The following is a 54,535-nucleotide window of genomic DNA, read 5'->3' on the forward strand; positions in this document are numbered from 1 at the left end:
CCGTCGCCCCGCATGCTGACATGGTGGATGCTATGGCGCGTGCCCGCGCTGCTCGGCATCGTCATGGCGGCATGGTGGTTCGGCGTGCGCCCGGTGCTCGAGGAGCGCGGCTGGGTCACTGTCGAAGCGCGCTTCGCCGCGTGCGGGGGCGATACCGGCGGTGCAGATGGCTGCGTGGTCGACGGGGACACCCTTGTGCTTTTCGGCAGCGGGAACGACATGCGCCGCATTCGCCTCACGGGTTTCGACGCGCCGGAACTGGACGGCGCCTGCGAGGCGGAACGCAAGGCCGCGCTCAGGGCGAAGCGGGCGCTGCTCGAATGGCTCGAACGCGGCGCTTTCGAATGGGATGGCGGGGCCGACCCACCACGCGACCGCTATGACCGGGAGCTTCGCCGGGTGAGACGCGAAACCGCATCCAGCGGGCAGGAAGACCTCGCGGAGGCCATGGTGGCGCGCGGCTTGGCGGCGCGGGGCGGCCGGGGGGCGAGCACGGTCGATTGGTGCGCCCGTGAGTGAGCCGGGGCTTGCCGCCGGCTCGGCAAGGTTTATTGTTGCACCGCCTCGATGGCACAGGGGATCGACCATGAACGCTACCGAACCGACCGATCCCGGGCGCGGCGGACCGCCGGCAGGCTCGGGCTTCGATTTCAACCAGCCGACCGTGATCGCGCTGCTTTACCTGCTCAGTTTCGTGACCGGCATTACCGGCCTGATCGGTATCGTGCTGGCCCATGTCTGGCAGGGCGACAACCGCGAGGCGTGGGCCGCATCGCATTTCAGCTATCTCATCCGGACCTTCTGGTTCGGCCTGCTGGCAAGCTTTGTCGCCGGGCTGTTGAGCCTTGTCCTGATCGGCTTTCTGCTCTTCCCGGTGATCGCCGTATGGGTCGGGGTGCGCAGCGTGCTGAGCCTCGTGAAAGCGCAGAAGCACGAGCCCATGCCCGACCCGGGCACGCTGCTGTTCTGACGCTCACGGCCCGACACGTCACGCAGACAGACGGGTCTCGATCTCGGCTGCGAGCGAGGCGAAATCGGCGTGGCCCGTCACCGGCGCGATCCGTTCGGCCCACATGGCATCGATTTCCCCGGCGATGGCCGGCGGCAGCAGGTCGAGCGTGCTTCCGCTCGCCTGGACCTTGGACGAATCGCTCGACGCGGGAACGCCCGCTTTGTCCTCGAGCACGCGGCAGATCATGCCGTCGTCGAAGCAGTCCTTGTGCGCGGCCATGAATTCGCGGGTGGTGCGTTCCATCGCCAGTGCCTCGATTTCGGGTGTCAGGGCGATGTCGCAGAAAGCGGCGAGGCTGCGCAGGGCGCGCTCGCGGTTCTTCACCACCCAGCGATAGGGCATCAGCAGCGTGTCTGTCTCGCCGCGGCGGGCATACCAACTCAGAAGGTGGGTGAAATAATCCGTCCCGCCGGGACCGCCGCCCATCCATAACGGCATGAAGCCCTCGATCGGGACCGAGCCGTCCTCGATATGCCAGCCATTGATGAAGCGGTAGAAGGAGACATAGGTTTCCTTGGGATCGCGCAGGGTCACGACATAACGCTGGCCAGCGGGCAGGCGTTCGTATTCGCGGTGCGATTTGAACCCGCGCGGCTCGGCGCGCTGCGGGGCGGTCATGTCGAAATCGAGCAGATAGGCGGTGTCGTCCCACGGCACGACGCGGCTGATATCGTCGAAATCCATGTCCCCGCCCGCAGCGCCCATGCGCAACTGGTGGAACATCTGCTGCATCATGGTGGTGCCGCTTTTCGCCCAGCTGGTGATGAAGACATCGCGCCGGCCCTCCTCTCGCGGCCGATAGGGCCGGTGGCAGGGCCGTTCCCCGCGCGAGGCGAATTCCATCAGTTCGCCGAAACCCTCGATGCTGCGCGCCTGGCCCGGCAGCGCAGTGGGTGTATCCTGAGTCACGATTGTCTTCCCCCCCCGGCACGGCGCGACCCGTTCCCGCGAGGGGAGTGTAGAGCGAAGGCGGCCGACGGCAAGAAAGATCGCTTCGCCGCCCGTCGGCCGCGCGTCTATTCGGCGGCGGTCTCTTCGCCTTCGCCGGTGTCCTCGGGTCGGACCGGGGTCATCTCGACTTCGGGCACGTCGACCGGGACTTCGTCCGGATCGACTTCGCGGACCTGCAATTCGCCTCCCGAAAGGTCCTCGGCATCGACCTCGTATGTTTTTTCCTCTTCCTCGGCGCAGGCCGCAAGCGCCAGGGCGGGGGCGAGTGCCACGGCGGTGCCGGCAAGCACGCGGCGGGCGGAACGGGCGAACAGGGTCATGGCGGATCCTCCTTGATTGTGCGGGGCAGGGATAACGCAGGCAGGCGGCAGGGAGAAAGCGAATTTCGCCGCACCGGGCCGGAAGGGGGCGGCGCATCGCCTCGTGCGCCGCCCGCAGGTCTCCGCTTCCGTGGGATCGGTCGGAGCGGACACCCCCCGTTTCTCGAGGCGACGGGGAGCTGGACTGTTTCTTTCGCGGCGCGCCCGGCGCGTCGGCAGGTCTTACGCCCGCGCGCGCTTGACCGCCCGCCGCGCCAGCATCGCCGTGCCGAGCAGCGCCATGGCCGTGCGGCGACGGCGGCGGTGGCGACGGATGCGGCGGGCCAGCCCGCTCATCGCGCCGGGCGGTTTGGGCAGCAGGCTAGGCATGGGCCATCTTGCCTTCCGCCCGCTCCACCATCAGCGCGATCTCGTCGAGCAAAGCGAGGCGGCGGCGCTTCAACTGTTCGGCGTAATCGTCGCTCGCCGGTTCGATCTCGCTTTCGATCCGGTGGATCGCCCGGTTCACCGCGTGATAGCGCCCGGCGAGGTTGTTGAAATGCGCATCGCCGAGCTTGAGCCGGTGCAGTACCTCGGCATCGTGCGGGAATTCGTCGTGCAGTTCATGCGGTGTGTGTGCGGACATATCCGGTTCTCCCCATTGGCGGTGATGGGAAGGCTATGGCGGGCGGGGCAACGCGTCTTTGACGCAGGTCAAAGGGCCGCGCGCGACGGGTCTGCGCGATACGGCGACCCCGGCGGGAGCGGGACCGGGACGCGGCGGCGGTGCGCGCGAAAAGGTGACAAAGGTTACACCCTGTCACCTTTTCTCCCCGCCGTTTTTCCGTTTCATCACAGGCACTTGAGCGCGGCTACGCCAAGCGGACGGACAGGGGAAGCAGGGCCTTTTCACAAGCTTCCGGCGGCACGCGCCGGTCTACCGACGATTGCAAAGAACCGCGCTGGGTTTAGCCTAGGCGCGCCGTGTAGGAAATCGCCCCGCCCGGGCGATGCGGCGGCTTGCCGCGCATTGCTAGGCGCGGGCGCGTTCTCGCTCGAGGCCGCCCCCGGAGCCGCAAGCCGCGAGAGCCATGGCCGGCCTTGCGCATCGTGACCCGCGGCGGCGAGAGCCTCGGGCAGCTTCCGGTGCGCGAAGGGCTGGCCGAGCGATGGGGCGGGGCGCGGGTGGTGTGGTGTTGAGGGGAGAGGGCGGGGGGGGTCGCCCATCCCATTCCCTTAAGCGGTCATATCAATTATCGATGCTGGCATTCCAATAAGAATAAGTGGACATGGATTGCCGACGCCACGAGAAACACGGTCCATGAGTTTCGACCAGTGTGTCGTGGCCATCCCATATTTGCTCGAAGTGAATCGTTTCGCCCATGCTTTATCGAAAGAGGCTCCGTTTTCGACTGCCTTGCGAATCGCTGCCCGATGCTTCGGAGTAGGATCAATTTCTAATCTCTCAAGGTCAGAAAAATCCTTGATCCCATTATCAGTCGCGAATTGCTCAATCCGGGCTAGTATTTCGCTCTGCATAGTGCTTCCGCGAGTTATGATCGAGGCAACAGAGATAACCCCTTCGGCATGCAATCGCTTAAAATTCTCAAGGTCGCGATCGAAAAAAGGATCCTTGTTGTTCCACTCAATTTCCAACGCGAAGGTGCCATTATCGAATGTTCTGACGTGATCAATCTCATGCGTGATGGACTCCTTCACAATCCCATCGACGGTCTTTCTAATTTCAAAATTATGCTTCGGCCACTTAGTATCGGCCAGTGCGCGGCGCAGTCTTTGCGTCATCTTAGTTTCGCCGCCGCCGCTGCCCACAATTTCTGAAATTGGGAGCGAAAGGTGAAGTAGTGCAGTTTCTATCTCGACCACAGCTTCTGGAAAGTCTGTGCCAATTATCGCTTCGGCGTGGTTGATCGATTGGATCTCGAAACCGCGACCCCTGAGTATCTCGAACATCACTTCACCGGAACAGACGTCCGACTATTGTAGGAATAAGTGTTCCAGTCAGGCTCATAGGCAGTATCAGCCTGATTGCCCCAAACCGTCCAGCCCTTGCGGACGCCGCGACTGAACAGCTCGATCCGTGGACCCCAACTGCAACCTTCAATGATCGGGTATTGCTCGTCAGGCTTCCGGCTGTGTTCGCGCTTCTGGCTTCGAATGATGTTCACTTGTCTCCGCCCAGGCGCGAGTGTGCGAGCATTCTTGCCGCGAACCCCGAATAATAGGATTTCGGTGACATTGCGGAAATAGAATCCGACGCCTCGGCCATCAGGTCCGCCGTCCTTCCGGACCTTTTCCCAGATGATATTCGAGACGTAGCGGAAGCCCCATGCCTCCATTACGCGCATCCCTTCGGGCAAGAGCGCGTTTGGAACCCAAAGGTAAAGATGCGCCGGATCGGCAGCGACTTCGGCTACGGGAAGCTCACAAATATCTTCGAGCGTCATGGTCCCATAGCGATTGAGACGCTTGTGCTCGGGCGCGACCTTTCCGGTGCGATTCTGAAACTGCCACGGTGGATCGGCAAGGATGGTCCCGAACTGCTTGCCATTTGCCGTCCGTAGCAAGCTCGCGGCCGGCTCTTGGCTTCCTAAAGGATCAAGCATTTTGGCACCTCCGCTTTGGAACAAAACAAGATCTGAATCAAAGCGGAGGCCGGGTCAAGTGCGCATGCCGCCATAATGGCGAATTCTACTCCGCAGCCTCGACCCCGAACATGTCCGGGCCGTCGCCCTCTTCGGCGACCTCGTTCGCGGCTTTCGCCTTCTGGCGCTTGTCGAAGCTCGACCACACGTCGTTCCAGTTGCCGGTGGTCGCGCCCTTCGAATATTCGGTCGCGCGGGTTTCGAAGAAGTTCGCGTGCTCGACCCCGTTCAGCAGCGGCGCGAGCCAGGGCAGCGGGTGATCCTCGACCATGTAGATCGGCGGCAGGCCGAGCTGGTTCAGCCGCCAGTCGGCGATGTAGCGGATATACTTCTTGATCTCCTTCGGGCTCATCCCGTCGACCGGGCCCATCTCGAAGGCGAGGTCGATGAAGGCGTCCTCCAGCCGCACCGTCTTCTGGCAGATGTCGATGATGTCCTCCTTCACCGCCTTGGTGAGGCAGCCGCGTTCCTCGCAGAAGGCGTGGAACAGCTTGATGATGCCTTCGCAGTGGAGCGATTCGTCGCGCACCGACCAGCTGACGATCTGGCCCATGCCCTTCATCTTGTTGTGGCGCGGGAAGTTCATCAGCATGGCGAAGCTGGCGAAAAGCTGCAGCCCTTCGGTGAAGCCGCCGAACATGGCGAGCGTGCGGGCGATATCCTCGTCCGTGTCGACGCCGAACTGGTGAAGGTAATCGTGCTTGTCCTTCATCTCCTCGTATTCGAGGAAGGCGGCGTATTCGCTTTCGGGCATCCCGATCGTGTCGAGCAGGTGCGAATAGGCGGCGATGTGCACCGTCTCCATGTTGGAGAAGGCAGTGAGCATCATCTTGACCTCGGTCGGCTTGAACACGCGGCCGTAATTGTCGTGGTAGCAATCCTGCACCTCGACATCGGCCTGGGTGAAGAAGCGGAAGATCTGGGTGAGCAGGTTGCGCTCATGCTCGGTGATCTTCTGCGCCCAGTCGCGGCAATCTTCGCCCAGCGGCACTTCCTCGGGCATCCAGTGGATCTGCTGCTGGCGTTTCCAGAAGTCGTAGGCCCACGGATATTCGAACGGCTTGTAGGTCTTGCGGGCTTCGAGCAACGACATCTTGTGATCCCCTGAGTTTGAGTGAACGTCCTATATAGGGAATCAAACTACGGATTCGAAGGCAAGCGGCGATGATTCGGCGGGGATAAACCGTGCATTTTGTGAGTCGAATCGAATCCGGGGAAAAGCACGGTGTCCGTCGCCTGCCGCGCTCCGGCCATCGCAGGGCGCGGCAGGCGGCGAGCGGATCGGCGCTGCGGGCGGGCCTTCGTCCGTCCCTTCGCTTGCGCCACACTCACGCCCGATGCGCCGCATCGCAAGGGACTTTCTCGGAACACCGCCCTGCCCTGCCGGATTGATTCGACGACCGATCAATCGACAGGAGAAACACCCATGGCGAAATCCGAGCCCATCACCGGCCCCTTTCCCGACGGCGATTCGCGCAACATCACGCTGACGCCTTCGACCCATCCGATGGAGCCCGAGCGCAGCGGGCCGGCCGAACCCGGCTATCGCCATGAGAACGCGCCCGACAGCGTGATGGGCGATCTCGCCCATAGCGAATACAAGCAGGAAGCCCGGCCCGACCGCGAGGACGGTGCGAGCCATGCCCCGGCCGCGGAAATGGGCTTCGGTTCGGTCGGCGGGGCGATCGACCAGGTCGCTCTCGGCGATACGGGCGACGATCCCGCGACGCGCGTGCGCACCGATGCCGCGCGCTCGCTTTCGGGCCAGTAAGGCTCGCCGGACCTGAAACGGAAAACGCCGCATCCGGGCCTGCCGGTTGCGGCGTTTTCGTGCGCGGCGTTCAGTCGCGGCGGCTGCGCGATCCGAATACGCTTCCCCCGCCGAGCACGGTGATGCCCAGGAAAAACCCGAAATCGTACCAGCCGCCCGAATTGGGCACGGCATAGATCGCGATCTCCTCGGAAAAGAGCGAGCCGATCCATGCGAAGGGAAAGACGAAACCGTGCCACAGCCCCCACCAGAAGCCGGGCGTGCCCGCGGCCTCGCTCACGCCCGCATCGACCTGGCGCGCGCAGGCCGAGACGAGCAGGGCCAGCGCGAGAGCGGCCAACAGGCGGGGCGTGGCCATGGTCAATTCAGCGCCGCGAACATGATGAACAGGCACGCGGGCAGGAACAGCGAGCCCATGCCGACATGGATCATCGCCGCATTGCGCAGGTGACCCTCGCGGTTCTTGCGCAGTTCGAGCCATGCACGGATGAGAAAAACGATCGAGACGACAGCACCGAAAACACCCGCCCAGAACGGCAGACCCATGACTTCCTACCCCTTTTTCGCGCCGCCAAAGTATTGCGGCATCACAAGTATGTCACAGCCGTGCAGGCTTGGCGAGTGCGCGCGGCGCATCGGCGATTGCGCTGTTTTCGGCCCCAGCGCGCCTGTGCGGCTGGTGTCCTTACAGGCAGGGACGCAGCCCGTGGCCGCGCTGGCGCGGATCGGCGAAGGCCCGCCCGGCCTCGTCCCAGCGTTCCTCGGCGAGAAGGGCGAAAACCCGTTGGGGCAGCGGGGTCTGGAATTCGAGCCCGACGCGGCTGCCCTGGCGCCATGCGACTTCGGCGACATGCGGGCCCGTCCCGGCAATGAACAGGCGGACATGCTGGCCCAGCCCCATGCCGCCGCGCGGATCGTCGACCCGGCAGCCGCCGCAGGACAGGTCGTGCAGATCGATGTCCCACTGCATCCCGCGCGCCGTACGGCAGGAGCCGGTGGCGTTTGTCGGCACGCGCTGGGATCGGCGGTTGTTCATGGCGCGGGACCTAAGTCCGCGCGGGTAAAGAGGGGTTTGCCCGGGCCTAGGGGGCTGTTCTTATTCGCCGCCGTCTGCGCCCGGCTCGCCCCGCGCCTTTTTCAGCCGATAGCCTATGCCCAGACAGGCAAGGCCGACCGGAACGCTCCACAGCAGGACGAACAGCATTTTCTCGGCCAGCCCGCCCTCGATCAGTTCGGTGCAGGCATACTGGGTAATCAGTCCTGTGAACGCCCTCCCAAGGCCGGTGAGAATATCGCAAGTCTCCGGCCATTCGACCGAGAACCTCAGGAGGAAATAGGCAACCGCATAGGACACGAGGACCACAGCCAGCCATGGATCGATCGGCTCGCTGTGATCCCCGCCATATCGTCCCATGACAGGTGCCCTACTGGCAGCTTAAACATTCCTCGTAATCGGTCTGTTCGCCTCCTGCCGCCAGTTCGAACTTGGTCGCCTCGGGCGTGTTGTCGGCTTCGACCCCGCCGGCGAAACCCGCGCGCTGCACCGACTTCGAGCGCAGGTAATAGAGCGACTTGATGCCCTTCTCCCACGCCTGGAAATGCAGCATCATCAGGTCCCACTTGTCGACATCGGCGGGGATGAACAGGTTGAGCGACTGCGCCTGGTCGACATAGGGCGAGCGGTCGGCCGCGAATTCGAGCAGCCAGCGCTGGTCGATCTCGAAGCTGGTCTTGAAGGTCGCCTTTTCCTCTGCGGTGAGGAAATCGAGATGCGCGACCGAGCCGCCGCGCTCGAGGATCGAATTCCACACATTGGTCGAATTCTTGGCCTTCTTGTCGAGCAGCTTTTCCAGGTAGGGGTTCTTGACGATGAAGGAGCCCGACAGCGTCTTGTGGGTGTAGATATTCGCCGGGATCGGCTCGATGCAGGCGCTCGTCCCGCCGCAGATGATCGAGATAGACGCGGTCGGCGCGATCGCCATCTTGCACGAAAACCGCTCCATCGCGCCCATTTCGGCGGCATCGGGGCACGGCCCGCGTTCCTGGGCCAGCAGCATCGAGGCTTCGGACGCCTTGGCCTGGATGTGCTGGAACATCTTGAGGTTGTGCGCCTTGGCCATCGCGGATTCGAAACCCAGCCCCTTCGACTGGAGGAAGGAGTGAAAACCCATCACGCCGAGGCCGACGCTGCGTTCGCGCTCGGCGGAATATTTCGCGCGGGCCATCTCGTCGGGCGCGCGGTCGATATAATCCTGCAGCACGTTGTCGAGGAAGCGCATCACGTCTTCGATGAAACGCTTGTCGGTGTTCCACTCGTCCCACTTTTCAAGGTTCAGTGAGGACAGGCAGCACACTGCGGTGCGATCATTGCCGAGGTGGTCGATGCCGGTCGGCAGGGTAATTTCGCTGCACAGGTTCGACGTCGAAACCTTGAGGCCCAGATCGCGGTGATGCTTGGGCATCATGCGGTTCACCGTGTCGTTGAACACGATGTAGGGCTCACCCGTGGCGAGGCGGGTTTCGACCAGTTTCTGGAACAGCGAACGCGCATCGACGGTGGCGCGCACTTCGCCGGTCTTGGGGCTTTTCAGGTCGAAGCGATCGCCCGCGCGCACCGCTTCCATGAATTCGTCGGTGACGAGAACGCCGTGATGCAGGTTCAAGGCCTTGCGGTTGAAATCTCCGCTAGGTTTGCGGATTTCGAGGAATTCCTCGATTTCGGGGTGCGAGATGTCGAGATAGCACGCCGCCGAGCCGCGCCGCAGCGAGCCTTGCGAAATCGCAAGAGTGAGGCTGTCCATCACCCGCACGAAGGGGATGATGCCGCTGGTCTTGCCGTTGAGGCCGACCGGTTCGCCGATGCCGCGCACATTGCCCCAATAGGTGCCGATGCCGCCGCCTTTCGAGGCGAGCCAGACATTCTCGTTCCACGTGCCGACGATCCCGTCGAGACTGTCGGACACGCTGTTCAGATAGCAGGAGATCGGCAGGCCCCGGCTGGTCCCGCCATTCGAGAGCACCGGCGTTGCGGGCATGAACCACAGGTTCGAGATGTAGTCGTAGAGCCGCTGGGCGTGGGCCTCGTCATCGGCATAGGCATCGGCGACCCGCGCGAACAGATCCTGGTAGCTTTCACCGGGCAGGAGATAGCGGTCGGTCAGCGTTTCCTTGCCGAATTCGGTCAGGTTCGCATCGCGCGCGGGATCGATCTTGATCGCGAACCGGCGCGGATTGACGGTCTTGCTGTCGGGTTTCGCCGAGGACCGGGCCGCGACCTTTGCCGCTTCCTTCATGGCGCCCGCCATGGCCTCGCCCGCCTTCTCGGCGATCAGTTCCTCGCTGCCTGCGTCCTGTCTTGTCATGTTCACGGCCTTTCCTGTCGGGTCGGCGGTTGCGGCGTCGTCGGTCGTTACGGTCATGTTTTCGCCCATATTCTCGCCCACGCTTTCGGTCGGCACGCTGTCGCTCGTCTTGAATTCCATCGTCACACCCACTTGTCCCCCGAATCGCCCCATGACCGCAAGGGGCCATGTTCCAATTCTGTTCCATATCGATCCATCGACAGGCTTGCCCACATCCTGTCCCCGGCAAGCCCACAGGCCTGTCACCGGGAACGGCTGGCGCGCCCCCTCGCCGGTCCTTCGCCGGACCTTCGCCGGGGAATCCGAAGCCATGCCCACCCTTTGGGGGTCGGCCGGGGGATTCACCATGGCTGGGGGGTCCGTCTCGAACCTAACCACTAGATGATGAATCGGCCGGGGACTCCCGTCAACGGGCGATTAACCCTTAGCTCGGGTTCGCAGGCGCCCGGGACCCCCAAAGGACACGCGCGACGCGTGGACCAAGCTAGGGTCACGCATCGCGCAAGGGGCAAAATGAAACTGTGAAGAAAAATTTGGTGATTGAATCATGTGAATCAACGCGTGAATCTTTCACAAGCTGGCGTGCAATCTTGTTGCGTCCTTGTTGCGCCGGCCCACCGCATGACGCGCGCCCTCTGAGCGGTTGGTCCCCATTGCCGAAGGCTCCGTATCGGGGCATCGGCAATGCGAAAGGGATTTTTCCGGATGAACCACCCACATATCCTTGCAAGCGCAGCCATGGCCTTCGCTCTCGCCGCGCCTGCGGGCGCTCAGATGCCCCGGGCCGACAGCCATGCCCCGATCGGCGTGATGGCCGACCACGCCAAGAAAAAGGGCATGGTCATGGTCTCCTTCCGCGTCGTGCATATGGAGATGGAAGGCAACCGGATCGGGACCGACAGCGTCACGCCCGACACGATCGTCACCACCATCCCCAACCGCTTTGCCGGCCAGCCGATGCAGCCGCCCACGCTGCGCATCGTGCCGACCGAAATGCGCACCGACATGTACATGCTCGGCATGATGTATGCCCCGTCCGATGCGGTAACGCTGATGGTGATGGGCAACTATATCGAACGCGAGATGGAGCACATCACCTACCAGGGCGGCATGGGGACGGACCGGCTCGGCACTTTCACCACCAATCCCAAGGCATTGGGCGATACGATGCTCGCCGCGCTCTTCCCGCTGCTCGGCCTGCCCGATGCGCAGGACGAAAGCCCGGACGAGATCACGCTCAGGGCCGGGATCAGCGTGCCGACCGGCTCGATCGACGAAACCGTCGCGGCCCTGACCCCGATGGGCACGCGCCCGACCCTGCGCGCGCCCTACATGATGCAGACGGGCACGGGGACATGGGACCTCGAACCGGCGCTGACCTACAAGGGCCGCCGCGGCCGGATGGGCTTCGGCGCGCAGGCGCGGGCGGAAATCAGGCTCGGCGACAACAAGGCCGGCTATGCCTTCGGCGATGTCTACGAGGGCACGGCGTGGGTCAGCTACCGCCCGGCACAGTGGATCAGCCTGTCGGGCCGCGTGCGCGGGCGGACCACGGGCCGGATCGACGGGATCGATCCGAACATCGTCGGCCCCGTGCAGACCGCCGACCCAGACCTGCAGGGCGGCGAGCGCCTCGACCTGATCGGCGGGGTCAATCTCGTGGCGACCCAGGGCGCCCTTGCCGGACACCGGCTCGGCATCGAAATCGGCGTGCCGGCGGTGCAGGACCTCAACGGCCCGCAGATGGCGGCGCAGTGGTTCGCCACGATCGGCTGGCAGAAGGGTTTCTGAGCACGGCAGGCAGGCGGCGGGCGCAGGCAAAGCGGACGTCGACCTGTGCGCCTATTGCAGCGTCATGATCTCCTCGCCCCCGTCGCGCCGGCCGTAGAACTGCATCAGCTGGACGAGCAATTCGCACCGCGCCGAAAGGTTCTCCGCCTCCAGCAAAGCCTGTTTCGAAGCCGGGTCGAAGGGGGCGATCTGGGAGACGCCGTTGATGAGCGACTGGTCGTCCAGCCGCTCGACCGAATCCCAGTCGACGCTGTAGCCTTGGCTGTTGGCGAATTCGCGCGCTTCGCGTTCGAACCCGCCGCGCTGGGCGTGGGTCAGGGTTTCGTCCTCGTTGTCCTCGATCAGCTCGCCCTCGACCTGGCGGAAGGCGGAGGTCACGTCGAGCTCGCGGACCAGGCGGAAACGCGATTCGCCTTCGAGGATGAGGTTGTAGCGCCCGTCGTCCATCGCCTCGATCTCGCCGATCCGCCCGACGCAGCCAACCGTGTAAAGCGGCGCGCCATCGATCGGCCGCTGCGGCTGGATCATCGCGATCCGCCGGTCGCGCACCAGCGCATCGCCGACCAGCGCACGGTAGCGCGGCTCGAAGATGTGGAGCGGCAATTGCAGCCCGGGGAAGAGCACGGCGCCCGGAAGGGGAAAGATCGAAAGGCGGATGGTCATGAATCTGTGCGCTTTCCGGGCCTTACCCGAACAGGATCTTGGACAGGCGGCGGCGGGTGGCGACGACCCACGGATCCTCCAGCCCGATCGCCTCGAACATCTTGAGCAGTTGCGCGCGCGCCGCGCCATCGTTCCATTCGCGGTCCTTTTCGACCATGCAAAGCAGCGTGTCCGCGGCCTCGTCGCGGCGCCCGGCGGCGAAGGCGGCCTCGGCATAGGCGAGCTGCGCGTCCATGTGGTCGGGGCTCGCCTCGGCCCTGGCCTTGAGCTCGGCCAGTTCGCCTTCGTCCACCCGCGTCCCGGCAAGGTCGAGCGCGGCCTTGGCCGCGCCCATCGCCGGGTCGGCGGCAAGGCGCGGATCGTTCGACATCGCCTCGAAGACCTGCCGCGCCTCCTCGACCTGGTCCAGCTGCACCAGTGCCCGCACGAGGCCGGAAGCCGCCTGCCCATTGTCGGGCGCGAATTCGGTGACCTGTCCGAAAATGCCCGCCGCACGCTGCGCATCGCCGCCGGTCAGGGCCTCTTCGCCCATGGCCACGAATTGCGCGATTTCCTCGGGCGAGGGGCCCTGCTGCTGGCCACCCGCGCCATCGGCGCCTTCCTGCACCGGCAATTGTTGGAGCAGCTGGTCGAGAACCTGCTTCAATTGCGATTCGCTGCGCGCGCTGGTGAGGTCGGCGACCGGCTGGCCCTGGAACATGGCATAGACGGTCGGGATCGAGCGGACCTGGAACTGGCCCGCGATGAACTGCTCCTCGTCGACATTGATCTTGGCGAGCACCACGCCCTTGTCGGCATATTCGGCGGCCACTTTCTCGAGCATCGGCGCGAGCGCCTTGCACGGGCCGCACCATTCGGCCCAGAAATCGAGGATGACGAGCTTTGTCTGGGAGGGTTCGACAACGGTCTTGCGGAAGCGGTCGACCGCTTTCTGTTCTTCGATATTGAGACCCATGCTGGCCAAGGGAATGCTCCTCTCGTTGGGCTGGTGCCGTCTGCGGCTGTCCGGTCAATATGGCACAATGTGGGAGGTTTTGGGGTTTTGTGAAGCGCACATTTGCGGTGGAGCCCGGGCTGCGCGGGATCAAGCGATAAAAGCGCGATTTTTGGGCTTGCCCCCCTTTCGCGGCGCTGCTAACCGCCTCGCCTCCCCGGCGGACACCCGGGCGCATCGCGCCCCTCTTCGCCACGGCGCCAGTGAGCGGGCGTAGCTCAGGGGTAGAGCACAACCTTGCCAAGGTTGGGGTCGAGAGTTCGAATCTCTTCGCCCGCTCCATTTCCCGTTTCCCGGATCCATCCCCCGTGCCTCGGTCGGCAAGCGTGCCGGTCAGTGGCAATGGGCCTTGTGTGTCCTGTTTGCCGCAGGGCAGGGACGAAAGGCCCGATTTCATGGGCGGGAGCGTCGCATCTCGGCCGGGGGCTTGATTTGCCGAATACGGTCTGTAATGGGCGTGATATATTATCACATACCCCCGAACGATCCGAGGATCATCGTCCCATGAAATCGCTCACGTCCCGTATCGCCGTCGCCACGGCCCTTTCCTTCGCGCTCTCCGCCGCTCCCGCCTTCGGCCAGGATGCCGGGGGCAACCAGGACGAGACGCCCGCCGAACGCAAGCAGGACGATGGCGAGCACGTCCACGATCGCGGCGACATCCTCGTCACCGCCGAAGGCCTCGACGAGCTCGACTTCATCGCCGGGCAGGACATTCTCGAACTCGAAAAACTCCAGCGCAATCTCTCCAGCCAGCTCGGCGAAGTGCTGGTCAAGGTGCCCGGCGTGACCGCGACCAGCTTCGCGCCCGGCGCCTCGCGCCCGATCCTGCGCGGTCTCGACGGGGAGCGCGTGCGCGTGCTGATCGACGGGCTGGGCACGGCCGACACCGCCAACACCTCGGCCGACCACGCGACCACGATCGACCCGCTCACCGTCACCCGGGTCGAGGTCCTGCGCGGCCCCGGCGCGCTGCTGTTCGGCAGCCAGGCGATCGGCGGCGTCGTCAACGTGATCGACCGCCGCATCCCGATCGAGGTGCCGGATGAGCCGGTCCATCTCGACGCGCTGTTCGCCGCCGACACGGTGAGCAACCTGCGCAGCGGCGGCGCCTCGCTCGATGCGGCCCTGAGCGAGAACATCGTGGTCCATCTCGACGGGTCGTTCCGCGACACCAACGATCTCGAGATCCCCGGCTTCCAGCTGACCGAGGGGCTGCGCAGCGAACTTCTCGCCGAAGCCGCCGAGGAAGAGGCCGAAGGGGAGTTCGAGGAAGCCGAGGAACTGCGCGAGGCGACCGACCAGCGCGCCTTCGTGCCCAACAGCGACCTGCAGACCTGGACCGTCAATGGCGGCGTGGGGTTCATTTTCGGAGAAAGCAGCTTCGGTGCCTCGGTCGGCTATTTCGACACCGATTACGGCGTGATCAAGCGCCCCGGCACCGAACACGCCCATGGCGAGGAAGAACACGGCCATGGCGACCATGACGAGCACGACGACCATGACGACCATGACGATCACGACGATCACGACGGGGAAGGCCACGATCATGGCGACGAGGACGTGCGCATCGGCCTCGAACAGCTGCGCGTCGACCTGCGCGGCGATATCGCGCTGGGCGAGGGCTTCTTTTCGCGGCTGAAGCTGCGCGGCGGCTATTCCGATTACACCCACACCGAATTCGAAGGCATGGAAGTCGGCACGGTCTTCGACACCGAAACGATCGAGGCCCGCGCCGAGCTCATCCAGAGCCGCGGCGGCGTGATCGGCGCACAGTTCACCTCGCGCGATTTCCAGGCGATCGGCGCGGAAGCCTTCGTGCAGCCCAACGACACCACCCAGTTCGCGCTGTTCACCGTGCAGGAATTCGACCTCGGCGGGATCCAGCTCGAAGCGGCGGGCCGGTATGAAAGCGTCGATGTCGAATCCGAACCGCTCGGCGTGGAGCGCGATTTCGATCTTTTCTCCGGTGCGCTGTCGGCCGTGGTCGTGACCGATGGCGGCGTGCGCTTCGGCCTCACCGGTTCGCGCTCCGAACGCGCCCCGGCGGGCGAGGAACTGTTCGCCAACGGCCCGCACATCGCAACGCAGGCGTTCGAGATCGGCAATGTCGACCTCGATGTCGAAAGCGCGTGGGGACTGGAAACCTTCCTGCGCGGGGATATCGGCGACATCTCCTTCGGTGCCTCGGTCTATTACCAGAGCTTCGACGATTTCATCTTCCTCTCGCCCACCGGGGATGAAGAGGACGACCTTCCGGTCTTCGTCTACCTGCAGGAAGATGCCGACTTTTTCGGCTTCGAGGCGGATCTCGCATTGCCCGTGGTCGAGAACGAGGACTTCACCCTCATCACGGACCTGCGCGCCTCCTATGTCTCGGCCGACCTGCAGGGCGACGGCAACCTGCCGCGCATCCCCCCGGTCAGCCTGCTCGGCGCGCTCGAGGCGCAGTTCGACCGCTTCGACGTGCGCGGCGAGGTGCAGTGGTTCGGCGAACAGGACGAGATCGCCGAATTCGAGACGGCGACCGACGATTTCGCCTTCGTGAACCTCTATCTCTCGATGCGTCCGCTCGAAAACAATCCGAACGTGGTCTTTCAGCTCGCGGGGGAAAACCTGTTCGATGTCGAAGGCCGCCGCCATTCGAGCTTCACCAAGGATTTCATCCCCCTGCCAGGGCGGAACCTGAGGATGAGCGTGCGGCTGTCGTTCTGATCCGCACGGGCTGATCCGCACGGTATCGCCGGCGACCTAGATCGTCAGCGACCAGAAGACGAGGGCGATGATCCAGCCCGCATTGAACACGGCGAACATGGACCAGGTCGTGGCCTTGCTCGCCTGTTTCCTGCCGGGGCCGACAGCGATGTCGGGTTCGCTCCGGAACAGCCGCGCGACATCGCGGGCATGGACCAGCAGCCACGCCCCGCTGGCGAGGGTGATGACCCCGATGAGGAAGATTCCGGCCTGCTGGTAAATGAGCGGCATGTTCGCCTCCGTTTCTCGATATTCGTGAAACCAATGGGCATTGCGCCCGGCAGGTTCCGAAAGATCGGTCGCGGGGGCCGGTCGGGCGGGCGATCAGCCGGAGAGCGAAACGCGCAGCACGATCAGGACTTCGGCGCTGACCGAGAAGCCGAACAGCGTCATCATCGCGCAGACCTGCCGGATGCTGGCGAGCCGTTTGCCCTGTCCGGGGTCCATCGGCAGGACCTGCCGCAGCACCAGCACGACATCGCGCGCATGGAGCACCAGCCATGCCGAGGACAGGATCGACGTGGCACTGAAGATCATCAGCATGGCCTGGATAGGGGGAAGGGAAATGGGCGTGTCTCCGTCGTCCGGCGGCGATGCACCGGTTGCGTTCGTTCCCTCCATCGCACCCAATCCGCGACCCCGCGGGCGCGTTCCCGCGCGTGGGGTCAATCCTCTGCGGCGACCTCTGCGGCGAAGCTGATTTCGGCGTGGTCCTGCAGGCGGTCCACCAGCGCCTTTCCAAGGAAGGAGCCCGGCGTCCCGATCCCGCCTTCGGCCTTGCAATCGAGCAGCGCCATGCCCGTTTCGGCCAGCATGCGGCTGGTCGAGCCATAGCCCGGATCGTACTTGCCCTTCACCGCGTAATGCAGCGTCTCGCCGCCCGGCATCTCGGCCACGAACAGCACGTCGTAATAGCCGTTCTCGCGCTCTTCCTTCGTCGGCCCTTCGCCCGGCTTGGGCGGTTTGGAACCGAAAGGATTCTTCATCATCTCCTGCGCGGCCTCGGCCATTTTCCTTCCCGCATCGCCCGGACTGGTGAGGACCATCTCGTCATAGGTGAAGTCCTCGCCATAGGGGTGGCCGAGCAGGAAATTGGTGCGGTGGACGTTCTTGGTGTTGATCGGTGCCATGACGAAGGGCGCGGCCCACTTGCCGAGATCGTCCTCGTGTTTCGGGACCATGCCCGAAGGCTGGTCCGGGCCCGCGAATCCGGGGGTGAGCGCAAAGGGATCGCGCAGGACACCGAGGATCGCGGGCTTCCTCATGGCCGCCTGCATGGTCGCGCCCAGGCTGGCCGCGGTCCCGCCCGAGAACGTGCCCTCCATCGCCCGGACACGGCCGCGTATGCGCGGGGCGGGCGCACCGAAGCGCGCTTTCGCCGCCTCCTGCGCCATCATCACGCCGAGGTCGAAGGGGATCGAATCGAACCCGCTCGAAAAGCAGATGCGCGCACCGGTCTCGCGCGCCTTTTCGTGGTGCTCCTCGATCTTCTCGGCCATCCACGCGGGCTCGCCGCACAGGTCGGCATAATCGGTCCCCGTCTCGACGCAGGCTTCGAGCAGGTTGTCGCCGTAAAGCTGGTAGGGCCCGACCGTGGTCAGCACGACCTTCGTGCGCTCGCACATGGCTTTCAGCGAGGCGGGATCGTCGGCATCGGCCACCACCAGCGGCGTGTCGGCGCTCGCGCCGATTTCGTCGCGCACCGCCTCGAGCTTCGACTGGCTGCGCCCGGCCATCGCCCAGTTCGGCCCGTCCTCGCGCGCACCATGATGATTGCTCAGATATTCGGCGACAAGGCGTCCGGTATAGCCGGTCGCGCCATAGACGATGATGTCGAATTCGGGGTTGGCCATGCTCTGTCTCCTTTCGCCCCGCCATGAGCGCGCGCGCGGCGGCTGTCAAAGGGGCACTGGAAGGGGCTGGAACAGCGGCCGATCCGGCACGCGCGATACACTGGACACGAGCCCTGGAATCCGGCCGGGCCAAACGGGGGGGAAGTGCGGCCCGCGAATGCGGCCGCCGGCAGGCGGGGGCGTCGCACTGGCGTTTCATCGTGCCGAGGAAATTGCCCTCACCGTTCCGTCGAATGGAGCAGCCGGCCGTCTTGTAAGCGCGCGCAATGAAGCTTGGTTATGAAAGCGCCTTCTTCGGTGCAGCCAACACGCTCCTGCGAACCGGCGGCGGCGAGGCCGCCGAGCAGGGCCGTGATGATCCGGCCATCCACGCTCCGATTAGGAGCGACCGGACAAGAAAAACCGGGCCGCATGGCCCGGTCTTTCTGGAATCATCGTGGCGGAAGCCAGCCCTCAGGGGCTGACGGGGTCATCGTCATCGTCGATGAGGAGGATGATGCCGATGGCGGCAGCCACGCTGCCCAAAAGCACCGTAAGCCCGGGCGCGCCGGCGAGTTCGCTTTCGCCGTCCACCGGCGCGACCGAACGCTCGACCTGCGCGGCCACGGGGGCGGCGACGAGCGATGCGATAATGGCTGCAATCGAAATCTTTTTCACTGCCGGCTCCTTTTCCCGGGATCGTCCTCCCGAACATCTAGCAGACAAGAGTTAGCACAAGCATAATAAACACTCAAGCACAGGGCGCGAGCGATGGCATGGGGACGATCGGCTTGGCCATGACACGGCCGGATCAAGCGCATATCGTCTATAACCGCGGCAGCGTTACTCCGCGCTGGCCCATATACTTTCCCGCCCGGTCGGCATAGGTGACTTCTGGACGCTCATTGCCTTTCAGGAACAGGAACTGGCACGCGCCTTCATTGGCATAGACGCGCGCGGGCAGCGGCGTGGTGTTCGAGAATTCGAGCGTGACGTGCCCCTCCCAGCCCGGCTCGAGCGGGGTGACGTTCACGATGATGCCGCAGCGCGCATAGGTGCTTTTTCCCAGGCAGATGACCAGCACGTCCTCGGGCACGCGGAAATATTCGACCGTGCGCGCCAGCGCGAAGGAATTGGGCGGGATAACGCAGACATCGGTTTCGCGGTCGACGAAGGAATTGGCATCGAAATGCTTGGGATCGACGATCGCCGAATCGACATTGGTGAAGATCTTGAATTCGGGCGCGACCCGCGCGTCGTAGCCATAGGAGGACAGGCCGTAGGAGATCACCCCGTCGCGCCGCTGCGCCTCGACGAAGGGTTCGATCATGCCGTTTTCCTGCGCAGCCGCGCGGATCCACTTGTCGGAAAGAATCGCCATGGCGCAACGATTCCCGATGGCCGCTCTCCCGGCAAGCACGCGGGCCGACTTATCCGGCGAAACCCGCGCCGGCAGGGGTGGCCCCGCCCGCTCAGGCCGCCTGCATTTCGGCGCGGGCGTGGGCGGCGATCTCGTCGGCGAGGCGGTCCGCCAGTTCCACCGGCAGGTCGTGGCCCCAGCCGGGGATCGTCACCAGCCGCGCACCGGGTATAGCCATCGCGGTGTCCTCGCCCGCCTCGACCTTGACCAGCGGATCGTCCTCTCCGTGCATGACCAGAGTCGGCACGGTGATCCGCGCCAGCCGCTCGCGCCGGTCGCCATCGTCGATGATCGCGGCGAGCTGGCGCGGCAGGCCGTCGGGATAGACACTGCGGCGGACCGATCTGAGCACCTTTTCGCGCGCCTTTTCCTCGCTCGGGCGGTAGGCCGGGCTGCCGATCGCGCGCTGCACCCGCATCCCGTGGGCGACGACCGCTTCCTCGTCGAGCGAGGGGAGCGGCGCGGTGAGCGCTTCCATCGCCTCTTTCTCCGCCTTGGGCAGTTTCGGATTGCCGGTGGTCGAGAAGATCGAAGTGAGCGTGAGCAGCCTGTCGGCATCGTTCACCGCCATCAGCTGCGCGATCATCCCGCCCATCGACGCGCCCACGACATGCGCCGCGTCGATGCCGAGCGCGTCCATCAGCCCCGCCGCATCGTCGGCCATATCATCCAGCGTGTAGGGCACGCGCGGGGGGAAGCCGAGCTTCTTCCACAGCACCTGCCACATGATCTTCGGCGGCCGCTCGCCGGCCATTTTCTGGCTGAGGCCGATGTCGCGGTTGTCGAAACGGATCACGCGAAAGCCCCGAGTCACCAGCGCCTCGACGAATTCGTCCGGCCACAAGGTCAGCTGCGCGCCGAGGCCCATGATGAGAAGCACCGGCGGGTGCGCGCGGTCGCCGTGGTCCTCGTAGAACAGCTCGATTCCGGTGTTGGGCGTGGTGATTGTCGGCATGGGCTCTCCTTGTGACGGGCAGGTGGGGGAGTGGCACACAAGCCTACGGCGCGGGCGAGTTCAAGTCCGCCACGCCGCCGGCGGGCGCGCCGCGCCAGTCTGGGCCCAGGATAATCGCGCCTTCGCCTTCGAGCATGTCGAGCACGCCGTCCGGCTCGGCCAGCACGCGCAGCGGGACGACCGCTACGATGACGCCGTCCGCACCCATCGCCTGCGTGATCGCGTCCACCCAGATGCCGCGGATTTCCTCGCCCAGCTCGGGGTCCGCCCACGGCCAGCAGGAACCCAGCGCGATCTCGAGCGGGTTTTCCATCGTGGCGGGAATGTCGAAGCGCCGCCAGGCATTGCCGCGCGCTGCGATGATCTCCGGCCCCGCCTCGGCGGCGGTCATCGCGGCTTCGAGACAGGGAACTTGCGTGCGCGGATCGGCTTCGGACAGGCTGTCGAGCAGGTCCTCCCCGCGAAAGCGCGGCGGGCGGATGATCGCGACGTCGGCATCCTCGGCGGCTTCCTCGACCACCTCTGTCGCATCGTCGAGCGTGTCGTCGTCGAAATCGAGCTGGCGGGCGAGCAGGTTGAAAGCGGTGATGAGGAAGGAGGAGCGGTCGTAATCCTTGTCGTATTTTGCCTCGAGTGCGGCGAGGCGGGCGCGCTGGGCCTCGTCGAGATAATCGGCGGCGACGGTCTTGTCCGGCAGTTTGAGAAAGCGCCCGGAGCGGAACATCACGCGGAAGAAATCGCCGGGCGAAAACTTGGGCCGCGAGCGCAGGATGACGGCTTGCGATTCGGCCACCGCCTCCTCCAGCCGGTCGGGCCGCCACGGCGTCGCCTCGGGCACTTCGCGGATTTCGCCGACAAGGATGATCGCGCCGCTATCGGTGTCGATCGTCCACATCGGCGCGCCCGAACGCTGCGCGGTGACGAGGATGGCGTTTTCGGATTGGGGTGCGGGGTCCTGCGCGGCGAGGGGGGCGGCCAACGCGAAGGTGAGCATCAAAGCCCCAAAAAACGTTCGCCTTCGCATGATCGCCCTCCTGATTGAAAGCAGGCAGATGGCTGCAAGTCTAATTGCTCGGCCAAGAATGCTCCGAAACCTCCAAGCGATGTTCCGCCAATTCGTTCCAATCCATCAGCTTCGCTGTCGGCTTGTCGCGCGCCAGAACGTCGACGCAATCGTTCATCGAGACAAACTGGTAATGGGTTACCGGACCGGCGATTTCGTTCATCAGTGCTTTATCGGTCGGGTATTCGGCCCCTTCGACGGTGCGGGCGAAGGAGCCGTCGATGCCGCGCCAGCGCGACGACGAAGTTTCCGTGCTCAGCCATGTCTCGTCGAGCACCCTTAAAGTAAGCACCTCGTCGAAACGAATCGCGATCAAGGGTTTGGGCGCACCCCAAAGTTCCCAAATCAGGACAGCGCTTGTCCCGGCCCACTGGGCAAAACACTCACCCCGCGTATCGGCTTCGTGCTGGACGCCAAGGTCAATGCCGATGCCGAGGTCATATGGCGTATGGATGATCGGGTCGCTCACGGCACCAGCACCGTATCGCGCGGCTCCGCCTCCGTCTCCGGGTAATCGAGCGTGTAGTGCAGCCCCCGGCTCTCCTTGCGGTGCAGCGCGCTCTTCACGATCAGTTCCGCCGCCTGCAGCAGGTTGCGCAGTTCGATCAGGTCGGTCGTCACGCGGAAGCTTCCGTAATAATCCTCAACCTCGCGCTTCAAGAGTTCGATCCGGTGCGCGGCGCGTTCGAGTCGCTTGGTCGTGCGCACGATGCCGACATAGTTCCACATGAAGCGGCGGATCTCGGTCCAGTTCTGCTTGATGACGACCTCTTCGTCCGAATCGGTCACGCGGCTTTCGTCCCACGGCAGGATCGAAGGGGGTTCGCCCAGTTCGTCCCAGCGGGCGAGGATGTCGAAGGCCGCCGCCTCGCCGAAGACGAAACATTCGAGCAGGCTGTTCGATGCCAGCCGGTTCGCGCCGTGCAGCCCGCTTTCGGTGCATTCGCCCGCCGCCCACAGGCCGGGAAGGTCGGTGCGGGCGGAAAGATCCACTACCACTCCTCCGCAGGTGTAGTGCTGCGCGGGGACGACGGGGATCGGCTCACTCGTCATGTCGATGCCGAGGCCGATGAGCTTTTCGTGGATCGTCGGGAAGTGCCCCTTCACGAATTCGGGGCTTTCGTGGCTGATGTCGAGATGCACGTAATCGAGTCCGAAGCGCTTGATCTCGGCATCGATCGCGCGCGCGACCACGTCGCGCGGGGCGAGTTCCATCCGCTCGGCATCGTAATAGGCCATGAACCGCTTGCCGGTGCGCGGATTCGTAAGCCGCCCGCCCTCGCCGCGCACGGCCTCGGTGATGAGGAAGTTCTTGACGTCGAGATTGTAGAGACAGGTCGGGTGGAACTGCATCATCTCCATGTTGGAGACGCGCGCCCCGGCGCGCCACGCCATCGCGATCCCGTCGCCGGTCGCGCCGCGCGGGGCGGTGGAGAAGCGATAGACGCGCCCCGCCCCGCCGCTCGCGAGCACGGTGGCGCGGGCGACGTGGCGTTCCACGCGCCCGGTTTCCTCGTTCAGCGCATAGACGCCCCAGACATGGCCCGCGCCGGAATAATGCTCGCGGTGGCGGTCGGTGATGAGGTCGATCGCGGTGCGCCCGGGCAGCAGGGTGATGTTTTCGTTCGCCCGCGCCGCAGTGAGCAGCGCGTCCTGCACCGCCCAGCCGGTCGCGTCGTCGACATGGACGATCCGGCGGTGCGAATGGCCGCCCTCGCGGGTCAGGTGAAGCGCATCGCCGCTCTCCATCTTCTCGCGGTTGAACGGCACGCCGAGTTCGCACAGCCGGTCGATGCTGCCGGGAGCGCGCTCGATCACGAATTCCACCGCCTCGCGATTGTTCAGCCCCGCGCCCGCGACCATCGTGTCGCGCACGTGGTTCTCGAACGTGTCACCCGCATCCAGCACGGCGGCGATCCCGCCCTGCGCCCAGGCGGTCGACCCGCCGGTCAGCGATCCCTTGGCGAGAACCAGCACGCGCTTCGATTCCGCCAGTTCGAGAGCGGCGGTAAGGCCTGCCGCGCCCGATCCGATCACGATCACGTCGTGGGGCGGGATGTCGTGTTCGCTCACTCCCGCCGCGTTTTCCCCTGCTTTGGCCGTGTTCATCCTTGCGGCTTTGGCGCGCAAAGCGGCGCGGAGCAAGCGAAAGCGCGAAGCAGGTCGCGACCGGGCCGTACCGAAAACGCAACACGAATCGCATAGCTTACCATCATTGCCTCTGGCCGTGAGCGTGTATTGCCACACCCTTTCTTGTTGTTCTGCCTGTTGGGCCGCCACCGCCCGCTGCGCCGCAAGGTCGTCTGGGACGGTTCCGCCTATGTCGGGACATGCCGCCATTGCGACAGGCCGATCCGGCGCAAGTCCCGCCGACAGTGGCGCGCCGATCCGGACAGCGTGCCGGTGCGCTGAGCCTGCCCGGGAGAAGCAGGGCGCTGCCCGCCTGCGAGCCCTTTCCTCAGGCCCCCGTCCCGGTGAGCTGCACGAAAACGTCCTCCAGGTCGGCCTCGCGCGTGGTCACGTCCTCGATCGTCAGGCCCTGCTCCTGCAAAATGGCGAGAACCTGGCCCGCGCTCTGGCGGTCCTTGTCATAGGTGATCTCGACCGAGTGCGCACCGGTAAGGTCCGCGCGGACGAAGGCCTCGTGCGAGGGGGCCTTCGACAGCTCGCTCGCCACGGTCACCGCAACGACCTTTTCGCGCGCCATCTCGACGAGTTCGCGGGTCGGCTTGTTGGCGATCAGCTGGCCGTGATTTATGATCGCGATGCGGTCGCACAATTCCTCGGCTTCCTCGAGATAATGCGTGGTGAGCACCACCGTCACGCCTGCGCGGTTGAGATCGGTGACGAGCTCCCACAATTGCCGCCTGAGTTCGACATCGACCCCGGCGGTCGGTTCGTCGAGCACGAGGATCGGCGGGGAATGGACCATCGCCTTGGCCACCAGCAGCCGCCTTTTCATGCCGCCCGACAGGGTGCGGGCATAGGCGTTGCGCTTGTCTGCGAGCCGCACCGCCTCGAGCAGTTCCATGCTGCGGCGGCGCGATTTCGGGATGCCGTAGAACCCGCCCTGGTTTTCCAGCACCTCGAACGGCGTGAAGAAGGGATCGAACACGATTTCCTGCGGCACGATGCCGATCGCTCGGCTGGCGTTGCGGCGGTGCTCGTCGATGTCGAAGCCCCAGATCTCGGCCCGGCCGGAGGTCTTGTTGACCAGCCCAGCAAGGATGTTGATCAGCGTCGACTTGCCCGCGCCATTGGGGCCGAGCAGGCCGAAGATCGAGCCTTCTGGCACGTCGAAACTGACCCCGCCCAGCGCGAGCTTGCCTTCGGCCTCTTCCTCGCTCTTCGTGCCCTTGATGCCCTTTGGCGGGGCATAACGCTTGGCGAGGTTCTCGATACGGATGGCGGGCTCGGCGGGCATGCTATGCCCATGAAAGATCGGCCCCGGCATGGCAAGGGGGCGAACCCCGCAGGACAGGGGCCGGGGGCAGGTGCGATGGGCGATTGAGCTTGCCGCAAAGCTGTTATACGGGGCACGCATGAACACGCCCCCTCCCGAAGTCCTGCTGGTCGACACGCGCCGCGTCAGCTGCGACGGGTCGAGCGGCATTCGCGGCGGCAGCGGATACCGCCCCGCCGCGCTCGGCCATCCACGCATCTATCTCGAGATCGACGAACACGGCTATGTCGATTGCGGCTATTGCGACCGCCGTTTCGTGCTTAAGGGCGGCCCCGCCGACGGGGTCGACCAGGCGAGCCTGCCCGACATCAACGAAGGCGCCGATCCCGGCCATCGCTAAGCGCCGCCCGGAGCATCACACCGGTCGCCGCGTAAGCCGCGCGCGCTAACCCGTCGCCGACCGCCCGGGCGCAATGCCGCGTGGTTTCAAAGCATTGTTAATGCCTTGCCGCTAACCCGTGCCCACCACGCAAGGACCAGGGCGAGGCCAAATGACCAGAATATCAACGCGCGGGCGCGCCGCGCTCGCGGCTTTGTGCGCCATGACGGCGGCCATGATCCCGGCGGGTGCATCGGCACAGGATGCGGCATCGACCGATGCCCGGGCCTTCGTCGTCACGCCGCTGTCCTTCGTCAAGGACACCGATCTCGATTTCGGCCAGATCGTCGCCGGCGACAGCGCAGGGACGGTGACGATGGATGTTGAGGGGAACATGACGACCACCGGCGGCGTCGCGGCGGCGGGGGGCAATCCGCTGCCGGCCAGGTTCTGGGGCTACGGGACGTTCAACCAGACGCTGCTGATCAATGTCGATCGCAACAGCTACCTTCTCACCCGCGAAGGCGGGACCGAGACCATGCGGCTCGACCGGGTCGCCATCGGCAGCCGCCCGCCGATCCAGATTCGCACCAATCCCCGCCGTTTCCGCATCGCCAATCCCGACGGTTTCTTCGCCTTCACCATTGTCGGGCGCCTGCGGGTCGGGGCGAACCAGCCCTCGGGCATCTATCGCGGCGAATTCGTCGTCTCGCTTGAATATGAATGAGGCAACCATGCGCTGAGCGGCGCTGCGCGCTCATGGCCGGTTCAGGCGCGGCGTGACACAATTCGCGCCATGATGAACCAGAATAGCATCGATTCGACCACCCGTCGCACCGGGCCGCTGCGCCGCACCGGCCTTGCCGCCGCGCTCGCCGCGCTGGCTTTCGCCATGCCCTTCGCGGCAACGGCGCAGGACGGCGGCGCGCCGGAACAGGCGGATGAGGCCGAAAAGGCGGACATGACCAAGGGCGAAAAGCGCCTCGCCAAGCTGCTCGAGGGCCGCGTCGCGGGCGAGCCGGTCAACTGTATCCGCGTCGTCCCGAGCCAGCGCATGGTAACGATCGACAAGACCGCCTATGTCTATGGCCGGGGCAGCACGATCTACGTCCAGCGCACCGCCAATCCCGAAGACATCGACGATAATGACGTGCTCGTGTCGCGCCGTTTCCGGGCGAGCGAACTGTGCCGCCAGGACGTGATGACGACCGCCGACCGCATCCTCGGCTTCTTTACCGGTGCGGTCTTCTTCGAGGATTTCGTGCCCTACACCCGCGTCGAGGATGCCGAGCGGGGCGATGAAACGGCGGCGGAAGGCGATTCCGCCGCCTGATTTCAGGCCGCGACCTTCGTTTTCGCCATTGCATTCATCGAATCGAGGATCGCCTCGGCTTCGCCCATGATCCGGTCGATCAGCTCCTGGCAGCTGGGAATGTCGTTGATCAGCCCGGCCACCATGCCGCAGCTCCACGCGCCCTTGTCCATCTCGCCTTCCATCATGATCGCGGGGTAGACCCCGGCGACTTCCGGCAGGATGTCCTGGATCGTGATCGCGTCGCCCAGTTCCTTTTCCTTTTCCAGCAGGCGCTCGACCGCGTCATTGGTCATCACCCGCTCGGTGTTGCGCAGCGGGCGCATGACCAGCCGCGTGTCGAGCTCGCTCGCCTCGACAATGGCACGTTTCACGTTCTCGTGGACCGGTGCCTCCTTCGTCGCGATGAAGCGCGTGCCCATGTTCATGCCCTGCGCGCCCATGGCGAGGCTGGCGACGAGGCTGCGCCCGTCGGCCATGCCGCCGGAAGAGACGAAGGGGATTTCCAGTTCATCGGCCGCACGCGGCAGGAGGATGAAGTTCGGCACGTCGTCCTCGCCCGGGTGGCCGCCGCATTCGAATCCGTCGACGCTCACCGCGTCGCAGCCGATTTCCTGCGCTTTCAGCGAGTGGCGCACGCTGGTGCATTTGTGGATCACCTTGATCCCCGCATCCTTCAAGGGCCCGAGCAATTCGACCGGATTGCGCCCCGCAGTCTCGACCACCGGCACGCCGCCGTCGATCACCGCTTTCACCAGCCCCGGATAATCGGGCGGCGTGAGCGTGGGCAGGATGGTGAGATTCACGCCGAAGGGCTTGTCGGTCATGTCCTTGCAGCGCGCAATCTCGTTCGCGAGCTTTTCGGGCGTGCCCTGCGTCAGCCCGGTGATGATGCCGAGCCCGCCGGCATTGGACACCGCCGCCGCCATTTCGGCGAACCCGACATAATGCATGCCGCCCTGGATGATGGGATGTTCGATGCCGAACATTTCGGTGATGGCGGTCTTCATGAATGAATCTCCCGTTCGAATCTGACCTGTCGCGCGGGAAACAAGCGGATTCGCGGGCCGTGTGCAAGCGCGCCGTCCCCTCGCCCGCTCGCCGTAGCGTCAGGCACGCACCCTTCAGAGCATGCCGAACACCTTTGCCAGCGACACCGCGCCGAGCATCACCGCGATTCCGGTCACCGCGACCATCGCGCCCGTACCCAGCGCACCGCTCGCCGCCTTGCCCAGCCGGCTGCGGTCGCGCATGGCCAGCATCAGGAACACCGCCACAACCGGCAGCAAAAGCCCGTTGAGCGCCTGCGCCAACACGATCGCGGGGACCGGGCGGATACCCGCCATGCCGAAAGCCACGCCGAGACCGAGCACGCCGCCCCAGACCCCCCGAAACCGTGGGCCGCTGGCCGACCAGCGCGGATCGTCGGCATCGGCAAGCAGCCCGCGCACCGTCAGCGCGGCGGCCAGCGGCGCGGTCACTGCGGAGGACAGCCCCGCCGCGAACAGGCCGAGCGCGAGGCCCGCCCCGGCCCATGCGCCGAGCCGGGCCGTCAGCAGCGCCTCCAGCCGCTCGAAGGAAAACGCCCCGTCGAGCGCCGAGCCGACGATCATGATAGCGAGCGTGATGAGCCCGCCCATGCCGACCGCAACGGCAAGGCCGAAGCGCGTCTCGGCGAGGTCCTTCCCGCGCGCGAGGCTCGATCCGAGGAAGAGGTTGTAGGGGACGACGGTCGTGCCGATCAGTGCGATCACGCCCAGACCCGCGCCTTGCGGGATGGAGGGTATCGCCAGCCCCGCCGCGATCCCGGCAAGCGGCGGTGCGAGCACGAAGGCGGTCACGAGGAACCCCGCGCCCATCATTGCCACCAGTCCGGCGAGCAGTCGGGCGATGCGGGCGGGCGAACCGGCAGCGAGGAGGGTCGCGGCCATCGCCCCGAGCAGGGCCGTGAGGGCCGGTTCCGGCCAGTCGATGCCGAGCGCCGCACCCGCGACCCCGCCGAGAATATTGCCCGCCTCGTAGGCCACGCTGCCGACGACCACCGCCCCGCCCGCAAGCATGAGGGTGAGCGCGCGCTGCCAGCCGTCGGCAAAGCGTTCTCGCAGCACTTCGCCAAGGTCGCGCCCGGTGGCAATGGTGAGCCTTGCGGCGGCCTCCTGCAGCACGAAGGTCGCCAATGCCGAGAACAAGACCGCCCACATGAGGGCCGCGCCGTGCGAGGCGCCCGCGCTCGCCGCGGTGGTGACCGTCCCGGGGCCGATGAAGGCCGCCGCGACAGCCGACCAGAGAAGTATCGCTCCCAGTCGTTTCACCCGCGCCCCGATCCGTGTTTGCCCGTGAGCAGTCGCCGCCGCTCAGGGGACGCTGTCTTCGCGGGCGGCATACCATTCGCACAGGTCCTGCACCACGCAGATGTCGCATTTGGGCACGCGCGAACGGCACACTTTCTTGCCGAACTGGATCAGCCAGAAATGCCCGTCGCGCATCGCCCATTCAGGGCTGCGCTCCTCGAGCTGCTGCGCCGTCTTGTCCGCGGTCTTCGCCTCGGTCAGGCCCAGCCGATTGCAGAGCCGATGGACATGAGTGTCGACCGCGATCACATCCTGGCCGAAGGTAAAGCTCATCACGATGTCGGCGCATTTGCGCCCGATGCCGGGGAGCGAGAGCAGCCCTTCGCGCGTATCGGGCACGGTGCCGTCATGCTCCTCGATCAGGCTTTCGCAGAACTTGCGGATATTCTTCGTCTTCATGTTGTAGAGGCCGGCCGGCTTGATCGCCTCGGCGATGGCATCATCGTCGAGCGCGAGCATCTCCTCGGGCGTTTTCGCCAGCTTGAACAGGGCCTTTGTCGCGGCGGCCGTGTTGCGATCGAGCGACTGGGCCGACAGCATGCAGGATATGCAGGAGCGGAACGCATCGGGCTGGCCCTTCGGCCCCTTCGCATTCCTGGTGCGGCCCGGCATGGCTTCGGACAGGCGGGAGAAGACCTCCTCGACTTGCGAGTGCTCCAACATCGGCCTTACGAACCGTCATCGGCATGGAGATTGACGAAAAACTGCCCGAGCGCGCCGATGAACATGAAGGCCGCGCCGACGATGAACAGCCACACGCCGGTCACCTTCCACGGTTCGAATTGGGGCAGGAACAGCACGCTGCCGACGACGAAGGCAAGATTTCCGAACAGGCCGATCGCGCGGTGGATCCAGCCATATTCCCGGACGATCAGGCGGAGCATATCAATCATGTCGGTCAAGCGTTCAGGGCGCCCGCGAAGTTCCCGTCGCGCAATCGGCGCGCACCGGGCAGTCGCCGCAGCGCGGCGCGCGCGGGCGGCACTCGGTCTGGCCGAGTTTCTTGAGCAGCAGGTGGTGTTCGTCCATGTCGGCCGCGCTCCACTCCTTCGGAACGAGCGGCATCAGCGTGTCATAGGTGCGCGCCGTGTCGGCCTTTGCCGGCACCATCCCCATGCGCTGCATGATCCGGCGATGGTGTCCGTCGATCACCATGGCGCGGCGCTCGAACGTGCTCGCGTTCATGACCCCCGCGCTGTTCTTACGCGCGACACCGGGGAGCCGCTCCAGCCAGGCCATCGCCTCGCCCGTCGGCAGGTTGGACAAGTGCCTCAGGGCAACGCTCCCGCGCTCGGCGACGATCGCGTTGAGGCAGGCTTTCAACCGCTCCGCCGCGACGCTCGGAAAGGTCTGGCGGTGCAGGCGCGCCTCCAGATCGGCCACGCCGGCGGCCGCGACCGCGTCCCACGATTCGTATTCGGCCAGCAGAGCATCGGTCGAAGCGTTGGAGGCGACGGTCTTTGTCTGCGCCCCGATAACGCCGTGGACCAGCACCCATTCCGGCGCGCGGCGCTTTTCCGGCGGGCGCACGATCCGCCCGAAGCGCGCGATCAGAGCGGCCTGCATGCGGCGCAGGGCAGCGGTGCGGGGATCGGGGCCGAGATCGAGCTGCATGGCCCGAGAGGAATGGCCGAGCGCTCGCCCCCGCGCAAGCGCTCGGCCAAGGCCGTGGCGTCAGGTCTTGCCGACGCCCGGCACTTGCCGCGCGATGAACCAGGATGCAGGAACCGACAGCGCGAATGCGGCCAGCGCCGCCAGCGCGATCGGCTGCATGCCCGCCTGGATGTCCATCGTCAGCACGGCAATAACCGCGATCCCCATCAGGGTCGTCGCGATCACGGGAAACAGGACAAGTGCAATCTTGAGCATCGCCTCGCTCTCCTCGCCTTCCGGAAAACACGAGGCAGATTGCCGCGCGATCCACAGCGGCGCATTGATGCGGATCAAAGGAAGGGGAGATCTATTGCGCGCGCTCGAAGGTCAGCGCGAAAGTGACCGGCACGGCCGGAGTGATCGAAGGCAGCCCCGCGATTTCGCGCAATTGCTCGATATTGGGGCCGAGCCCGAAATCCTCGGCATAGACGATCACCGGCTCGCTCGACATGGCGACGACGCGGTCGGGCGCGGTGCGGGTGACATCGACTTGCGTGTCGAACCGGCCTTCGATGCCTTTTAGGCTGAGCGTCGCAGCGAGCGGCTGAGCCGTCGTTTCGCCGATTTCGAGCTCGGCGAAGGCCTCGGGATCGATCGCGGCAGTGACGGTCGCGGTGGGGTAATCCGAAATCTCGAAAAACAGGTCGCGCATGCGCTCGTTGCGGATGTCGACGCCGGTCTCGAGCGAGGACAGGTCGATCGTGACCGTGGCGGTGCCGCTTTCGCTGACCGAGCCGGACAGGCCGGTGAAGCGATTGGTCTCCAGCACCTCGCCCGATTTCACCGAGACATAGGTGAGCCGCGAGGCATCGGGCACGACCTGCCATTCGCCGGTATTGGCGGGCGGCGGCGCTTCGGTTTCGCCTGCGCAGGCGGCGAGGGCAAGAAGGCCGGGCGCGAAGATGAGGATGGCGGTTGTGGCGATGCGGTTCATGTTGGCTCCCCCGATGGAACGATATGCCTCGAACGCGCCCGAGGCGAGTTGGTTGCCGGTCCTCGCGTTTGTTATTCCCACTCGATCGTGCCGGGCGGTTTCGAGGTGATGTCGTAGACCACGCGGTTGATGCCCTTCACCTCGTTGACGATACGCGTTGCGACCTGCGTGAGGAAGCCCGCATCGAAGGGGTAGACGTCGGCCGTCATCCCGTCGGTGCTCGTCACCGCGCGCAGCCCGCACACGCTGTCATAGGTGCGTCCGTCGCCCATCACTCCGACGGTCTTGACCGGCAGCAGAACGGCAAAGGCCTGCCAGATCGCATCGTAGAGCCCGGCATTGCGGATTTCCTCGAGATAGATCGCGTCCGCCTTGCGCAATATGTCGCAGCGCTCCTTGGTCACCTCGCCCGGGATGCGGATGGCAAGGCCGGGGCCGGGGAAGGGATGGCGCCCGACAAAGGCTTCGGGCAGGCCCAGTTCGCGGCCCAGATCGCGAACCTCGTCCTTGAAGAGCTCGCGCAAGGGCTCGACCAGTTTCATGTCCATGCGCTCGGGCAGGCCGCCGACATTGTGGTGGCTCTTGATCGTGACGCTTGGGCCCCCGGTGAAGCTGACGCTCTCGATCACGTCCGGGTAAAGCGTGCCCTGGGCGAGGAAATCCGCCCCGCCGATCTTTTTCGCCTCGGCTTCGAACAGGTCGATGAAGGCCTTGCCGATGAACTTGCGCTTGGACTCGGGATCGGTGATGCCCGAAAGTCCCGCAAGGAAGGTGTCCTCCGCATCCACCGCGACCAGCGGGATGTTATAGGAATCGCGGAACAGGCTGACGACCTGTTCGGCCTCGTTCATCCGCATGAGGCCGTGGTCGACGAAGACGCAAGTCAATTGGTCGCCGATCGCCTCGTGGATGAGCACCGCCGCGACCGCGGAATCGACCCCGCCCGAAAGGCCGCAGATGACCTTGCCGTCGCCCACCTGCGCGCGGATTTCCTCGATCTTGGTCTTGCGGAATTCGGCCATGGTCCATTCGCCCGCGAGGCCGCAGACATGGCGCACGAAATTGGCGAGCAGCTTTCCCCCGTCGGGCGTGTGGACGACCTCGGGGTGGAACTGCGTCCCGTAGAACTTGCGTTCCTCGTCGGCGATCACGGCGAAGGGCGCGCCGTCGCTGGTGGCGACGATCTCGAAGCCCGGAGCGAACTCGGTGACCGTGTCGCCATGGCTCATCCAGACCTGGTGGCGCTCGCCCTCGGCCCACAACCCGTCGAACAGCGCGCAATCCTTCGTGACGGTGAGGAAGGCGCGGCCGAATTCGCCGCCTTCGCCGGTCTCGTGCCCGGGCCGCACCTCGCCGCCCAGTTGCTTCGTCATGACCTGCTGGCCGTAGCAGATGCCGAGGATCGGCACGCCCGCTGCGAAAAAGGCCTGCGGCGCGCGCGGGGATCCTTCGTCCGGCACGCTGGCGGGGGAGCCCGAGAGAATTATGCCCTTCGGCTTCAGCCGTGCGAAGGCCGCTTCGGCCTGCGTGAACGGCGCGATCTCGGAATAGACTCCCGCCTCACGCACGCGGCGGGCGATGAGCTGGGTCACCTGGCTGCCGAAATCGACGATAAGGATCGAATCCGGATGAGATGGACTGGCATAATCGGGCATGGCGGCAGTTAGTCCCGCCGCGCGCGGCCTGTCCAGCGCCCGCGCGCCTTGCATGCGTTCATTCGGGGCGGTTCGCGGAAAGGTTCCCGGAAAAAAGCGAGCAGAAGTTGCAAGTTTTGGAACCAATTTCGCAGTTTTCGCATTTGCGAAATGCCGTTGTGCAGTGCACCACAGTTTTAAACAGCAACCGAATGTCGGTCAGCGGCATCACAACCTCTCCAAGAAGGAATTCGAACCATGCGTCTTGCTCTTCCCCTGATTGCCCTCGCCGCCCTTGCCGCCCCGGCCGTCGCTGCGCCGCAGGGCACCAACGACGTCGTCACCGTGCGTATCGCCTATGACGATCTCGACCTCGCCAAGGCCAAAGACCGCGCCGTGCTCGAACAGCGCGTCGATGCGCAGCTGCGCCGCGCCTGCACGCTGCCTTCGCGCCCGGCCTATGTCGTCGGCCCGCTGGTCGACGAAAAGTGCGTCGACGAAGCGCGTACCGTCGCGCTCGCCGAAGTCGAGCGGGTTGCCGCCGCCGAAGCGCGCCGTGGCCGGGAAGTCGCCGCCAACTGAGCGACGCCTCGCCGCATAAGGTACAGGCAAACGGCCGCCGGACCAGGGTTCGGCGGCCGTTTTGCATGTGCGAACAATGGCGGCCACAGGAAGCCGATCTTCGAAATATTGCAATAACCGCAATATAATTGCTCATTTTCGCATTTGTGTTTCGTGCAATCGAACGCCAATTGGGCAGCGCAGGCCGGGCGAGGCTCCTCTCTCCTCTTCGCCCGCTGCACGCTTCCCGGTGGACCAAAAATGGCCGCCCGGAGGCAGTCTGCTGGCCCCGGCAGGCAGCCCGACACGCGCTGCGCAGGCCCCCGGTCCTTCCGGCTCCGGCCCGTTCGATGCGCGTTGTCGCTGCGGTGTACCCCGCGCCGCCGCTGCCTTTTCGGGCGAGGAAAGACAGGTCGATGGCACGCCGAGCGCCCTCCCCGAGCGCAACCAGGCGGCAGCCGGCCCGGCCTCGCCTTTCGTCGGATGCCATCAGCGAGCGAGACGCGGCCGCCATGTTCCCCCTCCCCCCCGAAAGGCGGCCGCGTCTCCCACCGGTCGCCCAGCGGGCGCTTCGCGTCCGGGGATCGGTTTTCCCGATCAGGGTGAGTGATTATTTTAATGCCTTATAGGGTAATTATATTGCTCATCGTGCTTATATTCTCTCAGTCGCCGGAGCGGCGGGCAGGCCTTGGCCGTCCCACCGATCCGGCCTTCCTCGAAGGAGCATTGCCATGACTGCCATCAGCGAAAAGATGATTGCCTTCGTTCTCGCGCTCGCGATCACGGGAACGACGCTCGACGCGATCCTGATCTGACCGCGAGGGATCGACCCAGGGCAAGGAACCGCCCGGCCGCAGCGCGGCCTGGGCGCAACCTGCGGGAAAGCGCGCGTCGCCCTCTTGGCGGCGCGCGCTTTCGCGTTTTCCGGTCCGTTACTCGATACCGCCCAGCCGCTCCGCCGTCTCGCGCAGTTCGCTTTTCAGCAGCTTGCCGATATGGCTGCGCGGCATTTCGTCGATTCGATGGAGCGCGGCGAGGCGCTGCGTCTTGCCCAGCCGATCGTTGACCGCCGCCCGGATCACCTCCGTTTCGCGCGCCCCCTCGGCCAGGCGGACGAAGCCGACCGGGCTTTCCCCCCAGCGCCGCGAGGCCGCGCCGACCACGGAGGCCTCGAGCACGTCCGGCTCCTTCATCAGCTCCGCCTCGAGATCGTTCGGATAGATGTTGAACCCGCCCGATATGATCATGTCCTTGGCCCGCCCGACCAGTTCGACGAAGCCGTCCTCGTCGAGGCGCCCGATATCGCCCATGCGCATCCACACCTCGCCCGTCTCGGGATCCCTCCATTGCGCCTCGTTCGTCTGGTCGGGTCGGTTCCTGTAGCCGAGCATCATGGTCTGCGACCGCCCGACAAGATGGCCCGGCGTGCCGGGCGGCACCTCGCGGTCCTCGTCATCGAGCACTTTCAATTCGCTGCCCGGCGCGGGGCGGCCGACCGTGTGCAGCTTGTCGGGGAATTCATGCGCCGCAAGCAGGCACACCACCCCGCCCTCGGTCATCGAATAGATCTCGATCAGCCCGCCCGGCATGCGCGCGAGCACTTCGCGCTTCAATTCGGGCGCGAACGGCGCGGACGTGCAGTATTTCAGCGCGAGGGCGGAGAGGTCGTATTCGTCCAGCCGCTCGAAATCCATCAGCCGCTGGTATTGCACCGGCACGAGCATCGTCATCGTCGTGCGATCGGCCTGCGCATGTTCGAGCCAGCGCGCGGGATCGAACTTGCCCATGATCCGCACCGTTCCCCCGGCGAGCAGGACGGGGAGGAAGGCAACCATCGTCGTATTGGAATAGAGCGGCGTCGAAGCGAGCGAGCGGACGTCCAGCCCGGCGGCGAGCCAGGCGACCGCCGTCGCCGCGAATTGCCGCCAGCGCATCCGGTGCGAATGGACGATGCCCTTTGGAATGCCCGTCGTGCCGGAAGAATAGATGATGTTGAACGGATCGCCCGGAGCGGGTTCGAATGCCGGGGCGCGCGCGCCGGGCGAGGCCATCCACTGCTCGATGGCCTCCAGCGGCACGCGCTCCATCTCGGCCATGAAATCCGGTCCCAGTTCGGCCGCCTTTCCCGCATCGATGAAAAGATGCCGCGCGCCCGAATCCTTCGCCATGCCCTCGAGCTGCTCCGCGCTCGCGCTGGTGGTGAGCGGCGCGGCGACGCCGCCCGCGCGGATCGCGGCGAGGAAGACGAGCGCATATTCGACGCTGCTCGTGCCGAGGATCGCGACCGACTGCCCGCGTTCAAGCCCGGTTTCGACCAGCCGCGCGGCGAGCCGTTCGACCAGCCCGACCAGTTCGGCCCAGGCAATGTCGCGGGACTCGTCCACCAGAGCGATGCGATCGGGCTGCAGGCGCGACCACTCCATCAGGATGTCGGGAAAAGCGCCGAATTCCTCGGCAAGGCGGGCCTGCATCATGTCTCTCTCCATGAGACGCGAGCAATAGCCGCGCCGCACGCCGCCGCAAGACCCCGCGAACGGCGAACCCGGCTTTACCCGGCGGGACGGATGTGGGAACGCAGGTGGGGAAGGAGAGGATGATGCGTACGGCATTGATCGGGGCAGCCATGCTTGCCGCCACGGCGGTTTTCGCAGAAACGCTCGCGGCCGAGACGGACTGCCTGCGCGGCGACAAGCGCGCCTCGCTGGAAGGGGAGACGATCCTCGTCGTGCTCGCCCATCCCGATGACGAGCTGGTGATAGCCCCCGCGCTCGCCGCGGCGGCGCGGCGCGGCGCGTTGGTGCGTATCCTTTACGCCACCAGCGGTGATGCGGGGCCGGGCGTGAGCGATTTCGAGCCCGGCGAGGCGCTCGGCCAAGCGCGCCGGGCGGAGGCGCGCTGCGCGGGCGATGCGCTGGGAGCCGAGGTCCGTTTCCTCGAGGGTATCGGCGACGGGACGCTTACCGACAGGCCCCGCGCCGACGGCAGCCCGGCCAGGCGCTTTCTCGACCTCTTCCCCATCATCGCTCTCGAGACCATGCCCGACACCATCGTCACCTGGGGGCCGGACGGCGGCTACGGCCACGGCGACCACCGCATGGTGAGCGCACTCGTGACTGAGGCCCTGCAGTCGCTCGAGCCGGACGAGCGCCCGGACCTGCTCTATCCGATCCTCGTCAACGCGCCGCTCCCGGCGCAATTGGCGGAGCAGGGCTGGCTTGCCTCCGCGCCCGACCTCGCCTCGGTCCGCCTGGCCTATGACGCGGCCGATCTCGCAGCGGCAGACGCCGCCGCGCAGTGCCACGCGACCCAGTTCGACGAGGGGACGCGCGCGCTCATCGTGCCCGGTTTCCACGCCGCCGTGTGGAAAGGCGAGGTGAGCTTTCGCAAGGGGCTGTGAGCCGTCCTCCCGGCGGTGGAAAAGACTTTGCCGGAAAGCCGCGAAAGTTTGGGTTTCTCCCCCCGAGCGCCTATATGATGGCCATGAGCGAAAACACGCCTGAAACACCTGCCGCAACGCCTGAAAACACCCGTCTGAAAGGCGATTACGGAGCGGATTCGATCAAGGTCCTCAAGGGCCTCGACGCGGTGCGCAAGCGGCCCGGAATGTATATCGGCGACACCGACGACGGATCGGGCCTGCACCACATGGTGTTCGAGGTGTCCGACAACGCCATCGACGAGGCGCTGGCCGGGCATTGCGATCTCGTGCTGATCGAACTCAATCCCGACGGCAGCGTCTCGGTCGAGGACAATGGCCGCGGCATTCCCGTCGACATGCATCAGGGCGAAGGCGTGTCGGCGGCCGAGGTCATCATGACCCAGCTTCACGCGGGCGGAAAATTCGAAAACACTTCGGACGACAACGCCTACAAGGTGTCGGGCGGGCTGCACGGCGTCGGCGTGTCGGTGGTCAACGCGCTTTCCGAATGGCTTGAACTGGTGATCTGGCGCGACGGCAAGGAACACTGGATGCGTTTCGAGCACGGCGATGCGGTCCACTCGCTCGAAGAGCGCGGGCCTGCGCCCAAGGTCGACCAGAACCCCGACGACAACGGCTTCAAGAAAGGCACCCGCGTCACGTTCAAGGCATCGTCCGATACCTTCAAGAACGTCACCGAATTCGATTTCGACAAGCTCGAACACCGCTACCGCGAACTCGCATTCCTCAATTCGGGCGTGCGCATCCTGCTGCGCGACCGCCGGCACGAGGACGTGCTCGAACACGATCTGTTCTACGAAGGCGGGATCGCGGCTTTCGTGAAATATCTCGACCGCAACAAGCAGCCGCTCGTGCCCGAGCCGATCGCGGTTTCGGCCGACAAGGACGGGATCGGCATCGATGTCGCGCTGCAGTGGAACGACAGCTATTACGAGAACGTCCTTACCTTCACCAACAACATCCCGCAGCGCGACGGGGGCACGCACCTTGCCGCCTTCCGCGCCGCGCTGACCCGCACGCTCAACGGCTATGCCGACCGCGAAGGGCTGCTGAAAAAGGAAAAGGTCTCGCTGACAGGCGAGGACATGCGCGAAGGGCTGACCGCGATCGTCAGTGTGAAACTCCCCGATCCCAAGTTCGGCAGCCAGACCAAGGACAAGCTGGTATCCTCCGAAGTCCGCCAGCCGCTCGAAAGCCTGATGGGCGAGAAGATGACCGAATGGCTCGAGGAAAACCCCGCCGACGCCAAGGCGATCGTGCAGAAGATCATCGATGCCGCGGCCGCGCGCGAAGCGGCACGGCGCGCGCGCGAGATGAGCCGAAAGGGTGCGATGAGCGTCGCCAGCCTTCCCGGAAAGCTCGCCGACTGCCAGGAACGCGATGCGACCAAGGCCGAGCTATTCCTGGTCGAGGGCGATTCGGCCGGTGGCTCCGCGAAACAGGGCCGCGACCGCAAGACGCAAGCGATCCTGCCCTTGAAGGGCAAGATCCTGAATGTCGAACGCGCGCGGTTCGACCGGATCATTTCCTCGAAGGAGGTCGGCACGCTGATCCAGGCGATGGGAACCGGCATTCGCGACGAATTCGACCTCGAAAAGCTGCGCTACCACAAGATCGTCATCATGACCGACGCCGACGTGGACGGCGCGCATATCCGCACGCTGCTGCTGACATTCTTCCACCGCCAGATGCCCGAGATCGTCAGGGCCGGGCACCTGTTCATCGCCCAGCCGCCACTGTTCAAGGTCGCCAAGGGCCGCAGCGAGGTCTATCTCAAGGACCAGGGCGCGCTCGACCGCTATCTCGTCGATGGGGGGCTGAACGGCCGCGTCCTCGAAACGGTCGGCGGGGCGCGTTCGGGGGAGGATCTGCGCAGCCTTGTCGAACACGCGCTGCGGTTCAAGAATCTGATGGCTTTCGTCCCGCGCCGCTATGATCCCGCCCTGGTCGAACAGATGGCGCTGTCGGGCGCGCTCGACCCGGCGCTCAGCGATGCGGCGCGCGCGGAAAAGCTGCAGGCGACCGCGACGCGGCTGCAATCGAGCGATCCCGACACGCAGTGGTCGGCGCGTGTGATCGATGGCGGCACGGTCCAGTTTTCGCGCCTGTGGCGCGGCGTGACCGACGTGCACGAAATCGACGGGCGTTTCCTCACCAGCACCGAAGCGCACAAGCTACACGGGCTCGCCGCTGCGCAGGCGGAGACCTATTCCTCGCCGGTGCGGCTGGTGAAAGCGGGCGATGCGGGCGGCGACAGCGAGGATGAGGCCTCCGACGGTGCCGAAGGCGATGTCGAGGAACTGACCCGCGACGCCGACGACGCGATCAACCGGCCGACCCAGCTGCTCGAAGCGGTGCTCGCCGCCGGGCGCAAGGGGCTTTCGGTCCAGCGTTACAAGGGTCTTGGCGAAATGAACGCCGAACAGCTCTGGGAAACCACGCTCGACCCGGAAAACCGCGCGCTGTTGCAGGTCAAGGTCGAGGATGCCGACGTGACCGACGAAATCTTCACCCGCTTGATGGGCGACATCGTCGAGCCGCGCCGCGAATTCATCCAGGACAATGCCCTGAACGTGGCGAACCTCGATGTCTGATTGCATCAGCCACCGAGAACCGCAGGGGGCCCTGAACGTGGCGAACCTCGATGTCTGACGGGAGGCGCCATGGCTGCCCTCCGTCGCGCTTGATCTGCGCGCCATAAGGCGCGACATCTCCCCCATGCCGAGCGAGCCGCGCCCCACTCTGGATCTCGAACAGGCGAGCTTCCTGCTGATCCTTGCCGGGGTCACGATCATGCTCGCGGTGATCGCCTGGCCGTTTGCCACCCCGCTTTTGTGGGCGGTGCTCGCCGCGATCATGTTCCAGCCGCTCTATCGCTGGTCGCTCAAGGTGACGCGCGGCCGGCGCAACATGGCGGCCTCGCTTTCGCTGCTCATCATATTCTTCGCCGTGCTCGTGCCCGCGCTGTGGATCGGCTCGATGGTGGTCGAACAGGCCCTGGGCCTCGTCGCCATGCTGCAGGAACAGCCGATCGACCTCGCCGCGACTTTCGACTGGGTCTACTCCCTGCTGCCCGAAACGCTGCGCGACGCGGTGGACGAGCGCGGCTGGACCAATCTCGCCGCGGTGCAGGAGCGGTTGCAGGCCCTGCTCGGAGAAAGTGCGGGCTTCATCGCCCAGCAGGCCGTCTCGATCGGCGGCGGGGCGCTCAGCTTCGTGCTTTCCTTCACGCTCGCGCTTTACGTGATCTTCTTCCTGCTGCGCGACGGGAGCCGGATCGGCGAGACGATCCTCCATTCCGCCCCGGTCAAGCGCGACATCGCCGATCGGCTGGCGGAGCGTTTTCTCGGCATTGTGCGCGCCACGATCAAGGGGTCGGTCGTTGTCGGGATCGTTCAAGGGACGCTGGCCGGGATGACTTTCGTCGTCGCCGGCGTGCCCTCGGCGCTGCTGCTGGGCGTGCTGACGGCGATTCTCTCGCTCGTGCCGGTGATCGGCACGGTGGTCGTGTGGGGCCCGGTCGGGGTGTGGCTGCTGTTCGACGGCAGCGTGTGGCAGGGCCTGCTGGTGCTGTTTTCCGGCTTTGTCATCGTAAGCTCGGCCGACAACGTGCTGCGCCCGATCCTGGTCGGTCGCGATACCGGCATCCCCGACTGGATCGTCCTCATCACGACATTGGGCGGCATCAGCCTGACGGGCTTTTCGGGTATCGTGCTCGGACCGCTGGTCGCCGGGCTTTTCCTGGCGAGCTGGTCGATCCTGCAGGAGCAGCGCGCCCAGACCGCCGAGGCCAGGGCGCGCTATGGCCCGCGGGTCGGCCCCGACGGCAAGGCCCGGCGCACGAAAAGTGCGAAAAAGGCGGACGCGGGTGCGAGCGAGGCCGACGACGTCACGCAGACAGGGGTCTGACGGGTGCGCTCGCTCGTCCAGCCCGGTAGCCAGGCCGAAATCGTCGGCCGCCTGTTCCTCGCGGTGATCGTTGTCATAGCGCTGCCCGCACTGCCTTTCGGCACCTATCTCATCTATCCCTTCGTGATCCTGACGACGTGGTTCCACGAAATGGGCCACGGGCTTACCGCGGTCCTGTTCGGCCAGCATTTCGAGCGGCTGGTGATCTATGCGAATGGCTCGGGGGTGGCCGAAAGCTTCGTGGCGGGTGATGCCTCGCGCCTGACCCATGCCGCGATCGCCGCCGGAGGCCCGCTCGCCCCCAGCTTCGCGGGGGCGGTGCTGATCGTCGCGAGCGCCCATGCCCGCGCCTGGCGCCCCGCACTATGGCTGACCGCGGGCGCGATCGTCCTTTCCGTAGCGATCTATGTGCGTTCCAGCGTCGGCGTGATCGTCCTGCCGCTGGTCGCCGCACTGCTGGGCCTCATCGCATGGCGCGCCCCCGCCGGTTTCGTGCGCTTCTCGCTCCAGTTCCTCGGCGTCCTGGGCGCCATGAGCATGCTGCGGGATTTCGATTACCTTTTCACCGAGCGCACCGTCATCGCCGGCCGTTCCATGCTTTCCGATACCGGCCAGATCGAGGCCGCCCTCGGCCTGCCGCACTGGGTCTGGGCGGGCCTGATTCTGGGCCTGTCGGCGATGATGGTCGGGGCGAGCCTGCGCTATGCGCTCGACGAGAAGCGCCTGCGCGCGGTGCCGCGCAACCTGCCGCCGGGCGTGGTCCGTTTTCGCCGCCCGCCGCGCTGAGGACGGCCGTGTCGAGCGCCGGGTTTTGGGGATTGTCCAAAATGACAATGCATTCGCCAGCCCCGACACCCTAGTCTTGCGCCCATGTCCCGTCCCGATCTCGCACAGCTCGCCGACCGTTGCGCCATCCACGACGTGCTGGCGCGATACTGCCGCGGGGTCGACCGCTGCGACCCGGCCGAGCTCCGGCGCGTCTTCGCCCCCGACGCCCGGATCGATTACGGCGACGGCGCGACGGCGCGCGACGAGACGATCGCCGACCTGATGGAAGGCCTCGGCGCGATGCGGCTGACCCATCATAATATCGGCAACGTCATCTGCGAGATCGACGGCGACGAGGCGCGTGCGGAGACCTATTGCGTGGCCCATCACTTTCTCGATGGGCCGGAAGGGGGCGAGATCGAACTGGTCGTCGGCGGGCGCTATCTCGACCGGCTTGCTAGGGGCGCGGACGCGGCATGGCGCATAACCGAGCGGCTTTACGTGATGGACTGGAACCGCACCGCGCCCTCGACCATGCGCACCGAAGGCGGGCTGTTCGACCGATTGCAGCGCCGCGGCGGGCGCGCACCCGACGATCCGTCCCGCGACTGGTGGACGCGCTGAGCAATCAGGACGCGACGCGCAGCGTGTTGACCCCGCGCGCACCGCCGCCCGTCTCGCCCGTCAGGCCGATGAACATGGTATCGACGATCCGCGCGAGCTTGTCCTCGGTCAGCTTGTCGCCGACATAGATCAGCGCCTCCGGCATGGTGTAGGGCTGGACCATCTGGTTGATGAGCGAGAGCGCCTCGTCGATCGTGAGCCCGGCGAAATAGCCGTCGGCCTGGGCCTGCACGATCAGTTCGCACAGGTAATGGTCCGCAAGGTCGACATAGGAGCGGACCTTCTCGAAATTGGCCGCGCCCATTTCGCACACGATGGTGAAATATTCCGGATCGTCCCGGAAACGCTGACGGCTGATGACGAAGCGGCGTCGGAAGAATTCGTACATCTTGCGCGGGGGCGGCAGGTCTGCACCCAGCACGTCCTCCATCACCTCGATATGGCGGCGCAGCCAGATCTGGGCGATCGCGTCGAACAGGTCGTCGTAATCCTCGAACAATTGTTCGAAGCGCGCGCGCGTCAGCCCGCTTTCGGCGACGGCCGTCTGGTAGGGGATCTCGGTCCCGCGCTGCTTGACGAGGTCGAGAACCAAGCGCGCGATCCGGTGTCTTTCCGCCTCGCGGTCCTGCCGTGAGAGTGCCATGATCGCCTCGCGCCTTCGTGAGAATCTACGTAAGACATAGGGCCCGGAGGCTTCGGCTTAAAGGCGAAGCGGCAAAATTCGTGCCTGACGCGCAGGCTGCGGCGCGCAGGTCAGCCCTTCGCCCCCGCGCGCGTATCGGATTTCGGCGGAAGCGGCAGGAAGGCCGAGGTCCGGCGCTTGTAATCTGCGTATTTGTCGCCCTTGGAGCGATCCATGCCCTTTTCGAGCAGGGTCACGCCCGACCACTTGGTGAGCGTGAAGGACAGGAAAAGCGGCCCGATCACGGTCGCGGCAGCATAGCCCCAGCCCACGCTCGCGCAGACCAGCCAGATCCCCCACCACGCCGCGAAATCGCCGAAATAGTTGGGGTGGCGGGTATAGCGCCACAGACCGGTGTCGAGCACCGCACCCTCATTCGCCGGGTCCGCCTTGAACCGGGCAAGCTGCCAGTCGCCGACCCACTCGAAGAATATGCCGATCGCATAGATCGCCACTCCCAGCCATGTCAGCCAACCCGGCGCCGTCCCGGGCGTGGTCGCGAGAATGCCGACCTGCGCCGGGCTCGACACCAGGAACAGCAGCACCGCCTGCATGAGCCAGACCTTGACCAGCGCGGCGACGGCGAAATTGCCTTTCTCGCGATCCTTTTTCAGGATCATCTTGTAACGCTTGTCCTCGCCCTCGCGCCGCCAGCGCCGGAACAGGTATCCGCCGAGCCGGAAGCCCCAGGCCGCGGTCATCACCATCAGCAGCGTGGCGAGCGCGCCGGGTCGCTCCACCTGCAGCCAGCTCGTGATCGCCAGCACGCCCATGCCCGCGCCCCAGAAGGCATCGATGAAAGAGACATCGTCGATCCGCACCGAGATCGCCCATTGGACGAGCACCAGCGCGATCAGGATGGCGGCATTGATGGCAAGAGCTTCAAACATCGTTACGTCCCGCAATGATATCGCGCGCCTGTTGTTCCAACACCTTGAACCGTTCGTAATCGGGAAGCTTTGAGCGGAACCATAGCGCCAGCTTGAGCAGGTCCTCCCCGTAATTGCCGGTCGGGACGAGCGGATCGCCGAAACCGATGATCATGTTCTCGTTATCGGCATAGGCCGGCACGATCGGCACGTTGGCGGCGCGAGCGATGTGGTAGAAGCCCGATCGCCATTTTCCGTCGGACTTGCGCGTGCCTTCGCAGGCGATCACCAGCGCGAGGTCGTCGCGCCGCGCGAATTCGGCGGCGACCTGTTCGGTGGCGTTCGCCTTTTTCGTGCGGTCGACCGGGATACCTCCCATGTCGAGCATGAAATTGCGCATCATGCCCTGAAACAGGGTGTGCTTGCCCATGAAGTTCGGGAGGATGTTTTCCCTGTGGGTTGCGCCCGCGAAGAAGACGAAATCCCAGTTCGACGTGTGCGGCGCGCCCGCGATCACGTATTTCCTCAGATGCTTCGGGAGCGATCCCTCGATCGTCCAGCCCTTCCACACATAGACCCACAGGATAACGCGTCGCACGATGCGCGAGAGCAGCGTGGGCTTGCGCGGCGCATGGCCCGCCTCGACCGGTTGATGCAGCAAAGATCCCTCCCAGACACGCTCTTTTGGCCCAAGCCGGGTAAGTTACGCAAGGGAAAGCATGGGGGTTGCGCAAAGCTTACATCCGGAACACGCCGAATTGCGGGTGTTCGGGGATCGGCGCTTCGAGGCAGGCGGCAAAGGCAAGCCCCAGCACGTCGCGGGTCTGGACGGGATCGATCACCCCGTCGTCCCATAAACGCGCGGTGGCGTAATAAGGATTGCCCTCGTCCTCGTATTTCTGACGGATCGGGGCCTTGAAGCCTTCCGCCTCCTCCTCGGACCAGCTGTCGGCATCGCGATGGACCGTGGCGAGCACGCTCGCGGCCTGTTCGCCGCCCATCACCGAGATGCGCGCATTGGGCCAGGTGAACAGGAAGCGCGGGGAATAGGCCCGCCCGCACATGCCGTAATTGCCCGCGCCGAAGCTGCCGCCGATGACGACCGTGACCTTCGGCACGGATGCCGTGGCGACCGCGGTGACGAGCTTCGCCCCGTGCTTGGCGATGCCTTCCGCCTCATACCGCCCGCCGACCATGAAGCCGGAGATGTTCTGCAGGAACAGCAGCGGGATGCGCCGCTGGCAGGCGAGCTCGATGAAATGCGCGCCCTTCTGCGCGCTTTCGGAAAACAGCACGCCGTTATTGGCGAGGATCGCGACCGGCATGCCCCAGATATGGGCGAAGCCGCACACGAGCGTGGAGCCGTATTGCGCCTTGAATTCGTGGAATTCGCTCCCGTCGACCAGCCGCGCGATCACCTCGTGAACGTCGTAGGGCGCTCGCACGTCCTCGGGGATGATCGCGTAGAGATCCTCGGCATAGAATTTGGGCGGGCGCGGGTCACGGACTTCAACGTCCTTCGCCGCGCCGGTGTTCGCGCCCAATTGGCTCACGATGTCGCGCACGATGGTGAGCGCGTGCTCGTCATTCTCGGCGAGGTGATCGACCACGCCCGATTTCTTTGCATGAAGGTCGCCGCCGCCCAGATCCTCGGTGCTGATCTCCTCCCCCGTCGCGGCCTTCACCAGCGGCGGTCCGGCGAGGAAGATCGTGCCCTGGTTGCGGACGATCACGGTCTCGTCGCTCATCGCCGGGACATAGGCGCCCCCGGCAGTGCAGGAACCCATCACGCAGGCGATCTGCGGGATGCCGAGTGCGCTCATGTTCGCCTGGTTGAAGAAGATGCGCCCGAAATGGTCGCGGTCGGGAAAGACCTCGGCCTGGTGCGGCAGGTTCGCGCCCCCGCTGTCGACGAGGTAGATGCACGGCAGGCGGTTCTCCTGCGCGATCTCCTGCGCGCGCAGGTGCTTCTTGACCGTCATCGGGTAATAGGTCCCGCCCTTTACGGTCGCATCGTTGCACACGATCATGCATTGCCGACCCGAAACGCGCCCGATCCCGCAGATGATGGAGGCGGCGTTGACGTCCCCCTCATACATCCCGTTGGCGGCGAGCTGTCCAATCTCAAGGAAGGGCGAGCCGGGATCGAGCAGGCGTTCGACCCGCTCGCGCGGCAGCAGCTTGCCCCGTCCGACATGGCGTTCGCGGCTGCGTTCCGACCCGCCGAGCGCGGCCTCGGCGACTTTCGCCCGCAGGTCGTCGGCGAGGCCCTTGTTATGCGCAAAGCGCGCCTTGGCATCCGGCGCTTCGCGGTCGAGTTTCGAGGTCAGGACGGGTGCACTCATGCGGTGGGTTCTTCCGTTTCGGGCGTATCCTCATCGCGCCCGGCGATGAGATAGCGGTAAACGCCGAGCACGTTGATCGCGAACAGGCCGATATTCTGGTACCCCACCGCCTGCCCCTCGTCGTTGAGGAACCCCCACGCAACGAGCGCGATCGAGCTGGTGAGGAAGACGACGAAGCCCCACCCTGACACCTTCGCCCCGAGGTTGAGCGAGACCATAAGCGCCGCGAGCAGGCCCGCACCCGCGCCGTACCATTGCAGGAAAGCGAGGCCGGTCTCGCTCACCCTGCCGCCCCGATCAATTCGCGCCCGATCAGCATCCGGCGGATCTCGTTCGTGCCCGCACCGATGTCGAGGAGCTTGGCATCGCGCATGTAGCGTTCGACCGGCCAGTCGGTGGTGTAGCCCGCGCCGCCCAGCGCCTGCACGCTTTCGGCCGCAACGCGAAAAGCGTTCTCGCTCGCGAGCAGGATCGCGCCCGCCGCATCGAAGCGCGTGGTGCGGTCGGCATCACAGGCCTTCGCCACGGCATAGGTGTAGGCGCGCGCGGATTGCAGCGCGACATACATGTCGGCGACCTTGGCCTGCATGATCTGGAAAGACCCGATGGGCTTTCCGAACTGCTTCCTCTCGCGCAGATAGGGAATTACGCAATCGAGGCAGGCCTGCATGATGCCGAGCTGCAGCCCGGCAAGCACGACGCGCTCATAGTCGAGCCCGCTCATCAGCACGCCGACCCCGCCATTGACCGGCCCCATCACGCGGTCCTCGGGAATGTGGCAATCGTCGAACACCAGCTCTGCGGTGGGCGAACCCTTCATCCCGACCTTCTCGATTTTCTGGCCGATGGAGAAACCCTCGTCGCCCTTCTCGATGACGAAGGCGGTGATGCCGCGCGATCCCGCCTCGCTGTCGGTCTTGGCATAGACGACCAGCGTGTCGGCTTCGGGCGCGTTGGTGATCCAGAATTTCGTCCCGTTGAGGACATAGCCGCCCTGCACGGCATCGGCCTTCAGCTTCATCGAGACGACGTCGGAGCCCGCACCCGCCTCGCTCATGGCGAGGCTGCCGACATTCTCGCCCGAAATGAGGCCGGGCAGGTATTTCGCCTTCTGTTCGTCATTGCCCCAGCGGCGGATCTGGTTGAGGCAGAGGTTGGAATGCGCGCCGTAGGACAAGCCCACGCTGGCGCTCGCCCGGCTGACCTCTTCGACCGCGATGACGTGTTCGAGATAGCCGAGGCCCAGTCCGCCCCATTCCTCCTCGACCGTGATGCCGTGCAGGCCCAGCTCGCCCATCGGCTGCCACAGTTCGCGCGGGAAACGGTCCTCGCGGTCGGTCCTCTCGGCAAGCGGGGCGATCTGCTCGTCGGCAAATCGCGCGGTGGTGTCGCGGATCATCTCGGCAGTGTCGCCGAGCTGGAAATCGAAATCGGGGGTGGCTCTCATGAATGTCCTGCTGCTCTCGGGGCGCGCCGTTCCGGTCGGATTGCGCGGCACCTTTCTCTACCGGGAAGGCGCATAGCAACGCGCACCCCAAAGGCAAATGGCCGTCCGGGCCAAGCGACACTGACAGGGGCCCATGGGCGCATAAGGCGTGTTTTGACGCGGCGCGGCGTTGTTGTATGGCAAAGGCTCGAGGCGACCTGCCGCGAAGGATACGCAGCTGACCCATCCCGAGCCTTCCCCCTGGCCGAACGGCACCCCGCCCACGCGCGATAATTGCCGCGAGGAGAACCGTCTCGTCGTCCTCGCGAGTTTCGAGATGGACTGGCTGGACGGCGATCCCGAACTCGCCCGGCTCGCCCGCTTCGCCGCGCATCTGTGCGAAACGCCGCAGGCGGCGGTCAGCATCGTCGAGGCGGAGCGGCAGTATTTCATCGCCCGCACCGGCTGGGACACCGACCATACGGCACGTTCGACGAGCATCTGCGCACACACGATGCTCGGCGCCGACATCCTCGAAGTTCCCGATGCAAGCGGCGACGAACGCTTCGCCGGGTTCGAGGCGGTGGCGGGCGAGCGGCACCTGCGCTTCTATGCCGGCGTGCCGCTGGTCTCGGCCGAGGGTGCCCCACTCGGCGCGCTGTGCGTCACCGACAGCGAGCCACGCCCCGGCGGGCTTACCGACATGCAGCGCGAGGGGCTTTACGTGCTGGCCGAAGCGGTCAAGCGGCGGGTCGAGACCCACCGCCAGGCGCGCCGCAACGTGGCCGAGATCCAGGCCAGCGCCGACCGGCTGCAATTCATGCTCGATTCGGTGCCCGACATCGCCTGGTCGGCCTCGCCCGGAATGCAGTTCGACTATTTCAACGCGCGCTTCAGCGGGGTTACCGGACGCGAGCCTCCGCGCACTGTCGAAGACTGGCGTGCGGTCATCCATCCCGAGGATTTCGAGGCCAGCCTCTCCAAGCTGCGCGAGGCGATGGAAAGCGCTGCGCTGTTCGAGGACGAATGGCGCCTACGCGTCGCCGACGGAAGCTACCGCTGGGTGCTCAGCCGCGCGGTTCCCTCTTCGCGCGACCCGGCGACCGCGCGCTGGTTCGGGACGATCACCGATATCGACGACACGCACCGCATTTCCGAAGAGCGCGAGCTGCTCGCAGGAGAGCTCGCCCACCGGATCAAGAACATCTTCTCGGTCATCATCGGCCTGATCTCGCTCCATGCCCGCGGCGCTGCGGCGCATAGCGAATTTGCCAAGGTGCTGACCGACCATGTCCGCGCGCTTTCCCGCGCGCACGATTATGCGCTGCAACTGGGCGAGAACCGCGCGAGCGACCTGGCGGAATTGCTGCGTGTGCTGATGGCGCCCTATGGGGTGCCGGGGTCCGAAGCGGTGGTCATCACCGGCGAGACGATCGAGCCCGGCCGCCGGGCGGCGACCCCGCTCGCGCTGGCCTTTCACGAGCTGGCGACCAATTCGGCGAAATACGGCGCGCTCGGCAGCGAAGTGGGGCGCGTTACGATCCACATTGCGCGCGACGGCGAGACGGTGGTCATCGAATGGACCGAAAGCGGCGGCCCGGAAACCCGCCCGCCAGCGGACGAAGGGTTCGGCTCCCGCCTCATGAAGATGGCGATCGAGCGCCAGCTCGGCGGGACGATCGCCCAGGAATGGCGGCCCGACGGGCTGCGCGTACGGATCGCGGTCTCGCAGGCTCAGATCGCGGGCTAGGTCCCGCCGCGCGCCGCACGCGCCGCTCTTGGCGCGGGCGCGGTTCGGCTCTAGGCTCGCGCACCGTGACCCGCTTGTTCTATCCTTTTTGTCTCGCCCCGCTCCTTCTCGCCGGCTGCGGGGACGCCGAGGTTCTCTCCCCCGCCGCCACGGCGACCGGCGGCGGCGATGCGGAAACCGCTCAGGACGACGGCGGCGCAAGCGAAGCCGAAGCCGAAGCCGAGCGCACCGCGATGGCCGGAACCGGCTGGCTCGCAATCGGCGAAGACGGCTCGGTCTATACCACCTATTTCGATGCCGACGGCACGTATCGCGACTTTGCCAATGGCGCGTTCCTGCAGCAGGGCGCATGGCGGAGACGCGAGGACGGGCAGCTGTGCTTCATGCCCGAGGCCGCAGACCGGCTCGGCGCGTGCTGGGACACACAGGGAATGGAGGACGACGGGACAATGCGCGCGCTCGATGCGGACGGGCGGGCGATCGAACTGCGCCGCGTGAACTATCTCCCCCCCGAAACGGGCGACGCGGACGGCTCCGCCATCACGGACGACGCCGACGAAGCGGACGAAAGCTAGGCATCAGGCAATGGCAGGGAACGGGACCGGGCGCAGCGGCGCGCTGCTGGCCTTCGAGCGGGTCGAGCGCCGCTATGGCGAAGCCGGCGAGATCGTGGCGGTCGGCGGGGTCAGCCTGGAGATCGCGGCGGGCAGTTTCGTCGCGCTGGTCGGGGCGTCGGGGTCGGGCAAGTCGACCCTGCTCAAGACGGTCAATACGCTGGTCGCGCCGAGTGCGGGCCGCATCCTGTTCGCAGGGCAGGACGTGGCGCAGGCCAACCCGGCGACCCTGCGCCGACGGATCGGCTATGTCTTCCAGGGCATCGGCCTGTTCCCGCACATGCGCGTGGGCGAAAATATCGCGATCGGCCCGCGCCTTGCCGGGGAGACCCTTTCACAAGAGCGGATCGCCGAACTGCTCGGCCTCGTCGAACTCGACGCGGACATGGCCGCGCGCATGCCGGACGAGCTTTCGGGCGGCCAGCGCCAGCGCGTCGGCGTGGCGCGCGCCCTGGCGGGCGATCCCGAATTGCTGCTGATGGACGAACCGTTCGGCGCACTGGATCCGATCACCCGCGATGCGCTGGGCGAAACGGTGCGCGCCCTGCACGGTCGGCTGGGCCTCACCACGGTCATGGTCACGCACGACATGGCCGAGGCTCTGCTGCTGTCCGATCGCGTGCTGGTGATGGACGAAGGCCATATCGTCGCCGACGAGACACCGCAGGCGCTGCTGGCCGGAGAGGGCGGAGAGATCGCGCAGGGCCTTGTCGCTGTCCCGCGCGATCAGGCGGAAAAGCTCGCCCGGATGGAGCGCGGATAGTGGAGGGATTCGGGCACATCCTGCTGGGGTTGGGCGACAAGCTCGCCGCGCATGTCGTGCTCGCCGCCTCGGCGATCGGGCTGGGCATAGCGGTCGCCCTGCCGCTGGCCGTGTGGGCGAGCCGTTCGCGGCCCGTCGCGCGCCTTGCGCTCGGTTTCGCAAGCCTCGTTCAGACCATTCCCGCGCTCGCCCTGCTGGCGCTGTTCTTCCCGATCCTGCTTTCCCTGCGCGCCGTGTTCGGGGAGGACCTGCCGACGCTCGGATTCCTTCCCGCCCTGCTGGCGCTCGCGCTCTACGCCCTGCTGCCGATCCTGCGTAATGCCGTCACCGCACAGGCCAATCTCGATCCCGGCGTGCTCGAAGCGGCCGACGGCGTCGGCATGACGCCGTGGCAGAAACTGGCGCTTGTCGAAGCCCCGCTGTCGGCGCCTTTCATCATGGCGGGCATCCGCACGGCAAGCGTGTGGACGATCGGCGCGGCTACGCTTTCGACGACGATCGGCCAGCCGAGCCTCGGCGACCCGATCTTCGCCGGCCTCCAGACCCAGAACTGGGCGCTGGTGCTTGCCGGATGCGTTGCGAGCGCGGGGCTGGCGCTGGTGGCGGACAGCCTGCTCGGCCTGATCGAGACGGGCCTTGCAACCCGACGGCGCTGGATGTGGGCGACGGGCGTCGTGGCCGTGGCGGCCGGCGTTGCGGGCGCGCTCGCCTACCAGAACGCGGGCGACGACGATGACACGGTGGTGATCGCGGCCAAGCAGTTTTCCGAGCAATATATCCTCTCCAAGCTCGTCGGGATGCAGCTCGAGGAGGCCGGGTACAGCGTCGAATACCGCGACGGCCTCGGCTCGGCCGTGGTCCACAGCGCGGTAGCGAGTTCGGACGTCGACATCTCGATCGACTATACCGGCACCATCTGGACCAATGAAATGAAGCGCGAGGACAGCGCGCCGCGCGAGGAAATGTATCGCCGGATCAAGGCGTGGGACATGGAAACGAACGGCGTGCTGGTGCTGGGAAGGCTAGGTTTCGAGAACGCCTATGCCTTCGCCATGCGCCGCGACCGGGCCGGAGAACTCGGCATCGAAACCCTGACCGATCTCGCCCCCGTCGCCCCGCGCCTGACCGTGGGCGGCGATCCCGAATTCTTCGAGCGCCCGGAATGGATTTCGGTGCGCGACGCGTATGGAATGCGCTTTGCCGAGACGCGCAATTTCTCGCCCACATTCATGTACAACGCGCTGGTCTCGGGCGAGGCAGACGCGATAAGCGCCTATACCTCGGATGGGCGGATCGCGGCCTATGACCTCGTCGTGCTCGACGACCCGAAGGAGGCGCTGCCCTCCTACGACGCGATGCTGATGCTGTCCCCGCGCGTGGCGGGCGATGAAAGGCTTAAAGCCGTGCTCGACCCGCTGATCGAAGCGATCGATGTCGAGGCGATGCGGCAGGCGAACTACATGGTCGACCGCAAGGACGAAGAGAAGGCGAGCCCAGCCGAGGCCGCGCGCTGGCTGGCGGAGGAAATCGGGCTCTAGCGCGCGCGCGTCCAGACCTGCGTCTGGCATAAGAAGGCGATGCAGCCCTTCACCTCGAGCCGGCCCGGCCCCTTTCGCCGGACCACCGAACGATAGCTCTTGCCGCTCTTGGGATCGTAGATCCGCCCGCGCCATAGATCGTCCTCTTCCGCGAAACCGAAGAGCACCGGAAGGCCCAGCAGCTTGCGTCGGCGCAGCGCGGGGTCGGGATTGTTGATGTCGCGCTGGTCCGCGCCGTCGGGCGGCGGCACGAGGAAGCGCGCGATCCGCCCACAGACCGACTTGCCGCACGCGCCCACCTTGATGACCGCATCGCCTTCCTCGGTTATCCACCGCCCGGCGATCGGATCCGCGGCGCTCGCCGGGGCAGCGGCGAAGATGAGGGCGAGGGCGAGAAAGGCCGGGCGCGGATCCATGCCAGTGGCCATAGCACGAAGCGCACGCCCTAGTCGAAGCCCGCCCCGATGGGCCAGCGCCGCCCGCACACGCCCAACACCTTGAACAAAAGCCCCATCTGGTCGTCGGCGGTCAGCCGGGCATGCTGCCGCGCGAGCACCTCGGTATCGGCCGGGTTCTTGCGCTGCAACGCCTCCAGCCGCGTGTCGATGCCGAGCTGGCGGAGCCATTCGCCCTGCGTCTGGAGGCCCATGACCTCCGCCCCGTGCTTCGCCGCGACCAGCTGCAGCAGTTCGAAATCGACATGGGCGGTAAGGTCCGCCTCGCCCGGCGCGCTGAGCACGTCGACCTTCTCGTGCGCGCGAATCGCCTGCAGGGTCGAACCTGCGCGCAGTTCCTCCGCACCGTAATCGACGATCAACGCCGCGCCGCCCTGTTCCTTCAGCCGGGTCGCGATCTCGCCCATGACGGTCACGGCGGCGGGGCTGGTCTCGATCATCGTCCCCTGCGCGGCGGTCTTCCAGCTCGGCGGGACGACGGCATCCATCGGCTTGTCCCCGGCGACGAAAACCAGATCGTCCCCGTCGAGCCCGACCATGCGTTCGTGCCAGCCCTGCGCCGAGCGGACGAGCTGGTGGATCGGCAGCGCGTCGAAGAATTCATTGGCAACGATGAGCAGCGGGCAGTCCTCGGGCAGGGTCGAAAGATCGTCGTGATGGATGCAACCCGGGAAGGCCTCGCGCTGGACCTTGCGCAGCGCATGGCTGCCTTCGACGAAATGGACCTCCGGGTCGAAGCCGTAGCGCCCGGCGGCGCGCAGCGCATCGCTCGCCAGGGTGCCCCTGCCGGGGCCGAGTTCGACGTAATGGATACGCTTTCGAGAACCCATCCTGACCCACAGGTCGGCGAGCCACAGGCCGATGAGTTCGCCGAACATCTGGCTGATTTCGGGCGCGGTGATGAAGTCGGCATCCTCGCCGAGCGGATCGCGGGAGGCGTAATAGCGCGCGTTGCTCTCGCCCATGTACTGCGTGAGGCTGATCGGTCCGGATTCGCGGATCAGGCGGCGGAAGGTCTTGCCGAGGGTCTTCGCCGCCTTGCGATCGGCTTCGATGCGCGCCCTTTCTTCGGCTTCGGCCTTCGCCTTGGCTTCAGCCTCCTCGCGGGCGCGCTTTTCGGCTTCTTTGCGCGCCTTCTCCTCGGCTTCGCGCCGAGCCTTCTTCTCGGCCTCGCGGCGCGCCTTTTCCTCGGCTTCCCTGCGCGCCTTCTCCTCGGCTTCGCGCCGAGCCTTCTCCTCGGCTTCCCTGCGCGCCTTCTCCTCGGCTTCGCGCCGCGCCTTCTCCTCGGCCTCGCGGCGCGCCTTCTCCTCGGCTTCCCGCAGCGCCTTCTCCTCGGCCTCGCGGCGCGCCTTCTCCTCGGCCTCCTTGCGCAAGCGCTCCTCGGCTTCCGCTTTCGCCTTCGCCGCCGCTGCGGCCCTTGCCTTCTCTTCGGCCTCGCGGCGAGCCTTCGCTTCGGCTTCCTTGCGAGCGCGGGCCTCGGCCTCGGCTTTCGCCTGCGCTTCCTCGCGCGCCCTGCGTCTGGCTTGTCGTTCGGCCTCGGCCTTCTCGCGTGCCTCGGCCTCCCGGCGCGCTTTTTCTGCGGCTGCGGCTGCGGCC

The 54,535-nt window shown here is 65.8% G+C and carries 60 protein-coding genes and 1 tRNA gene (2 of these 61 running past the window's edge); 20 read left to right on the forward strand and 41 right to left on the reverse strand.

All coding sequences use genetic code 11. The features are described 5' to 3' along the window. Window positions 1-519 carry the 3' portion of a thermonuclease family protein gene (locus RIB52_RS09495; RefSeq protein ID WP_350175183.1) on the forward strand. Its footprint begins 45 nt before the window's first position, so 519 of the gene's 564 nt are visible here — the last part of the coding sequence; its start codon lies beyond the left edge, outside the window; it ends in the stop codon at window positions 517-519. Between the two features lie 67 nt (window positions 520-586). Then, window positions 587-970: a DUF4870 family protein gene (locus tag RIB52_RS09500; protein ID WP_350175184.1), complete on the forward strand. Its 384-nt coding sequence runs from the start codon at window positions 587-589 to the stop codon at window positions 968-970. A gap of 18 nt (window positions 971-988) precedes the next feature. Here the strand turns inward: RIB52_RS09500 and RIB52_RS09505 are convergent, their stop codons facing one another. The 7 genes from RIB52_RS09505 to RIB52_RS09535 form a co-directional block, all read right to left on the reverse strand. Next, on the reverse strand, window positions 989-1,921 hold the full coding sequence (locus RIB52_RS09505) for a sulfotransferase domain-containing protein (RefSeq protein WP_350175185.1): 933 nt from the start codon (window positions 1,919-1,921) through the stop codon (window positions 989-991). Between the two features lie 107 nt (window positions 1,922-2,028). Further along, window positions 2,029-2,283, reverse strand: a complete 255-nt coding sequence (locus tag RIB52_RS09510; RefSeq protein WP_350175186.1) for a hypothetical protein — start codon at window positions 2,281-2,283, stop codon at window positions 2,029-2,031. Between the two features lie 222 nt (window positions 2,284-2,505). Continuing rightward, entirely contained in the window at window positions 2,506-2,652 is a 147-nt protein-coding gene (locus tag RIB52_RS09515; RefSeq protein WP_350175187.1) for a hypothetical protein, read from the reverse strand. Beyond that, window positions 2,645-2,908: an HP1242/YdcH family protein gene (locus RIB52_RS09520; protein ID WP_350175188.1), complete on the reverse strand. Its 264-nt coding sequence runs from the start codon at window positions 2,906-2,908 to the stop codon at window positions 2,645-2,647. Before RIB52_RS09520 ends, RIB52_RS09515 begins: the two co-directional genes overlap by 8 nt. Before the next feature lie 590 nt (window positions 2,909-3,498). Continuing rightward, on the reverse strand, window positions 3,499-4,233 hold the full coding sequence (locus RIB52_RS09525; protein WP_350175189.1) for a BglII/BstYI family type II restriction endonuclease: 735 nt from the start codon (window positions 4,231-4,233) through the stop codon (window positions 3,499-3,501). After that, a complete protein-coding gene (locus RIB52_RS09530) occupies window positions 4,233-4,886 on the reverse strand; it encodes an MT-A70 family methyltransferase (RefSeq protein ID WP_350175190.1) in 654 nt (217 codons plus the stop codon). The genes RIB52_RS09525 and RIB52_RS09530 overlap by 1 nt, the downstream gene beginning before the upstream one ends. 85 nt (window positions 4,887-4,971) lie before the next feature. Further along, window positions 4,972-6,018: a ribonucleotide-diphosphate reductase subunit beta gene (locus RIB52_RS09535; RefSeq protein ID WP_350175191.1), complete on the reverse strand. Its 1,047-nt coding sequence runs from the start codon at window positions 6,016-6,018 to the stop codon at window positions 4,972-4,974. A 333-nt stretch (window positions 6,019-6,351) separates the two neighbouring features. Between RIB52_RS09535 and RIB52_RS09540 the strand changes: the two genes are divergently transcribed. After that, window positions 6,352-6,696 (forward strand): hypothetical protein, encoded by a 345-nt coding sequence (locus tag RIB52_RS09540; protein ID WP_350175192.1) that lies wholly within the window; start codon window positions 6,352-6,354, stop codon window positions 6,694-6,696. A gap of 70 nt (window positions 6,697-6,766) precedes the next feature. Here the strand turns inward: RIB52_RS09540 and RIB52_RS09545 are convergent, their stop codons facing one another. The 5 genes from RIB52_RS09545 to RIB52_RS09565 all read right to left on the reverse strand — a co-directional run bounded on the left by RIB52_RS09545 (window position 6,767) and on the right by RIB52_RS09565 (window position 10,127). Further along, window positions 6,767-7,054, reverse strand: a complete 288-nt coding sequence (locus RIB52_RS09545) for a hypothetical protein (RefSeq protein ID WP_350175193.1) — start codon at window positions 7,052-7,054, stop codon at window positions 6,767-6,769. A gap of 2 nt (window positions 7,055-7,056) precedes the next feature. Then, entirely contained in the window at window positions 7,057-7,242 is a 186-nt protein-coding gene (locus RIB52_RS09550; RefSeq protein ID WP_350175194.1) for a hypothetical protein, read from the reverse strand. A 139-nt stretch (window positions 7,243-7,381) separates the two neighbouring features. Next, on the reverse strand, window positions 7,382-7,732 hold the full coding sequence (locus tag RIB52_RS09555; protein ID WP_350175195.1) for a PilZ domain-containing protein: 351 nt from the start codon (window positions 7,730-7,732) through the stop codon (window positions 7,382-7,384). Between the two features lie 60 nt (window positions 7,733-7,792). Beyond that, window positions 7,793-8,110: a hypothetical protein gene (locus tag RIB52_RS09560; protein ID WP_350175196.1), complete on the reverse strand. Its 318-nt coding sequence runs from the start codon at window positions 8,108-8,110 to the stop codon at window positions 7,793-7,795. A 10-nt stretch (window positions 8,111-8,120) separates the two neighbouring features. Beyond that, a complete protein-coding gene (locus RIB52_RS09565; RefSeq protein ID WP_502879510.1) occupies window positions 8,121-10,127 on the reverse strand; it encodes a ribonucleoside-diphosphate reductase subunit alpha in 2,007 nt (668 codons plus the stop codon). A 636-nt stretch (window positions 10,128-10,763) separates the two neighbouring features. On the opposite strand from RIB52_RS09565, the gene RIB52_RS09570 reads away from it, so the two are divergent. Beyond that, the gene (locus RIB52_RS09570; protein WP_350175197.1) at window positions 10,764-11,849 is read left to right on the forward strand and encodes a transporter; all 1,086 of its coding nucleotides are present in this window, start codon (window positions 10,764-10,766) and stop codon (window positions 11,847-11,849) included. Between the two features lie 51 nt (window positions 11,850-11,900). Here the strand turns inward: RIB52_RS09570 and RIB52_RS09575 are convergent, their stop codons facing one another. Both RIB52_RS09575 and RIB52_RS09580 read right to left on the reverse strand, forming a co-directional pair. Next, window positions 11,901-12,512 carry an LON peptidase substrate-binding domain-containing protein gene (locus RIB52_RS09575; RefSeq protein WP_350175198.1) on the reverse strand — a complete coding sequence of 204 codons (612 nt, stop codon included), beginning with the start codon at window positions 12,510-12,512 and terminating at the stop codon, window positions 11,901-11,903. A gap of 22 nt (window positions 12,513-12,534) precedes the next feature. Continuing rightward, window positions 12,535-13,467, reverse strand: a complete 933-nt coding sequence (locus RIB52_RS09580) for a tetratricopeptide repeat protein (RefSeq protein ID WP_350175308.1) — start codon at window positions 13,465-13,467, stop codon at window positions 12,535-12,537. 246 nt (window positions 13,468-13,713) lie between these two features. Here RIB52_RS09580 and RIB52_RS09585 point away from each other — a divergent pair. Next, a tRNA-Gly gene (locus RIB52_RS09585) sits at window positions 13,714-13,788 on the forward strand. A 222-nt stretch (window positions 13,789-14,010) separates the two neighbouring features. Further along, window positions 14,011-16,221 (forward strand): TonB-dependent receptor, encoded by a 2,211-nt coding sequence (locus RIB52_RS09590; protein WP_350175199.1) that lies wholly within the window; start codon window positions 14,011-14,013, stop codon window positions 16,219-16,221. Between the two features lie 36 nt (window positions 16,222-16,257). Here RIB52_RS09590 and RIB52_RS09595 read toward each other — a convergent pair whose 3' ends face one another. The 9 genes from RIB52_RS09595 to nadB all read right to left on the reverse strand — a co-directional run bounded on the left by RIB52_RS09595 (window position 16,258) and on the right by nadB (window position 23,639). Next, window positions 16,258-16,491 (reverse strand): hypothetical protein, encoded by a 234-nt coding sequence (locus tag RIB52_RS09595; RefSeq protein ID WP_350175200.1) that lies wholly within the window; start codon window positions 16,489-16,491, stop codon window positions 16,258-16,260. 93 nt (window positions 16,492-16,584) lie between these two features. Further along, window positions 16,585-16,797 carry a hypothetical protein gene (locus RIB52_RS09600; RefSeq protein ID WP_350175201.1) on the reverse strand — a complete coding sequence of 71 codons (213 nt, stop codon included), beginning with the start codon at window positions 16,795-16,797 and terminating at the stop codon, window positions 16,585-16,587. A gap of 128 nt (window positions 16,798-16,925) precedes the next feature. Beyond that, on the reverse strand, window positions 16,926-18,113 hold the full coding sequence (locus RIB52_RS09605; protein WP_350175202.1) for a saccharopine dehydrogenase family protein: 1,188 nt from the start codon (window positions 18,111-18,113) through the stop codon (window positions 16,926-16,928). A 453-nt stretch (window positions 18,114-18,566) separates the two neighbouring features. Next, window positions 18,567-18,770, reverse strand: coding sequence for a hypothetical protein (locus RIB52_RS09610; protein ID WP_350175203.1), 204 nt, complete (start codon window positions 18,768-18,770; stop codon window positions 18,567-18,569). Between the two features lie 148 nt (window positions 18,771-18,918). Continuing rightward, a complete protein-coding gene (dcd, locus tag RIB52_RS09615; RefSeq protein WP_350175204.1) occupies window positions 18,919-19,473 on the reverse strand; it encodes a dCTP deaminase in 555 nt (184 codons plus the stop codon). Window positions 19,474-19,564: 91 nt separating this feature from the next. Continuing rightward, the gene (locus tag RIB52_RS09620) at window positions 19,565-20,467 is read right to left on the reverse strand and encodes an alpha/beta fold hydrolase (protein ID WP_350175205.1); all 903 of its coding nucleotides are present in this window, start codon (window positions 20,465-20,467) and stop codon (window positions 19,565-19,567) included. Window positions 20,468-20,510: 43 nt separating this feature from the next. After that, window positions 20,511-21,461 (reverse strand): TraB/GumN family protein, encoded by a 951-nt coding sequence (locus RIB52_RS09625; protein ID WP_350175206.1) that lies wholly within the window; start codon window positions 21,459-21,461, stop codon window positions 20,511-20,513. A 70-nt stretch (window positions 21,462-21,531) separates the two neighbouring features. Beyond that, window positions 21,532-21,999, reverse strand: coding sequence for a hypothetical protein (locus tag RIB52_RS09630; protein ID WP_350175207.1), 468 nt, complete (start codon window positions 21,997-21,999; stop codon window positions 21,532-21,534). Beyond that, entirely contained in the window at window positions 21,996-23,639 is a 1,644-nt protein-coding gene (gene nadB, locus RIB52_RS09635) for an L-aspartate oxidase (protein ID WP_350175208.1), read from the reverse strand. The genes RIB52_RS09630 and nadB overlap by 4 nt, the downstream gene beginning before the upstream one ends. A 159-nt stretch (window positions 23,640-23,798) precedes the next feature. Here nadB and RIB52_RS09640 point away from each other — a divergent pair, with 159 nt between their 5' ends. Beyond that, entirely contained in the window at window positions 23,799-23,942 is a 144-nt protein-coding gene (locus RIB52_RS09640) for a hypothetical protein (RefSeq protein ID WP_350175209.1), read from the forward strand. 46 nt (window positions 23,943-23,988) lie between these two features. Here the strand turns inward: RIB52_RS09640 and RIB52_RS09645 are convergent, their stop codons facing one another. Continuing rightward, on the reverse strand, window positions 23,989-24,954 hold the full coding sequence (locus RIB52_RS09645; RefSeq protein WP_350175210.1) for an ABC transporter ATP-binding protein: 966 nt from the start codon (window positions 24,952-24,954) through the stop codon (window positions 23,989-23,991). Between the two features lie 118 nt (window positions 24,955-25,072). On the opposite strand from RIB52_RS09645, the gene RIB52_RS09650 reads away from it, so the two are divergent. The 3 genes from RIB52_RS09650 to RIB52_RS09660 all read left to right on the forward strand — a co-directional run bounded on the left by RIB52_RS09650 (window position 25,073) and on the right by RIB52_RS09660 (window position 26,645). Next, window positions 25,073-25,333, forward strand: coding sequence for a zinc-finger domain-containing protein (locus RIB52_RS09650; RefSeq protein ID WP_350175211.1), 261 nt, complete (start codon window positions 25,073-25,075; stop codon window positions 25,331-25,333). A gap of 151 nt (window positions 25,334-25,484) precedes the next feature. Continuing rightward, the gene (locus RIB52_RS09655) at window positions 25,485-26,039 is read left to right on the forward strand and encodes a DUF4402 domain-containing protein (protein WP_350175212.1); all 555 of its coding nucleotides are present in this window, start codon (window positions 25,485-25,487) and stop codon (window positions 26,037-26,039) included. A 69-nt stretch (window positions 26,040-26,108) separates the two neighbouring features. Beyond that, window positions 26,109-26,645, forward strand: a complete 537-nt coding sequence (locus RIB52_RS09660) for a hypothetical protein (RefSeq protein ID WP_350175213.1) — start codon at window positions 26,109-26,111, stop codon at window positions 26,643-26,645. Window positions 26,646-26,647: 2 nt separating this feature from the next. Here RIB52_RS09660 and RIB52_RS09665 read toward each other — a convergent pair whose 3' ends face one another. From RIB52_RS09665 to guaA, 8 genes are all read right to left on the reverse strand, one after another. Beyond that, window positions 26,648-27,634 (reverse strand): NAD(P)H-dependent flavin oxidoreductase, encoded by a 987-nt coding sequence (locus RIB52_RS09665; protein WP_350175214.1) that lies wholly within the window; start codon window positions 27,632-27,634, stop codon window positions 26,648-26,650. 114 nt (window positions 27,635-27,748) lie between these two features. After that, a complete protein-coding gene (locus RIB52_RS09670) occupies window positions 27,749-28,936 on the reverse strand; it encodes an NRAMP family divalent metal transporter (protein ID WP_350175215.1) in 1,188 nt (395 codons plus the stop codon). Window positions 28,937-28,978: 42 nt separating this feature from the next. Next, window positions 28,979-29,638 carry an endonuclease III domain-containing protein gene (locus RIB52_RS09675; RefSeq protein WP_350175216.1) on the reverse strand — a complete coding sequence of 220 codons (660 nt, stop codon included), beginning with the start codon at window positions 29,636-29,638 and terminating at the stop codon, window positions 28,979-28,981. Between the two features lie 5 nt (window positions 29,639-29,643). Further along, the gene (locus RIB52_RS09680; RefSeq protein ID WP_350175309.1) at window positions 29,644-29,868 is read right to left on the reverse strand and encodes a YrhK family protein; all 225 of its coding nucleotides are present in this window, start codon (window positions 29,866-29,868) and stop codon (window positions 29,644-29,646) included. Window positions 29,869-29,881: 13 nt separating this feature from the next. Next, window positions 29,882-30,589 carry an endonuclease III domain-containing protein gene (locus RIB52_RS09685; protein WP_350175217.1) on the reverse strand — a complete coding sequence of 236 codons (708 nt, stop codon included), beginning with the start codon at window positions 30,587-30,589 and terminating at the stop codon, window positions 29,882-29,884. Window positions 30,590-30,649: 60 nt separating this feature from the next. Then, window positions 30,650-30,844: a hypothetical protein gene (locus RIB52_RS09690; RefSeq protein WP_350175218.1), complete on the reverse strand. Its 195-nt coding sequence runs from the start codon at window positions 30,842-30,844 to the stop codon at window positions 30,650-30,652. 91 nt (window positions 30,845-30,935) lie between these two features. After that, window positions 30,936-31,562, reverse strand: coding sequence for a YceI family protein (locus tag RIB52_RS09695; RefSeq protein WP_350175219.1), 627 nt, complete (start codon window positions 31,560-31,562; stop codon window positions 30,936-30,938). A gap of 71 nt (window positions 31,563-31,633) precedes the next feature. Next, window positions 31,634-33,217 (reverse strand): glutamine-hydrolyzing GMP synthase, encoded by a 1,584-nt coding sequence (guaA, locus tag RIB52_RS09700; RefSeq protein ID WP_350175220.1) that lies wholly within the window; start codon window positions 33,215-33,217, stop codon window positions 31,634-31,636. A 237-nt stretch (window positions 33,218-33,454) separates the two neighbouring features. Here guaA and RIB52_RS09705 point away from each other — a divergent pair, with 237 nt between their 5' ends. Further along, on the forward strand, window positions 33,455-33,778 hold the full coding sequence (locus tag RIB52_RS09705; protein WP_350175221.1) for a UrcA family protein: 324 nt from the start codon (window positions 33,455-33,457) through the stop codon (window positions 33,776-33,778). A 911-nt stretch (window positions 33,779-34,689) separates the two neighbouring features. On the opposite strand, the gene RIB52_RS09710 is transcribed toward RIB52_RS09705, so the two are convergent. Further along, complete coding sequence (locus RIB52_RS09710; RefSeq protein ID WP_350175222.1) at window positions 34,690-36,231, reverse strand: class I adenylate-forming enzyme family protein; 1,542 nt, start codon at window positions 36,229-36,231, stop codon at window positions 34,690-34,692. A 119-nt stretch (window positions 36,232-36,350) separates the two neighbouring features. Here RIB52_RS09710 and RIB52_RS09715 point away from each other — a divergent pair, with 119 nt between their 5' ends. The 5 genes from RIB52_RS09715 (at window position 36,351) to RIB52_RS09735 (ending at window position 42,497) form a co-directional block, all read left to right on the forward strand. Further along, a complete protein-coding gene (locus RIB52_RS09715; RefSeq protein WP_350175223.1) occupies window positions 36,351-37,154 on the forward strand; it encodes a PIG-L family deacetylase in 804 nt (267 codons plus the stop codon). Between the two features lie 83 nt (window positions 37,155-37,237). Beyond that, window positions 37,238-39,790 carry a DNA topoisomerase (ATP-hydrolyzing) subunit B gene (gene gyrB / locus RIB52_RS09720; RefSeq protein ID WP_350175224.1) on the forward strand — a complete coding sequence of 851 codons (2,553 nt, stop codon included), beginning with the start codon at window positions 37,238-37,240 and terminating at the stop codon, window positions 39,788-39,790. Window positions 39,791-39,914: 124 nt separating this feature from the next. Then, complete coding sequence (locus tag RIB52_RS09725; protein WP_350175225.1) at window positions 39,915-41,105, forward strand: AI-2E family transporter; 1,191 nt, start codon at window positions 39,915-39,917, stop codon at window positions 41,103-41,105. Between the two features lie 3 nt (window positions 41,106-41,108). Next, the gene (locus RIB52_RS09730) at window positions 41,109-41,891 is read left to right on the forward strand and encodes a M50 family metallopeptidase (RefSeq protein ID WP_350175226.1); all 783 of its coding nucleotides are present in this window, start codon (window positions 41,109-41,111) and stop codon (window positions 41,889-41,891) included. Between the two features lie 84 nt (window positions 41,892-41,975). Beyond that, on the forward strand, window positions 41,976-42,497 hold the full coding sequence (locus RIB52_RS09735) for a nuclear transport factor 2 family protein (protein ID WP_350175227.1): 522 nt from the start codon (window positions 41,976-41,978) through the stop codon (window positions 42,495-42,497). A 4-nt stretch (window positions 42,498-42,501) separates the two neighbouring features. On the opposite strand, the gene RIB52_RS09740 is transcribed toward RIB52_RS09735, so the two are convergent. The 6 genes from RIB52_RS09740 to RIB52_RS09765 form a co-directional block, all read right to left on the reverse strand. Continuing rightward, window positions 42,502-43,140 carry a hypothetical protein gene (locus RIB52_RS09740; protein WP_350175228.1) on the reverse strand — a complete coding sequence of 213 codons (639 nt, stop codon included), beginning with the start codon at window positions 43,138-43,140 and terminating at the stop codon, window positions 42,502-42,504. A gap of 110 nt (window positions 43,141-43,250) precedes the next feature. Next, window positions 43,251-44,069 carry a DUF1295 domain-containing protein gene (locus RIB52_RS09745; protein WP_350175229.1) on the reverse strand — a complete coding sequence of 273 codons (819 nt, stop codon included), beginning with the start codon at window positions 44,067-44,069 and terminating at the stop codon, window positions 43,251-43,253. Then, window positions 44,062-44,709 carry a 1-acyl-sn-glycerol-3-phosphate acyltransferase gene (locus tag RIB52_RS09750; RefSeq protein ID WP_350175230.1) on the reverse strand — a complete coding sequence of 216 codons (648 nt, stop codon included), beginning with the start codon at window positions 44,707-44,709 and terminating at the stop codon, window positions 44,062-44,064. Before RIB52_RS09750 ends, RIB52_RS09745 begins: the two co-directional genes overlap by 8 nt. Window positions 44,710-44,785: 76 nt before the next feature. After that, on the reverse strand, window positions 44,786-46,393 hold the full coding sequence (locus tag RIB52_RS09755) for a carboxyl transferase domain-containing protein (protein WP_350175231.1): 1,608 nt from the start codon (window positions 46,391-46,393) through the stop codon (window positions 44,786-44,788). Then, entirely contained in the window at window positions 46,390-46,677 is a 288-nt protein-coding gene (locus RIB52_RS09760) for a hypothetical protein (RefSeq protein WP_350175232.1), read from the reverse strand. The genes RIB52_RS09755 and RIB52_RS09760 overlap by 4 nt, the downstream gene beginning before the upstream one ends. Next, on the reverse strand, window positions 46,674-47,840 hold the full coding sequence (locus RIB52_RS09765) for an isovaleryl-CoA dehydrogenase (protein ID WP_350175233.1): 1,167 nt from the start codon (window positions 47,838-47,840) through the stop codon (window positions 46,674-46,676). Before RIB52_RS09765 ends, RIB52_RS09760 begins: the two co-directional genes overlap by 4 nt. 169 nt (window positions 47,841-48,009) lie before the next feature. Here RIB52_RS09765 and RIB52_RS09770 point away from each other — a divergent pair, with 169 nt between their 5' ends. The 4 genes from RIB52_RS09770 (at window position 48,010) to RIB52_RS09785 (ending at window position 52,484) form a co-directional block, all read left to right on the forward strand. Next, on the forward strand, window positions 48,010-49,569 hold the full coding sequence (locus RIB52_RS09770; protein ID WP_350175234.1) for a sensor histidine kinase: 1,560 nt from the start codon (window positions 48,010-48,012) through the stop codon (window positions 49,567-49,569). Window positions 49,570-49,634: 65 nt separating this feature from the next. Continuing rightward, window positions 49,635-50,144: a hypothetical protein gene (locus RIB52_RS09775; RefSeq protein WP_350175235.1), complete on the forward strand. Its 510-nt coding sequence runs from the start codon at window positions 49,635-49,637 to the stop codon at window positions 50,142-50,144. 10 nt (window positions 50,145-50,154) lie between these two features. Next, window positions 50,155-50,946 carry an ATP-binding cassette domain-containing protein gene (locus tag RIB52_RS09780; protein ID WP_350175236.1) on the forward strand — a complete coding sequence of 264 codons (792 nt, stop codon included), beginning with the start codon at window positions 50,155-50,157 and terminating at the stop codon, window positions 50,944-50,946. Further along, entirely contained in the window at window positions 50,946-52,484 is a 1,539-nt protein-coding gene (locus tag RIB52_RS09785) for an ABC transporter permease/substrate-binding protein (protein WP_350175237.1), read from the forward strand. Before RIB52_RS09780 ends, RIB52_RS09785 begins: the two co-directional genes overlap by 1 nt. Here the strand turns inward: RIB52_RS09785 and RIB52_RS09790 are convergent. Beyond that, complete coding sequence (locus RIB52_RS09790) at window positions 52,481-52,912, reverse strand: DUF2147 domain-containing protein (RefSeq protein ID WP_350175238.1); 432 nt, start codon at window positions 52,910-52,912, stop codon at window positions 52,481-52,483. The two genes, RIB52_RS09785 and RIB52_RS09790, sit on opposite strands and share 4 nt — an antisense overlap. A gap of 17 nt (window positions 52,913-52,929) precedes the next feature. Beyond that, on the reverse strand, window positions 52,930-54,535 hold the 3' portion of the coding sequence (locus RIB52_RS09795; RefSeq protein WP_350175239.1) for a class I SAM-dependent methyltransferase. The gene runs 74 nt beyond the window's last position; 1,606 of the gene's 1,680 nt are visible here — the last part of the coding sequence; its start codon lies beyond the right edge, outside the window; it ends in the stop codon at window positions 52,930-52,932.

Source organism: Erythrobacter sp., from assembly GCF_040217515.1.
GTDB lineage: Bacteria > Pseudomonadota > Alphaproteobacteria > Sphingomonadales > Sphingomonadaceae > Erythrobacter.

Bases quoted from the DNA above. Each gene is read 5' to 3' on its own strand.
- RIB52_RS09705 (WP_350175221.1), top strand. From the start codon at position 33,455: ATGCGTCTTGCTCTTCCCCTGATTGCCCTCGCCGCCCTTGCCGCCCCG.
- RIB52_RS09540 (WP_350175192.1), top strand. From the start codon at position 6,352: ATGGCGAAATCCGAGCCCATCACCGGCCCCTTTCCCGACGGCGATTCG.
- RIB52_RS09605 (WP_350175202.1), bottom strand. From the start codon at position 18,113: ATGGCCAACCCCGAATTCGACATCATCGTCTATGGCGCGACCGGCTAT.
- RIB52_RS09790 (WP_350175238.1), bottom strand. From the start codon at position 52,912: ATGGCCACTGGCATGGATCCGCGCCCGGCCTTTCTCGCCCTCGCCCTC.
- RIB52_RS09745 (WP_350175229.1), bottom strand. From the start codon at position 44,069: ATGTTTGAAGCTCTTGCCATCAATGCCGCCATCCTGATCGCGCTGGTG.
- RIB52_RS09765 (WP_350175233.1), bottom strand. From the start codon at position 47,840: ATGAGAGCCACCCCCGATTTCGATTTCCAGCTCGGCGACACTGCCGAG.
- RIB52_RS09685 (WP_350175217.1), bottom strand. From the start codon at position 30,589: ATGCAGCTCGATCTCGGCCCCGATCCCCGCACCGCTGCCCTGCGCCGC.
- RIB52_RS09595 (WP_350175200.1), bottom strand. From the start codon at position 16,491: ATGCCGCTCATTTACCAGCAGGCCGGAATCTTCCTCATCGGGGTCATC.
- RIB52_RS09560 (WP_350175196.1), bottom strand. From the start codon at position 8,110: ATGGGACGATATGGCGGGGATCACAGCGAGCCGATCGATCCATGGCTG.
- RIB52_RS09520 (WP_350175188.1), bottom strand. From the start codon at position 2,908: ATGTCCGCACACACACCGCATGAACTGCACGACGAATTCCCGCACGAT.
- RIB52_RS09500 (WP_350175184.1), top strand. From the start codon at position 587: ATGAACGCTACCGAACCGACCGATCCCGGGCGCGGCGGACCGCCGGCA.
- RIB52_RS09710 (WP_350175222.1), bottom strand. From the start codon at position 36,231: ATGATGCAGGCCCGCCTTGCCGAGGAATTCGGCGCTTTTCCCGACATC.
- RIB52_RS09515 (WP_350175187.1), bottom strand. From the start codon at position 2,652: ATGCCTAGCCTGCTGCCCAAACCGCCCGGCGCGATGAGCGGGCTGGCC.
- RIB52_RS09655 (WP_350175212.1), top strand. From the start codon at position 25,485: ATGACCAGAATATCAACGCGCGGGCGCGCCGCGCTCGCGGCTTTGTGC.
- RIB52_RS09645 (WP_350175210.1), bottom strand. From the start codon at position 24,954: ATGCCCGCCGAGCCCGCCATCCGTATCGAGAACCTCGCCAAGCGTTAT.
- RIB52_RS09665 (WP_350175214.1), bottom strand. From the start codon at position 27,634: ATGAAGACCGCCATCACCGAAATGTTCGGCATCGAACATCCCATCATC.
- RIB52_RS09660 (WP_350175213.1), top strand. From the start codon at position 26,109: ATGATGAACCAGAATAGCATCGATTCGACCACCCGTCGCACCGGGCCG.
- RIB52_RS09570 (WP_350175197.1), top strand. From the start codon at position 10,764: ATGAACCACCCACATATCCTTGCAAGCGCAGCCATGGCCTTCGCTCTC.
- RIB52_RS09530 (WP_350175190.1), bottom strand. From the start codon at position 4,886: ATGCTTGATCCTTTAGGAAGCCAAGAGCCGGCCGCGAGCTTGCTACGG.
- RIB52_RS09690 (WP_350175218.1), bottom strand. From the start codon at position 30,844: ATGCTCAAGATTGCACTTGTCCTGTTTCCCGTGATCGCGACGACCCTG.
- RIB52_RS09545 (WP_350175193.1), bottom strand. From the start codon at position 7,054: ATGGCCACGCCCCGCCTGTTGGCCGCTCTCGCGCTGGCCCTGCTCGTC.
- RIB52_RS09550 (WP_350175194.1), bottom strand. From the start codon at position 7,242: ATGGGTCTGCCGTTCTGGGCGGGTGTTTTCGGTGCTGTCGTCTCGATC.
- RIB52_RS09695 (WP_350175219.1), bottom strand. From the start codon at position 31,562: ATGAACCGCATCGCCACAACCGCCATCCTCATCTTCGCGCCCGGCCTT.
- RIB52_RS09590 (WP_350175199.1), top strand. From the start codon at position 14,011: ATGAAATCGCTCACGTCCCGTATCGCCGTCGCCACGGCCCTTTCCTTC.
- RIB52_RS09555 (WP_350175195.1), bottom strand. From the start codon at position 7,732: ATGAACAACCGCCGATCCCAGCGCGTGCCGACAAACGCCACCGGCTCC.
- RIB52_RS09580 (WP_350175308.1), bottom strand. From the start codon at position 13,467: ATGGGTCTCAATATCGAAGAACAGAAAGCGGTCGACCGCTTCCGCAAG.
- guaA (WP_350175220.1), bottom strand. From the start codon at position 33,217: ATGCCCGATTATGCCAGTCCATCTCATCCGGATTCGATCCTTATCGTC.
- dcd (WP_350175204.1), bottom strand. From the start codon at position 19,473: ATGGCGATTCTTTCCGACAAGTGGATCCGCGCGGCTGCGCAGGAAAAC.
- RIB52_RS09510 (WP_350175186.1), bottom strand. From the start codon at position 2,283: ATGACCCTGTTCGCCCGTTCCGCCCGCCGCGTGCTTGCCGGCACCGCC.
- gyrB (WP_350175224.1), top strand. From the start codon at position 37,238: ATGAGCGAAAACACGCCTGAAACACCTGCCGCAACGCCTGAAAACACC.
- RIB52_RS09620 (WP_350175205.1), bottom strand. From the start codon at position 20,467: ATGCCGACAATCACCACGCCCAACACCGGAATCGAGCTGTTCTACGAG.
- RIB52_RS09780 (WP_350175236.1), top strand. From the start codon at position 50,155: ATGGCAGGGAACGGGACCGGGCGCAGCGGCGCGCTGCTGGCCTTCGAG.
- RIB52_RS09680 (WP_350175309.1), bottom strand. From the start codon at position 29,868: ATGATTGATATGCTCCGCCTGATCGTCCGGGAATATGGCTGGATCCAC.
- RIB52_RS09525 (WP_350175189.1), bottom strand. From the start codon at position 4,233: ATGTTCGAGATACTCAGGGGTCGCGGTTTCGAGATCCAATCGATCAAC.
- RIB52_RS09565 (WP_502879510.1), bottom strand. From the start codon at position 10,127: ATGGGCGAAAACATGACCGTAACGACCGACGACGCCGCAACCGCCGAC.
- RIB52_RS09675 (WP_350175216.1), bottom strand. From the start codon at position 29,638: ATGTTGGAGCACTCGCAAGTCGAGGAGGTCTTCTCCCGCCTGTCCGAA.
- RIB52_RS09715 (WP_350175223.1), top strand. From the start codon at position 36,351: ATGATGCGTACGGCATTGATCGGGGCAGCCATGCTTGCCGCCACGGCG.
- RIB52_RS09535 (WP_350175191.1), bottom strand. From the start codon at position 6,018: ATGTCGTTGCTCGAAGCCCGCAAGACCTACAAGCCGTTCGAATATCCG.
- RIB52_RS09575 (WP_350175198.1), bottom strand. From the start codon at position 12,512: ATGACCATCCGCCTTTCGATCTTTCCCCTTCCGGGCGCCGTGCTCTTC.
- nadB (WP_350175208.1), bottom strand. From the start codon at position 23,639: ATGAACACGGCCAAAGCAGGGGAAAACGCGGCGGGAGTGAGCGAACAC.
- RIB52_RS09650 (WP_350175211.1), top strand. From the start codon at position 25,073: ATGAACACGCCCCCTCCCGAAGTCCTGCTGGTCGACACGCGCCGCGTC.
- RIB52_RS09725 (WP_350175225.1), top strand. From the start codon at position 39,915: ATGCCGAGCGAGCCGCGCCCCACTCTGGATCTCGAACAGGCGAGCTTC.
- RIB52_RS09740 (WP_350175228.1), bottom strand. From the start codon at position 43,140: ATGGCACTCTCACGGCAGGACCGCGAGGCGGAAAGACACCGGATCGCG.
- RIB52_RS09625 (WP_350175206.1), bottom strand. From the start codon at position 21,461: ATGCTCACCTTCGCGTTGGCCGCCCCCCTCGCCGCGCAGGACCCCGCA.
- RIB52_RS09755 (WP_350175231.1), bottom strand. From the start codon at position 46,393: ATGAGTGCACCCGTCCTGACCTCGAAACTCGACCGCGAAGCGCCGGAT.
- RIB52_RS09735 (WP_350175227.1), top strand. From the start codon at position 41,976: ATGTCCCGTCCCGATCTCGCACAGCTCGCCGACCGTTGCGCCATCCAC.
- RIB52_RS09600 (WP_350175201.1), bottom strand. From the start codon at position 16,797: ATGATCTTCAGTGCCACGTCGATCCTGTCCTCGGCATGGCTGGTGCTC.